Source organism: Mammaliicoccus sp. P-M58 (assembly GCF_022386165.1).
Taxonomy (GTDB): Bacteria; Bacillota; Bacilli; order Staphylococcales; family Staphylococcaceae; genus Mammaliicoccus; species Mammaliicoccus sciuri.
Genome location: NZ_JAJNJI010000012.1, coordinates 57,672 through 113,912, shown reverse-complemented (window position 1 = coordinate 113,912; position 56,241 = coordinate 57,672). Strand labels below are relative to the sequence as shown.

General features: G+C 33.4%; 57 protein-coding genes, 1 pseudogene and 1 riboswitch. Of the genes and pseudogenes, 37 read left to right on the top strand and 21 right to left on the bottom strand.

Annotation, left to right across the window (positions count from 1 at the left end; translation table 11 throughout):
- From LQ694_RS12895 to LQ694_RS12860, 8 genes are all read left to right on the top strand, one after another.
- Window positions 1–1,228: LPXTG cell wall anchor domain-containing protein (locus tag LQ694_RS12895; protein WP_239772084.1), on the top strand; the 1,228-nt coding region annotated here is incomplete at its 5' end.
- A gap of 141 nt (window positions 1,229–1,369) precedes the next feature.
- A complete protein-coding gene (locus LQ694_RS12890) occupies window positions 1,370–2,974 on the top strand; it encodes a poly(glycerol-phosphate) alpha-glucosyltransferase (RefSeq protein WP_218697152.1) in 1,605 nt (534 codons plus the stop codon).
- Window positions 2,975–3,070: 96 nt separating this feature from the next.
- Entirely contained in the window at window positions 3,071–3,466 is a 396-nt protein-coding gene (locus LQ694_RS12885) for an acyl-CoA thioesterase (RefSeq protein WP_096791700.1), read from the top strand.
- A gap of 15 nt (window positions 3,467–3,481) precedes the next feature.
- A complete protein-coding gene (locus LQ694_RS12880) occupies window positions 3,482–4,288 on the top strand; it encodes a glutamate racemase (protein WP_096791701.1) in 807 nt (268 codons plus the stop codon).
- 68 nt (window positions 4,289–4,356) lie between these two features.
- Window positions 4,357–4,983 carry a LysE family translocator gene (locus LQ694_RS12875; protein ID WP_058592251.1) on the top strand — a complete coding sequence of 209 codons (627 nt, stop codon included), beginning with the start codon at window positions 4,357–4,359 and terminating at the stop codon, window positions 4,981–4,983.
- Window positions 4,984–5,325: 342 nt separating this feature from the next.
- Window positions 5,326–7,116: an ABC transporter transmembrane domain-containing protein gene (locus tag LQ694_RS12870; RefSeq protein WP_218697153.1), complete on the top strand. Its 1,791-nt coding sequence runs from the start codon at window positions 5,326–5,328 to the stop codon at window positions 7,114–7,116.
- A complete protein-coding gene (locus LQ694_RS12865; RefSeq protein ID WP_065381615.1) occupies window positions 7,100–8,863 on the top strand; it encodes an ABC transporter ATP-binding protein in 1,764 nt (587 codons plus the stop codon). The genes LQ694_RS12870 and LQ694_RS12865 overlap by 17 nt, the downstream gene beginning before the upstream one ends.
- A gap of 94 nt (window positions 8,864–8,957) precedes the next feature.
- Entirely contained in the window at window positions 8,958–10,958 is a 2,001-nt protein-coding gene (locus LQ694_RS12860) for a CocE/NonD family hydrolase (protein WP_218697154.1), read from the top strand.
- A 346-nt stretch (window positions 10,959–11,304) separates the two neighbouring features.
- Here the strand turns inward: LQ694_RS12860 and LQ694_RS12855 are convergent, their stop codons facing one another.
- Window positions 11,305–13,260: a fructose-bisphosphatase class III gene (locus tag LQ694_RS12855; protein ID WP_065381617.1), complete on the bottom strand. Its 1,956-nt coding sequence runs from the start codon at window positions 13,258–13,260 to the stop codon at window positions 11,305–11,307.
- Window positions 13,261–13,409: 149 nt separating this feature from the next.
- Between LQ694_RS12855 and LQ694_RS12850 the strand changes: the two genes are divergently transcribed.
- Window positions 13,410–13,763, top strand: a complete 354-nt coding sequence (locus LQ694_RS12850; protein ID WP_204254054.1) for a DUF488 domain-containing protein — start codon at window positions 13,410–13,412, stop codon at window positions 13,761–13,763.
- Window positions 13,764–13,995: 232 nt separating this feature from the next.
- On the opposite strand, the gene LQ694_RS12845 is transcribed toward LQ694_RS12850, so the two are convergent.
- The 5 genes from LQ694_RS12845 to LQ694_RS12825 are packed head-to-tail and all read right to left on the bottom strand — an operon-like array spanning window position 13,996 to window position 17,655.
- Complete coding sequence (locus LQ694_RS12845; protein ID WP_218697155.1) at window positions 13,996–14,994, bottom strand: ThiF family adenylyltransferase; 999 nt, start codon at window positions 14,992–14,994, stop codon at window positions 13,996–13,998.
- Window positions 14,994–15,761, bottom strand: a complete 768-nt coding sequence (locus LQ694_RS12840) for a thiazole synthase (protein WP_058611397.1) — start codon at window positions 15,759–15,761, stop codon at window positions 14,994–14,996. Before LQ694_RS12840 ends, LQ694_RS12845 begins: the two co-directional genes overlap by 1 nt.
- Window position 15,762: 1 nt before the next feature.
- Window positions 15,763–15,963, bottom strand: a complete 201-nt coding sequence (thiS, locus tag LQ694_RS12835; protein WP_049320598.1) for a sulfur carrier protein ThiS — start codon at window positions 15,961–15,963, stop codon at window positions 15,763–15,765.
- Window positions 15,960–17,069 (bottom strand): glycine oxidase ThiO, encoded by a 1,110-nt coding sequence (gene thiO / locus LQ694_RS12830; RefSeq protein WP_204207425.1) that lies wholly within the window; start codon window positions 17,067–17,069, stop codon window positions 15,960–15,962. Before thiO ends, thiS begins: the two co-directional genes overlap by 4 nt.
- Window positions 17,062–17,655: a thiamine phosphate synthase gene (locus LQ694_RS12825; protein WP_167811987.1), complete on the bottom strand. Its 594-nt coding sequence runs from the start codon at window positions 17,653–17,655 to the stop codon at window positions 17,062–17,064. The genes thiO and LQ694_RS12825 overlap by 8 nt, the downstream gene beginning before the upstream one ends.
- Window positions 17,656–17,722: 67 nt before the next feature.
- Window positions 17,723–17,831: riboswitch (TPP riboswitch) on the bottom strand.
- A 230-nt stretch (window positions 17,832–18,061) separates the two neighbouring features.
- Between LQ694_RS12825 and isdC the strand changes: the two genes are divergently transcribed.
- The 8 genes from isdC to LQ694_RS12785 all read left to right on the top strand — a co-directional run bounded on the left by isdC (window position 18,062) and on the right by LQ694_RS12785 (window position 24,694).
- Window positions 18,062–18,745 carry a heme uptake protein IsdC gene (gene isdC / locus LQ694_RS12820; protein WP_058611394.1) on the top strand — a complete coding sequence of 228 codons (684 nt, stop codon included), beginning with the start codon at window positions 18,062–18,064 and terminating at the stop codon, window positions 18,743–18,745.
- Window positions 18,745–20,331 (top strand): NEAT domain-containing protein, encoded by a 1,587-nt coding sequence (locus LQ694_RS12815; protein WP_218697156.1) that lies wholly within the window; start codon window positions 18,745–18,747, stop codon window positions 20,329–20,331. Before isdC ends, LQ694_RS12815 begins: the two co-directional genes overlap by 1 nt.
- On the top strand, window positions 20,328–21,212 hold the full coding sequence (gene isdE, locus LQ694_RS12810; protein ID WP_218697157.1) for a heme ABC transporter substrate-binding protein IsdE: 885 nt from the start codon (window positions 20,328–20,330) through the stop codon (window positions 21,210–21,212). Before LQ694_RS12815 ends, isdE begins: the two co-directional genes overlap by 4 nt.
- Window positions 21,213–21,224: 12 nt before the next feature.
- A complete protein-coding gene (locus LQ694_RS12805) occupies window positions 21,225–22,199 on the top strand; it encodes a FecCD family ABC transporter permease (protein WP_239772082.1) in 975 nt (324 codons plus the stop codon).
- Window positions 22,180–22,965: an ABC transporter ATP-binding protein gene (locus LQ694_RS12800; RefSeq protein ID WP_218697159.1), complete on the top strand. Its 786-nt coding sequence runs from the start codon at window positions 22,180–22,182 to the stop codon at window positions 22,963–22,965. The genes LQ694_RS12805 and LQ694_RS12800 overlap by 20 nt, the downstream gene beginning before the upstream one ends.
- The gene (srtB, locus tag LQ694_RS12795) at window positions 22,949–23,668 is read left to right on the top strand and encodes a class B sortase (RefSeq protein ID WP_218697160.1); all 720 of its coding nucleotides are present in this window, start codon (window positions 22,949–22,951) and stop codon (window positions 23,666–23,668) included. The genes LQ694_RS12800 and srtB overlap by 17 nt, the downstream gene beginning before the upstream one ends.
- Window positions 23,669–23,688: 20 nt before the next feature.
- Window positions 23,689–24,039, top strand: a complete 351-nt coding sequence (locus LQ694_RS12790; protein WP_218697161.1) for an antibiotic biosynthesis monooxygenase — start codon at window positions 23,689–23,691, stop codon at window positions 24,037–24,039.
- A 319-nt stretch (window positions 24,040–24,358) separates the two neighbouring features.
- Window positions 24,359–24,694 (top strand): hypothetical protein, encoded by a 336-nt coding sequence (locus tag LQ694_RS12785; protein ID WP_218697162.1) that lies wholly within the window; start codon window positions 24,359–24,361, stop codon window positions 24,692–24,694.
- Between the two features lie 444 nt (window positions 24,695–25,138).
- Here LQ694_RS12785 and LQ694_RS12780 read toward each other — a convergent pair whose 3' ends face one another.
- The 4 genes from LQ694_RS12780 to LQ694_RS12765 form a co-directional block, all read right to left on the bottom strand.
- A complete protein-coding gene (locus LQ694_RS12780) occupies window positions 25,139–25,522 on the bottom strand; it encodes a DUF3021 domain-containing protein (protein ID WP_065381632.1) in 384 nt (127 codons plus the stop codon).
- A 13-nt stretch (window positions 25,523–25,535) separates the two neighbouring features.
- On the bottom strand, window positions 25,536–25,991 hold the full coding sequence (locus tag LQ694_RS12775) for a LytTR family DNA-binding domain-containing protein (protein WP_065381633.1): 456 nt from the start codon (window positions 25,989–25,991) through the stop codon (window positions 25,536–25,538).
- 158 nt (window positions 25,992–26,149) lie between these two features.
- On the bottom strand, window positions 26,150–26,704 hold the full coding sequence (locus LQ694_RS12770) for a DUF4256 domain-containing protein (protein ID WP_048539983.1): 555 nt from the start codon (window positions 26,702–26,704) through the stop codon (window positions 26,150–26,152).
- A gap of 59 nt (window positions 26,705–26,763) precedes the next feature.
- Window positions 26,764–27,117: a winged helix-turn-helix transcriptional regulator gene (locus tag LQ694_RS12765; RefSeq protein WP_058611384.1), complete on the bottom strand. Its 354-nt coding sequence runs from the start codon at window positions 27,115–27,117 to the stop codon at window positions 26,764–26,766.
- A gap of 112 nt (window positions 27,118–27,229) precedes the next feature.
- Between LQ694_RS12765 and hxlA the strand changes: the two genes are divergently transcribed.
- A complete protein-coding gene (gene hxlA, locus LQ694_RS12760) occupies window positions 27,230–27,862 on the top strand; it encodes a 3-hexulose-6-phosphate synthase (protein ID WP_218697163.1) in 633 nt (210 codons plus the stop codon).
- Between the two features lies 1 nt (window position 27,863).
- Complete coding sequence (gene hxlB / locus LQ694_RS12755; protein WP_231493154.1) at window positions 27,864–28,403, top strand: 6-phospho-3-hexuloisomerase; 540 nt, start codon at window positions 27,864–27,866, stop codon at window positions 28,401–28,403.
- Window positions 28,404–28,635: 232 nt separating this feature from the next.
- Here hxlB and LQ694_RS12750 read toward each other — a convergent pair whose 3' ends face one another.
- The 6 genes from LQ694_RS12750 to LQ694_RS12725 all read right to left on the bottom strand — a co-directional run bounded on the left by LQ694_RS12750 (window position 28,636) and on the right by LQ694_RS12725 (window position 35,045).
- Window positions 28,636–29,097 (bottom strand): threonine/serine exporter family protein, encoded by a 462-nt coding sequence (locus LQ694_RS12750; RefSeq protein WP_231493153.1) that lies wholly within the window; start codon window positions 29,095–29,097, stop codon window positions 28,636–28,638.
- A gap of 9 nt (window positions 29,098–29,106) precedes the next feature.
- Window positions 29,107–29,874 carry a threonine/serine exporter family protein gene (locus LQ694_RS12745; RefSeq protein ID WP_231493152.1) on the bottom strand — a complete coding sequence of 256 codons (768 nt, stop codon included), beginning with the start codon at window positions 29,872–29,874 and terminating at the stop codon, window positions 29,107–29,109.
- Window positions 29,875–29,883: 9 nt separating this feature from the next.
- The gene (locus tag LQ694_RS12740; RefSeq protein ID WP_096791718.1) at window positions 29,884–31,209 is read right to left on the bottom strand and encodes an MFS transporter; all 1,326 of its coding nucleotides are present in this window, start codon (window positions 31,207–31,209) and stop codon (window positions 29,884–29,886) included.
- Window positions 31,210–31,282: 73 nt separating this feature from the next.
- Entirely contained in the window at window positions 31,283–32,632 is a 1,350-nt protein-coding gene (locus LQ694_RS12735; protein ID WP_096791719.1) for a protoporphyrinogen/coproporphyrinogen oxidase, read from the bottom strand.
- A gap of 16 nt (window positions 32,633–32,648) precedes the next feature.
- On the bottom strand, window positions 32,649–33,539 hold the full coding sequence (gene dapA, locus LQ694_RS12730; protein ID WP_231493151.1) for a 4-hydroxy-tetrahydrodipicolinate synthase: 891 nt from the start codon (window positions 33,537–33,539) through the stop codon (window positions 32,649–32,651).
- A gap of 18 nt (window positions 33,540–33,557) precedes the next feature.
- Window positions 33,558–35,045 carry an aldehyde dehydrogenase family protein gene (locus tag LQ694_RS12725; protein WP_096791721.1) on the bottom strand — a complete coding sequence of 496 codons (1,488 nt, stop codon included), beginning with the start codon at window positions 35,043–35,045 and terminating at the stop codon, window positions 33,558–33,560.
- A 205-nt stretch (window positions 35,046–35,250) separates the two neighbouring features.
- Between LQ694_RS12725 and LQ694_RS12720 the strand changes: the two genes are divergently transcribed.
- Window positions 35,251–36,096 carry a MurR/RpiR family transcriptional regulator gene (locus LQ694_RS12720; RefSeq protein ID WP_231493150.1) on the top strand — a complete coding sequence of 282 codons (846 nt, stop codon included), beginning with the start codon at window positions 35,251–35,253 and terminating at the stop codon, window positions 36,094–36,096.
- Window positions 36,097–36,479: 383 nt separating this feature from the next.
- On the opposite strand, the gene LQ694_RS12715 is transcribed toward LQ694_RS12720, so the two are convergent.
- A complete protein-coding gene (locus tag LQ694_RS12715; protein WP_058611381.1) occupies window positions 36,480–37,163 on the bottom strand; it encodes an LrgB family protein in 684 nt (227 codons plus the stop codon).
- The gene (locus tag LQ694_RS12710; RefSeq protein ID WP_058611380.1) at window positions 37,160–37,546 is read right to left on the bottom strand and encodes a CidA/LrgA family protein; all 387 of its coding nucleotides are present in this window, start codon (window positions 37,544–37,546) and stop codon (window positions 37,160–37,162) included. Before LQ694_RS12710 ends, LQ694_RS12715 begins: the two co-directional genes overlap by 4 nt.
- A gap of 150 nt (window positions 37,547–37,696) precedes the next feature.
- On the opposite strand from LQ694_RS12710, the gene LQ694_RS12705 reads away from it, so the two are divergent.
- The 4 genes from LQ694_RS12705 (at window position 37,697) to pruA (ending at window position 41,602) form a co-directional block, all read left to right on the top strand.
- A complete protein-coding gene (locus tag LQ694_RS12705; RefSeq protein ID WP_181188809.1) occupies window positions 37,697–38,383 on the top strand; it encodes a 2,3-diphosphoglycerate-dependent phosphoglycerate mutase in 687 nt (228 codons plus the stop codon).
- Window positions 38,384–38,588: 205 nt separating this feature from the next.
- The gene (locus LQ694_RS12700) at window positions 38,589–38,789 is read left to right on the top strand and encodes a cold-shock protein (RefSeq protein WP_025905033.1); all 201 of its coding nucleotides are present in this window, start codon (window positions 38,589–38,591) and stop codon (window positions 38,787–38,789) included.
- A 154-nt stretch (window positions 38,790–38,943) separates the two neighbouring features.
- Complete coding sequence (locus tag LQ694_RS12695; RefSeq protein ID WP_058611379.1) at window positions 38,944–39,456, top strand: thioredoxin domain-containing protein; 513 nt, start codon at window positions 38,944–38,946, stop codon at window positions 39,454–39,456.
- A gap of 595 nt (window positions 39,457–40,051) precedes the next feature.
- Complete coding sequence (gene pruA / locus LQ694_RS12690; protein ID WP_065381636.1) at window positions 40,052–41,602, top strand: L-glutamate gamma-semialdehyde dehydrogenase; 1,551 nt, start codon at window positions 40,052–40,054, stop codon at window positions 41,600–41,602.
- 225 nt (window positions 41,603–41,827) lie between these two features.
- On the opposite strand, the gene LQ694_RS12685 is transcribed toward pruA, so the two are convergent.
- Both LQ694_RS12685 and LQ694_RS12680 read right to left on the bottom strand, forming a co-directional pair.
- On the bottom strand, window positions 41,828–42,823 hold the full coding sequence (locus LQ694_RS12685) for an LLM class flavin-dependent oxidoreductase (protein WP_218697168.1): 996 nt from the start codon (window positions 42,821–42,823) through the stop codon (window positions 41,828–41,830).
- A 13-nt stretch (window positions 42,824–42,836) separates the two neighbouring features.
- Window positions 42,837–43,328, bottom strand: a complete 492-nt coding sequence (locus LQ694_RS12680) for a GNAT family N-acetyltransferase (RefSeq protein ID WP_081046966.1) — start codon at window positions 43,326–43,328, stop codon at window positions 42,837–42,839.
- A gap of 153 nt (window positions 43,329–43,481) precedes the next feature.
- Here LQ694_RS12680 and LQ694_RS12675 point away from each other — a divergent pair, with 153 nt between their 5' ends.
- The 13 genes and pseudogenes from LQ694_RS12675 (at window position 43,482) to LQ694_RS12615 (ending at window position 55,656) form a co-directional block, all read left to right on the top strand.
- Window positions 43,482–44,402 carry an ABC transporter substrate-binding protein gene (locus tag LQ694_RS12675; protein ID WP_218697169.1) on the top strand — a complete coding sequence of 307 codons (921 nt, stop codon included), beginning with the start codon at window positions 43,482–43,484 and terminating at the stop codon, window positions 44,400–44,402.
- A gap of 122 nt (window positions 44,403–44,524) precedes the next feature.
- A complete protein-coding gene (locus tag LQ694_RS12670; protein WP_231493149.1) occupies window positions 44,525–45,409 on the top strand; it encodes a 5'-nucleotidase, lipoprotein e(P4) family in 885 nt (294 codons plus the stop codon).
- Window positions 45,410–45,569: 160 nt separating this feature from the next.
- A complete protein-coding gene (locus tag LQ694_RS12665) occupies window positions 45,570–45,983 on the top strand; it encodes an RbsD/FucU family protein (RefSeq protein ID WP_058611372.1) in 414 nt (137 codons plus the stop codon).
- 61 nt (window positions 45,984–46,044) lie between these two features.
- Entirely contained in the window at window positions 46,045–47,040 is a 996-nt protein-coding gene (locus LQ694_RS12660; protein ID WP_058611371.1) for a LacI family DNA-binding transcriptional regulator, read from the top strand.
- A gap of 169 nt (window positions 47,041–47,209) precedes the next feature.
- Window positions 47,210–47,815, top strand: coding sequence for a KpsF/GutQ family sugar-phosphate isomerase (locus LQ694_RS12655; RefSeq protein WP_058611370.1), 606 nt, complete (start codon window positions 47,210–47,212; stop codon window positions 47,813–47,815).
- 15 nt (window positions 47,816–47,830) lie between these two features.
- On the top strand, window positions 47,831–47,995 hold the full coding sequence (locus LQ694_RS12650; protein WP_239772080.1) for a hypothetical protein: 165 nt from the start codon (window positions 47,831–47,833) through the stop codon (window positions 47,993–47,995).
- Window positions 47,995–48,753: pseudogene (locus LQ694_RS12645) on the top strand (ribokinase); the annotation flags it as partial. The gene LQ694_RS12650 and the pseudogene LQ694_RS12645, both read left to right, overlap by 1 nt.
- Before the next feature lie 14 nt (window positions 48,754–48,767).
- Window positions 48,768–50,063 carry an L-fucose:H+ symporter permease gene (gene fucP, locus LQ694_RS12640; RefSeq protein ID WP_058611368.1) on the top strand — a complete coding sequence of 432 codons (1,296 nt, stop codon included), beginning with the start codon at window positions 48,768–48,770 and terminating at the stop codon, window positions 50,061–50,063.
- Window positions 50,064–50,488: 425 nt separating this feature from the next.
- Window positions 50,489–52,573, top strand: a complete 2,085-nt coding sequence (locus LQ694_RS12635) for a BglG family transcription antiterminator (protein ID WP_058611367.1) — start codon at window positions 50,489–50,491, stop codon at window positions 52,571–52,573.
- Window positions 52,570–52,875 carry a PTS sugar transporter subunit IIB gene (locus LQ694_RS12630; protein WP_048540009.1) on the top strand — a complete coding sequence of 102 codons (306 nt, stop codon included), beginning with the start codon at window positions 52,570–52,572 and terminating at the stop codon, window positions 52,873–52,875. The genes LQ694_RS12635 and LQ694_RS12630 overlap by 4 nt, the downstream gene beginning before the upstream one ends.
- A gap of 15 nt (window positions 52,876–52,890) precedes the next feature.
- On the top strand, window positions 52,891–54,180 hold the full coding sequence (locus LQ694_RS12625; protein WP_048540010.1) for a PTS sugar transporter subunit IIC: 1,290 nt from the start codon (window positions 52,891–52,893) through the stop codon (window positions 54,178–54,180).
- 13 nt (window positions 54,181–54,193) lie between these two features.
- Complete coding sequence (locus LQ694_RS12620) at window positions 54,194–55,051, top strand: class II fructose-bisphosphate aldolase (protein WP_049320568.1); 858 nt, start codon at window positions 54,194–54,196, stop codon at window positions 55,049–55,051.
- Window positions 55,048–55,656, top strand: coding sequence for a P-loop nucleotide/nucleoside kinase family protein (locus LQ694_RS12615; RefSeq protein WP_058611365.1), 609 nt, complete (start codon window positions 55,048–55,050; stop codon window positions 55,654–55,656). The genes LQ694_RS12620 and LQ694_RS12615 overlap by 4 nt, the downstream gene beginning before the upstream one ends.
- Window positions 55,657–55,726: 70 nt before the next feature.
- On the opposite strand, the gene LQ694_RS12610 is transcribed toward LQ694_RS12615, so the two are convergent.
- Complete coding sequence (locus LQ694_RS12610; protein WP_058611364.1) at window positions 55,727–56,083, bottom strand: transcriptional regulator, SarA/Rot family; 357 nt, start codon at window positions 56,081–56,083, stop codon at window positions 55,727–55,729.
- Between the last annotated feature and the right edge of the window lie 158 nt (window positions 56,084–56,241).

Sequence of the window (56,241 nt, the reverse complement as noted above, 5' to 3'; positions counted from 1 at the left end):
CAGTGATTCAGATGCAGATAGCGACTCAGATGCGGATAGCGATTCAGACGCGGACAGTGACTCAGATGCAGACAGCGACTCAGACGCAGATTCTGATTCAGATGCGGACAGTGACTCAGATGCAGACTCTGATTCAGACGCAGACAGCGACTCAGATGCGGATTCAGACTCAGATGCAGACTCTGACTCGGATGCAGACTCTGACTCGGATGCAGACTCTGATTCAGATGCAGACAGTGATTCAGATGCAGACAGTGATTCAGATGCAGATTCTGACTCAGATGCGGACTCTGATTCAGATGCAGACTCTGACTCGGATGCAGATAGCGATTCAGATGCAGACTCTGATTCAGATGCAGACAGTGATTCAGATGCAGACTCTGACTCAGACGCAGACAGTGATTCAGATGCGGACTCTGACTCAGAGGCAGATTCTGACTCAGACGCAGACAGTGACTCAGACGCAGATAGCGACTCAGATGCAGATAGCGACTCAGATGCGGATAGCGATTCAGACGCGGACAGTGACTCAGATGCAGACAGCGATTCAGACGCAGATAGCGACTCAGACGCAGATTCTGATTCAGATGCGGATAGCGATTCAGACGCAGACGCAGACTCAGATTCAGATGCGGATAGCGACTCAGATGCAGACAGTGACTCAGATGCGGATAGCGATTCAGACGCGGATTCTGACTCAGATGCAGACAGTGACTCAGATGCGGATAGCGATTCAGACGCGGATTCTGACTCAGATGCGGACAGTGACTCAGATGCAGATTCAGACTCAGACGCGGACAGCGATTCAGACGCAGATAGTGACTCAGACGCAGACAGTGACTCAGATGCGGACAGCGATTCAGACGCAGATAGTGACTCAGACGCAGATAGCGACTCAGATGCAGACAGTGATTCAGATGCAGATGCAGATTCAGACGCAGACAGTGACTCAGATGCGGACTCTGATTCAGATGCGGATAGCGATTCAGATGCAGATTCAGACTCAGATATGGGAATGGGTTCAACTGATTCAAACAACAATGATGGAAATGGCATTGCAAAAGCTGCAACTACAGATGATCATGATAAATCAAATAATGATAAGAAATTACCAGACACTGGTGAACAACCAATAAATAACGGTGCTTTATTCGGCGGTTTATTTGCTGGAATTGGATCATTATTCTTACTTGGTCGTCGCAAAAAAGACAACAAAGAAAATAACTAGAATTATATAAATGAAATTTTATGGCTGGGGCAAATTTTTTGTCCCAGCCTCTATGATTTTTAAGGTAGTTTCATAATTTTCATTAATAAAACAGATTTAGGCTTGTTTTTGTAAAAGTTAATACAGAAAGGTATGTAAAGTATGGAGATATCTAATCAACTAAAGAATTTATTCAATAGTAATTCTGATATAGAAAAAATATTTGTTAGTGTTGGTCATCCTTCCCAAAAGGCTATAGTAAAAATGTTTAAAGCTAATAATGCTGAACGAAATATAAAAAAATATATCGAATCATTTCGAAAAAATACTGGTAAAAATGCTGAATGGATCAAAATAGATTTCGTTACTTCAATTGAGAAAATTAAATATGAACAATTAAAGCATGAATTAACGTATACACGTAGAAATTATGTAGAATATGGCTTTTCATTAGATAATAATTGGGAGTTAGCGTTCTTACCTGAAGAAATTAATACTAATGCATTTATAAGACCTGAACCTAATAGTAAAGAGCTTTTCATGTCTGAGAAGAACATTAACAACTATATTAAAAAGTACAAAAGAATAAGAAAATATTTCACACACCGTAATTATGAAAATGAAGATGTTTATAAGTTCTACACGAAAAGCTATTTTATTGAAAAAGATAAACTTATAGAATTAGAAGAAAAGGGATATCGTAAAGGTCTAAGGAAAATAGATAATATTAATGAAGAAATTGATCGATTAATTAAAACAAGTACTCACTTTTTGAAAAATCAAATTCAAGATAACGGAAAGTATATTTATGGTTATTTTCCACATTTCGATAAAGAAATAGGATTTTATAATAATTTACGTCATTCATCTTCAACATATGCATTAATAGAAGGTCTGAGTTATTTAAATGAAGATGTCACAATTGTAGAAAAGGCGATTGATTATTTAATCAAGCATTATTTATATGAAGTTGATGGTGCAGGATATATATTTGATGATACAGAAGGTGTGAATGAAATCAAATTAGGTCAAAATGCTGCATTTATCTTCGCGATTTGTGAATATTTAAAGCACGTACCTGAGAAAAATCAATATTTAGAAGCTGCACAGAAAGTTGCTAAAGGGATATTGACGATGATTGATGATCAACAACAAACGATTCATGTATTAAATTATCCTGATTTAACGACTAAAGAACAATTCAGAATTGTATATTATGATGGTGAAGCTGCTTTAGCATTATTAAGACTTTATCAAATTGATCATAATGAAGAATGGGTGAATACTGTCAAAATGTTATTCGAAATGTTTATAGAGAAAAAATATTGGAAATATCATGATCACTGGTTAGGATATTGTACAAATGAATTAGTACAAATTGATCCACAAGAGAAATATTATAAATTTGGCATTCAGAACGTATCGAGTTATTTAGATTATATGCAACAAAGGGAAACGACATTCCCAACATTTTTAGAAATGTTAATGGCGACTTATCACTTAGTCGAAAAAGCTAAAAAGACAGGATATGCTGAACTTGTTGAAACTTATTTAGATGAAGAAAAATTCATTAATACAATACATTTAAGAGCTGATTATGAAAGAATAGGCTACTTTTATCCTGAAATTGCAATGTACTTTAAAAATCCAGCACGCATTGTGAATTCTTTCTTCATTAAGCATCATGGGTACAGAGTAAGGATTGATGATATTGAACACTATTTATCAGGGTATGTTCAATACCAAAAAGCTTTTAAAGATTCCTAGTATTGCTAAAGGTTGATTTAATGAATGACTTTAAGTGATAATATGTATAAAGTTATTTTGAAATAATAAAAAATGATGTACGAAGGAGTCTTTTTAATGCAAGAGAGAAAATTAGTCGCTGAAAAAGAAATCGAAGTTAATGTTTATGATATTGATGCTATGGGCATTGTGAGTAATATTGTGTATGTAAGATGGTTTGAAGATTTAAGAACTGCTTTTATTAACCAATATATGACTTACTCAGAAATGATGAAATTTAATATATCACCAATATTGATGAGGACTGAGGCAGACTACAAAGTACCATTGACGATTCATGACAAACCAGTTGGTAGATGTTGGTTAGTTAAAGTGAGTAGAATGAAATGGGAACTTGAATTCGAAATTGCTACTGAAGACAAAGTACATTGTACGGGATATCAAAAAGGTGGATTTTATAATGTGGTAGATGAGAAAATAGCACAAACACCGAAAGTATTTTTAGAAAATTAAGTTAGGGTGGCATATATGACAAATAATCAAAATACGTTATTTCAACCTATTGCTGTTTTTGATGCGGGAATTGGCAGTTATTCAATTGTAGAATTGTTAAAAAAGACATATCCAAATCAAGATTTAATATATTTGGCAGATCGCAATCAGTTTCCTTATGGTCAAAAATCTATCGATGAATTAAAAGACGTGATGAGGAAAACTATTCATTACTTAGAAAAGTGGAATCCTCGTTTGATTATCTTGGCATCTAATGTACCAACGATTACAATTCTAGATGATTTGAAAGATGAATTTGATACTGAAATCATAGGTGTGTATCCACCGGTGAAAGAAGCATTAGAGAAATCTTCTAGTAAACAAGTAGGTATTTTAGGTGTTCAATCTCTAATTGAAAGTGATGCATTAAATGAATTTATAGCCAATGAAGTTTCTTCGGGACGTGTATATCAATTTAATGCTTCTTCATTAGTTGAATTAGTTGAAGACGGATCATTTATATCTGATAAATACCATACTTTAATGACTGTGAAGAATTTTATGGATGATATTTTAGACCAACATGAAGAAATCGATATATTCACATTATCTTCTACACATTTACCGTGGTTATATAGTTATTTTAAAGAGTTATATCCACATATCATGTTTATTGATCCTGCTCAAAATGTTATTGAACAATCAGCATCATTCACTTCCAACGGTCATGGGACGATTAAGACATTAGTAACTGAAAATGAAGACTATACTATAGAAGGTTTTGAATCAATACTTGAAAAGTTAAATATAAACTTAGACATTGAAAAAATCGAGATAAATTAAAATTTTCATTTTACAACTTTAGATTATATGTTAGTATATCTTAACGATTAATTTAAAGGGGGTAAATGATGTTTGATATCGTATCTTTTCAACTGTTTTTAATCACAGTACTTATCATTTGTATCACACCTGGTATTGATATGATGTTTATACTAAATAGAAGTATTTCACAAGGTAGAGATGCAGGTATATATTCAGCATTAGGTGTTTCGGTAGGTGCAGTCGTTCATACTATACTGTCAGGATTAGGGTTGTCAGTAATCTTACAAACTTCCGTTGTCTTGTTCACAATCATTAAAGTTGTCGGAGCAGTTTATTTAATTTATTTAGGTATACAAATGTTTATAAGTAAACAATCTTCAATCTCAATAAAGAAGACCGTGTATCAATCACGTAGAAAATTATTTGTACAAGGTGTGATCACGAACGTTACGAATCCTAAAGTAGCACTATTCTTTATTTCCTTTATTCCACAGTTTATTTCAGTGGATAATCAGTACGGTCCAATACCATTTTTAATATTGGGCAGTATTTTCGCAGTAATGGGTGCGATAACATCATTTATCATTGCTATCTTTTCAAGTAGTTTAACAACAAAATTAAGAGATAATATCGTAGCAGAAAAAATCATCAATAAAATAAGTGGTGCAGTATTTGTCATATTAGGGATTAGTCTATTCGGTACAAAATCATAAAGAAGTGAAAATGGCTCGGGACATTGAATGATGTCCCGGCCATTTTTTTATTGGGGAATAGGAGGATGAAGTGGTCTGAACATTGCAAGTGGGACGTTACTAGCAACATAGCACGCCTGTATGTTGCAAGACTGCCCAAACAAGCAACATACCTCCTCCAAACCCCCGAACCCTGGAACCTCATACCTCCACGTCACTTAATCCTCCTCCTTATCATAATTCCCGTATACGCCATTCGGATGATTTTTACATAAATGTATGAAAATTATGAACTTTCAATTTTTAAATGATTGTTTTGTGCTAAAATTTTAAAGTGTAGATATAAGGGGAGTGTGGACGATTATGAAAGTATTTGCAAAATTGGGCTGGTTTATTAAACAAGAAAGGAAAAATTATATTTTTGGTATTCTCATACTATTACTTGTAGCACTGATTGATTTGTTGCCTCCACAAATTATCGGTCGTGTGATTGATGCTATTAGCTTTAATACTTTAACGGGAAAGACGCTTCTGATTTATCTCATCATTTTATTTCTTGCTGCTGTATTAACATATGTATTTCGATACTATTGGCGCATTATGATATTCGGGGCGAGTATGAGATTAGGGAAGATATTAAGAGAGCGACTGTATCATAAGTATACGTCGATGAGTCCATCTTTTTTCCAAGAAAGACGCACTGGGGATTTAATGGCACATGCTACAAATGATATTAGAGCTGTTCAGAATACTGCAGGGGGTGGCGTTCTGACAATTGCTGATTCACTAATGTCTGGAGGTGCTGTTCTGATTACTATGGCGATTACAGTTGATTGGCGTTTAACTTTAATTGTTATGATTCCACTTCCTATTATGATTATATTAACGAGTTATTATGGAAAGTTGCTTAACCGCGGTTTCAAAAAAGCACAAGCTGCGTTTAGTCAATTGAATGATAAGACTCAAGAGAGTATTGCTGGGATAAAAGTCACAAAGACATTCGGTTATGAAAAAGACGATCAAGCAGATTTTAAGCAACTTAGTGATGATGTGGTATACAAAAATTTAAAAGTTTCTAAAATTGATGCGTTGTTTGATCCAACCATTATGTCAGTAATTGGTGTTAGTTATTTTTTAGCAATATTCTTTGGCGCAAGAATGGTGATTCAAGATGATATTACAATTGGACAACTTGTTACATTTACAACTTATTTAGGGATGATGGTTTGGCCACTACTCGCACTTGGATTATTCTTTAATATTGTTCAAAGAGGTCATGCATCATATGAAAGAATTAATGAAATTACCAATGTTCAAAATGATGTCGATACGGAAGTTAAGACTGATATGATTCCTGAAGGGGATATTCACGTTGACATTAAATCCTTTAAATTTCCAAACGATGATAATGTGGCATTACATGACATTCATTTCTCGATTGAAAAAGGTACTACATTAGGCATTGTCGGTCGAACAGGGTCAGGTAAAAGTGCAATCATTCGTCTATTATTACGCGAATTTGATACGAAAGAAGCGGATGAAATCATATACGGTCGTCATCCATTAAGTTATTTTGATATTCGTCATTTAAGAGCGCAATTTGGTTATGTCCCTCAAGACCATTTTTTATTCTCGACTTCGATAAGAAATAACATTGCCTTTAGCGATCCGACTATCGATGATGACATCATTCATAACGCGAGTAATATTAGTTATATTCACCAAGATATATTAAGTTTTCCTGAAGGCTACAATACAGTTGTCGGTGAGAGAGGTGTTTCATTATCTGGCGGTCAGAAGCAAAGGATATCTATTGCAAGAGCATTAATTATGAATCCACCTGTACTGATATTAGATGATTCATTATCAGCAGTAGATGCAGAAACTGAAGAACATATACTTGAAAATATGCAGAACGTCAGACAAGGTAAGACAAATATTATCACAGCTCATAGAATGAGTGCTGTTAGTCATGCCGATATGATTATCGTGATGGATGAAGGCACGATTATTGAACGAGGTACACATCAAGAGTTGATGAATCTTAAAGGTTGGTATTATGACACCTATCAATCACAAGCATTACATGAAAAGCTTGCGAGTAGTCTAGATGAATTGGCAAAGGGGGATGACAACGATGGCTCAAAATCATAATTTAACTGCCAAAGATCAGTTTGATGTACTTAAAAGATTAATTAAATATACGTTCCCCTTTAAAGGTATCATTGCACTTGCTTTCTTAATGCTGACGATTTCGACAGTTGCAAGTGTCGCAACACCTTATTTAGTAAAAGTATTTATCGATGATTATTTAACACCACGTGTATTTCCAGAATCAGATATGACTTTACTGATTGTGATATTCTTTGTCGTTCAAATCATCGGCGCTTTAACAACATATTGGAATGTATACTTATTTCAATATTTAGCTTTTAAAGTCATTCAACAATTAAGAATTGATGCTTTTGATAAAATTGGTCAATTGGGCATGCGCTATTTTGATAAAGAGCCAGGCGGCAGTATTGTATCAAGGTTAACGAATGATACTGAAGCCATTGTAGAAATGTTTATCGGTGTATTTTCTTCATTTTTAATGGCATTATTTATGGTTATTTCAAGTTATGTCATGATGTTTATTTTAGATTTTAAATTAGCTTTAATGGCACTTGTATTTGTACCTATTATAGTTGTCATACTAGCACTTTATAGAAAATATTCTGCGATATACTTTTCCCAAGCGAGACAGCTTTTATCAGATTTAAATGCGAAGTTAGCTGAATCTATCGAAGGTATGAGGATTATACAAGTATTTAATCAAGAAAAGAGACTGCAAAAAGAATTTAATGAAATTAACGATGAGCACTATGAGTTTAATATGAAGACTGTCAAAATTGATGGTTTACTACTGAGACCAGCGATCAGTATGATTTCAGTATTTGCTGTCATTATGATATTAAGTTACTTCGGTATATTGAGCTTTTCAGGTGGCATTACAGCAGGGGTTGTATTTGCATTTGTACAATATATGGAACGTTTCTTTGAACCAATTAACCAAGTCAGTCAAAATTTAAACGTACTTCAACAAGCGCTCGTATCAGCGAGTCGTGTATTTAAACTCATCGATAATGATATGCTTGAGCCCGCGCAACAAGAGCGTCAAGATTTTCATATTACTGACGGCAAAATTGAATTTAAAGATGTAACGTTTAGTTACGATGGTCAAACAGATGTATTAAAAAATATATCATTTACCGCAAACCCAGGTGAAACAGTTGCACTTGTTGGGCATACAGGTTCTGGGAAAAGTTCAATCATTAACTTGTTTATGAGATTTTATGAATTTGAACAAGGTGAAATTTTAATCGATCAACAATCGATTAAGCAAATACCGAAAAAAGAACTCAAATCTAATATTGGGCTTGTGCTTCAAGATGCATTTATTTTCTACGGAACAATTACATCGAATATAAAATTGTATCATCCGTCGATGACTTTTGAAAAAGTGCAAGAAGCGGCTGAATTTGTAAATGCAGATCAATTTATCAATAAATTACCAGGGAAATATGAACATAAAGTAATCGAAAAAGGTAGTGCATTTTCAAGTGGTGAAAGACAATTGTTAGCATTTGCAAGAACAATCGCAAGTGATCCAAAAATATTAATACTGGATGAAGCGACTGCTAATATCGATTCAGAAACAGAAGCGCAAATTCAAGCATCTTTAGAAAAAATGAGAAAAGGCAGAACAACTTTAGCGATTGCGCATAGACTATCAACTATTCAAGATGCCGATCAAATACTTGTATTGAATAAAGGTGAAATCGTTGAAAGAGGTACACATGACGAGTTGATTAAACAAGACGGTATTTATCACAAAATGTATTTACTTCAAAATGGATAATAGTAAGAACTGATCAGACGAAAGTGTCTGGTCAGTTTTTATATATGTAATTATGTATAATAAGCAGTAATAGATAAATAGAGGAGGATTTTACATGGGTGTTTTTGATGTAGACTATAATAAAATAACTGAGCGAACACAATTTCCATATGAAATCGAAGTGATTCATCATACTTGGATAACGATGCAAGATGGTACGAAATTATCAGCTAAAATCTGGCAACCTAAGACCGACTCAAAGACTAAAGGTGCGGTATTAGAATATTTACCATATAGAAAAGATGAATTTACTGCTTTACGGGATGAAATTAGACATAAATATTTTGCAGGGTTTGGGTATACTGCTATTCGAGTTGATATAAGGGGAACTGGTGATTCTGAAGGTATTATAGAAGACGAATATCCGTTACAAGAACAAGATGATGCATTGGACATTATAGAATGGATAACAAACCAAGAGTGGTCAAATGGTTCAGTAGCAATGATCGGTAAATCGTGGGGAGGATTTAATGGATTACAAGTTGCTGCGAGACAACCAGAAGCATTAAAGACCATTATCTCATTATGTTCAACGGATGATCGATATGCGGATGATGTTCATTATAAAGGCGGAACGCTTATGGCTTCTGATATGCTTTGGTGGGCTTCTACGATGTTTGCATATAATGCACGACCAGCCTTTCCGAAATATTTCGGTGATAAATGGTATGAAAATTGGCTTGAACGTTTAGAACATACACCTCCATTTGTGGAAGAATGGGTAAGTCATCAAACAAGAGACGACTATTGGAAGCACGGTTCTATTAATGAAGACTATTCAAACATTACCATTCCGGTATTAACGATGAGTGGCTGGGCAGACGGCTACACAAATGCTGTGTTTCGTTTAATGCGTTATTTAAATGTTCCAAAGAAAGGTATTATAGGACCTTGGGCACATGAATTTCCAGACGTTGCAATTCCTGGCCCTCAATTGGGATATTTACAAGAAGTTGTCGCATGGTTAGATAAATGGATGGAAGCGGATGAACATATTAACCATAAAGATGAATTTCTTGTTTATGTTCAAGATAGTGTAGAACCACAAACTTCATACGACTATCGAGAAGGCAAATGGTTAGATTTATTAAAAGAAGACATCAAGTCGAAAGATATTTTTAGTAGTATGACGCAAGAAATCACGTTGAAAAATAATCAACAACATGGTCTTTATTCAGGCGTGTTCTGTCCTTTTGGCCAAGAAGGGGACTTACCTGATGATCAAACAATCGATAATGCTTTAGCATGCTCATTTATGGTTGAAACGTATGGTGAAACAATGAATATCATTGGACAACCTGTCGCAAAGCTTCATGTTAAATCAGATTGTGCTTATGGCAATATACATGTGCGTATTTCCGATGTACATCCTAACGGCAAGAAGACATTGATTACGAAAGGTCAGTTGAATCTAAATCACTATAAGAGTCATGAAACGCCAGAGAAACTACCTATTAACGAGTATATCAATGCAGAAGTACCACTAGATGTTATAGGCTATCAAGTACCAGCAGGACATAAAATTGAAGTGTCTATCTCACCTACATATTGGCCGCAAATTTGGCCGAGCAAAGAGGTAGCAAATATAAAAGTGGATTTAGAGTATTCACAATTGATATTACCTTTAATTGATCATTTTGAAGAAGTTCAATTAGATTATCCTTTATCAGAAACTGCACAGCCTCTAGAAAAAATCATTCATAGAGAAGGGTCTCGAACGAGAGATGTGACGAAGCGGTTAACGACCAATGAATGGGAATTAAGAGATTATTCAGATGAAGGATTGAGAACGTTAAAAGATAGTCATATCACATATGGAACAGAGAACTTAAATATCTACACAATTAAAGAAGACGATCCATTATCAGCCAAAGTCCAATGTGATTGGAAAGTGATCGTTAAAGATGATGATATAGATACTGAAGTAGAAACATTTAGTACAATGACATGCGATGAAGACTATTATTACTTATATAATAAAGTCGTAGCTTATAATGAAGGCGAACAATGCTTCTCAAAAACATGGAAAAAGAAAATAGAACGTGACTTTACTTGAAGATGAAATTTGAATTGGAGAATCGCGCACGAAGACTGAGAGATATCGTGCACTTGGGTACCAAATCAGGGTGTAACGCACGAAGACTGAAAGATATCGTGCGCTAAGGTATAAAATCAGGGTATAACGCACGAAGACTGAGAGATATCGTGCGCTAAGGTACAAAATCAGTGTGTAACGCACGAAGACTGAGAGATATCGTGCACTAAGGTACAAAATCAGTGTGTAACGCACGAAGACTGAGAGATATCGTGCAATATGGTTTGAAAAGGCATGGGTGCCTTTTCAAATAATGCATAAGAAAAACCGCGAAAACTAACAGCTTACGTTAGTTTTCGCGGTTTTTTTAATCTATATAACGATATGACATTAATTCTTGTAACATTTGAATTTCTTCTTGGAGTTTGGCGCCGATGTTTGTATCTCGAACTTTCTTTCTTTCGAGTTCTTCATCTACAACACGTCTAACGGATAGTTCATCAGCTCCGTTGAGTAGTACGTTTTCTTTTGTTCCGAAGTGTTTGTGGGCAACGAGCTGCATACCAAATGAGTTGTATAGTAATGTATAGCCTGCGATACCTGTTGTAGATTGATAAGCTTTTGAAAATCCACCGTCTATGACGATCATCTTACCATTTGCTTTAATTGGATTTTCACCATCAATTTCTTTAACAGGTGTGTGACCGTTGATAATACGACCTTGTTCTGGATCTAAATCAAACTCTTCTAACATTTTGCGACACATATCGCTATCTTCTCTTAAATAATAATAAGGGTTTTTTTCTTCTTTATGTGATGCTTTATCTTTTATAAAATATCTTTCGAACGTTGTCATGGCACGTTTACCAAATAATGAAGAGTATTTACCTGTCCATAAATACCAAATTAAATCTGTAGATAAATCATCTGTTTCATGTTTACGACTAAATGAATTTCTAATATGATATTCGAATTGGTCTAATAACTCTCGTCCATTATAGACTTTACCATCAATTTCCATTTCTTCCATATTACCTTGTTCATCTACGGGTATACAGCCATGGATAAGTAAATTGCCATTATATTTTAAGTATAAGTTCCCTTTTTTCATTAAAAAGTTCATATGACGTTTCAGTTTTTCGGATTCTTGTACAGAAAGTAGAAGTTTATTAATAACTTCCTCTTCTTCTTCGTTTAGTTGTGCTGGATTTGTTGGATCAACTGTTTCAAAGCATGTATTTTCTAACTGATACGTTTGACCGTAAATAGTAATCTTATTGTTATCGTAGTTTACTTTTTCGAGTAGGAGTCTTTCTTCCATATCAAATGAAGGACGACGTTTAATAATTGGACTTTCTAGTTTAAATTGAATGATGGCGATTGCTTGATGAATCTTAGTGATTTGAAGTTTTTCTTCTTCTGATAGTTCTTTGTCGGCATGTTTTTTTGGATGAAATGCAGTATTGTCGCCGTAATATTTTTCAGCTAAATTAACTAATGGTCGCAAATTAATTCCATATGCGTCTTCAATGATATCTAAATTATCATAACGTGCGCATATTCTTAAAATATTAGCTAAACATACTTTTGAACCAGCATAAGCGCCAATCCATAATACGTCATGGTTACCCCATTGGATATCAACAGAATGATAATTAATTAACGTCTCCATAATTTTATCGGGTTCAGGACCACGATCATAAATATCTCCTACAACATGTAAATGGTCAACGACTAATCTTTGAATCGTGTATGCTAAACCAATAATCAGCTTATCCGATTGTCCGAGTGAAATGATTTTTTGAACAATTGTTTCGTAGTAAGTCGTTTTATTGTTATAAACATTGCTTTTATATAATAACTCTTCGATTATGTATACGAATTGTTTTGGTAAAGCTTTACGTAACTTAGAACGTGTATACTTACTTGAAGCGTATGATATAAGATGTATCATCTGTTGAATTGTTTCAATATACCATTCATTTAATTCCGATTTTGAAGCAAATTGATTTTTAACAAGTTTCAATTTTTCTTCTGGATAATAAACGAGTGCAGCAAGGTCACTAATATGTTCTTCAGAATGTGTATCTTTAAAAATATCATTAATTTTAGCTCTCACATTACCAGAACCATTTCTTAAAACATGTTGGAATGCATGATATTCACCATGTAAGTCACTTACGAAATGTTCTGTTCCTTTAGGTAAGTCTAAAATAGATTGTAAATTAATAATTTCAGTTGCTACTTTTTCTTCTTCATCAAACTTTTCTGCTAATAAATTTAAGTATTTTTCTTTTAAATTCTGGCTGTCGTATTGAGTCATAAAAAAATTCACTCCGTTCATCATTTCGAGATTTTTTATTTAGAAATTAAACCTACCATTTGAGATATAGTATAACACATTAAGCGTTTTCTTTTATGGTTTAAGATTCACTTCTATAGGTTAAATATATATAAAGGAGTCGATTATTCATGGCATGTAAAATAGATAGAATTTATAATAATCTTGATGAAAGAGGTATAAGAGTATTAGTGGACCGAGTATGGCCGAGAGGGATATCTAAAGACAAAGCGAATTTAGATCATTGGTTAAAAGACATCGCACCCTCTAGTGAATTAAGAAAATGGTTCAATCACGAACCAAGCAAATTTGAAGCATTCAAAGAAAAATATAAACAAGAACTCGAATCAGGAGATCAACAAGAAGCTTTAAATAAGCTAAAACAAATTTATAAAGAAAACAAACAAACACTCATCATATTGTATGGCGCCAAAGACGAAAAACACAATCAAGCAATCGTGTTGAAAGAAATATTGGATGGGTGAGAAGAAAAGTAGGGTGGAATATCGTCGAAGATGTGAGTTAAAGAAGGAGTAAACTCACAAGATTAGCAAAGATATGAGTTAAAGAGGGAGTAAACTCACGAGATCGTCAAAGATGTGAGTTAATACCCAAACTAACTCACAAGTTCACTCAATATCATATTTTAGATACTATGTAATCCTCACAATTTTATAGAACAAATGAAATAAGAGCCTGAGATAGAATATCTCAGGCCTACTTTATACACCTACTAAACTGTTGATATATATCTTCTGCGGTTTCTTGTGATTCTATACCGTGTACATTCATACGACCGTCTTTGAATAAGGTCATGGTCATATCATCATATGCTATAAATTTCACATATGCATTTTCTTTAGCGATATGTCCTGGAAAATGATGTGCTAATTCAAATGCGTGTTGTTTAAATCTAAACAGGAACGTGTCTCCACATAATGCTTCTATTGATGAAAGGGGTGGTGTGTTTAATGCTTGATATATCCCTTGTTCACATACAACGCAGTCATTGTCTTTTAATAAATTGATATTTGTTGCCCGTATGTTCATGTCAAATGTATCTATTGTTATGAGCTTTTTGGAAAAGGACTTTCCTGCAACATATCTGAGTAATTCTGACACTTCATAACTGGCTACTTGCTGAACAACTGGTGGTAGCACGCCATTTATCGCACAACTTTCTCCAGTTTGAGGTACGCTTTGCAAGATACATCTTAAGCAAGGTCCGCTATAATCAATTGCATAAATAGTCCCTTTACTTCCGACTGCTGCGCCATATATCCAAGGAATGTTTAATTTATGACAAACTTCATTGATTAAAAAGCGCATATCAAATTGATCCATCCCATCGATTACTATATCTGGTTGAACATTTTGAATAATCGTTTCAATGTTTTGTGCTGTTAATTCTTGATGGATAGCATTCAATTCAACATGATGATTAATCTGTTTAATTTTCCTCTTTAAAGCAACGACTTTAGGAAGCATTTCCTGTGCATCACGTTCATCATAAAGTGCTTGACGATGTAAATTAGAAAGCTCAACGATATCCATGTCGATTATTGTTAATTGATGAGCACCCATGCGAGCGAGTAGTTCTGCAACATGACTGCCTAATGCACCTGCACCCATAATCAATATACGGGTATTCTGCAATGTTTCTTGACTATGCTCACCGAACTGTTGAAACTTCATTTGTCGTTCGTAACGTTCCATTACAAGAATCCTAATCCTTCAGTTGGGCTCGATGCTTGTGCTGTATATTTAACAGGAATTCTACCTGCCTCATAACTTAATAGTCCGGCTTCAATACCTAATTTCATCGCTTTAGCCATTTTTACAGGATCTTTCGCACCAGAAATGGCAGTATTTAATAAAATTGCATCTGCACCAAGTTCCATCGCGTAACAAGCATCTTTTGGTGAACCAATACCAGCATCCACGATAACGGGTATGTTAGCTTGTTCAATGATATATCTTAAATTGAGTGGGTTATTAAGACCTCTGCCTGTTCCGATAGGAGAAGCTAGGGGCATAATCGCGTGAACACCTAATGCTTCAAGTCGTTTAGCTAATACAACATCACACGAAATATATGGACAGACAATATAACCTTTATCTAATAATATTTCACATGCTTTATAAGTTTCGATTGGATCTGGCAGTAAAGTCTTATCATCTCCAATGACTTCTACTTTAATTAAGTTGCAAAGCCCAGCATGATTGGCAATTTCTGCAATACGTACTGCTTCTTCTGCAGTATGTGCACCAGCAGTATTAGGAAAAGTAATAAAGCGATTTAAATCAACATTTGCTAATGGGTTGGGTAATGATTTGTCATAAAGATTCATTCTTCTTACAGCAAAAGTGAGCACTTCTGCACCTGATGCTTGGATTGCTTTAGATTGTGTTTCTTCATCTTTAAATTTACCTGTACCTAATAATAATCTTGAGTTGAGTTCATATGGTCCTATTTTTAACATTTTATCCGCCTCCAACAAATTCTAGTAGTTCTAATCTATCTGATTCTCTAACAGTAATCTCTTTAAATTGTTCACTTTTGATGAGTGTATCGTTCCACTCGACGATGATTCTATCTTTATCTAATTCCAGCGAGTCTAGTAAATCTGACAACGTTAACGCATCTTCAAAATTAAATTCATCACCATTAATGATACATTTCATAAATGGACACACCTCCTCACTTTAAACGCTTCTAATAACGTAGGTCTTACTTCATAAACAATCCATTCAGCCATTAATTTGCCGATGATAGGTGACAGTAATATGCCATTACGATAATGGCCCGTAACAATATATAAATCTTCATCGATTTCATCCATAATGGGCCACTCATTATCAGTGTATGGTCTAATGCCCGACCATTTATGAATGAGTCGACTACTTGATAATAATGGAATGTATTTACATGCCTGACGCATTAACCAATTTTCTCCTTCAACTGATGTGCCAACAGTATAGTCATCTACATAACTCGTTGCACCCACTAAAAATCGATTGCCACGTTTCGGCACAATGTAACAGCCATTCGTCATGAAAAGTGTTTGTTCTAATTTTAAGTCTGGATGTTCTAACAGTAGAACTTCGCCTTTAACACCTGTTACTTTTGGCTCAATTTCATAGTCTGCTAATAACTGATGACTCCATGCACCTCCAGCAACAATGACTTTTTTGGAAAGTAAAATTTGATTTGCAGTGAGCACTTTGAACGCATCATTTAAGCGATGTATGGATTTAACTTCAGTATGATAAATGCGTTCAATCCCTTTATACTCAATAGATTTCAATAAAGCTTTAGCATATTGATTGGCATTAATTTGGCCATCAAATGGAATATAAATCGCTTTATGATTATAAGAAATCGTATGATTTGAAAGATGACGAAGTGATTGACTATTTAATGTAGTAACTGAACGATCACGTTTATTTAAAAAACGATATTGCTCAGTTAAGCTGTCGATATCATCTCGAGATGCGGCCATTTTAATTAAACCGTGTGCTTGATAATCAATATTGATATTCGTCTCTTTATATAACGTGTGACTTAAAGATTCGAAATAATCTCTTGAACGTAAAGCAAGTTGATAAAGGGGTGTATCTTCAATAAATTCATTTTGTGCACCTAACATGCCACCAGCTTTATAAGAAGCGTGTAATCCAGGCACATCTCGATCAATTACAGCGATAGATAACAAATCATTCTTAAGCGCTAATTCACGCGCAATAGACATCCCCATGACGCCAGAGCCAACAATTAACACGTCATACATATGCAAGCCACTCCTCTCTTAATAACTGAATTTCACGCAAACTTTGATATCTGAAAAATGAAATTGCACAAACACCTTCAAAACCATGAGGCAACGACTTAATAGAATGTGTATCTATGCCACCAATTGCATAAACAGGAATATCTATAGATACTGCATCTTTTATTTCTTTAGAAGACCTTGGTTTAAGACCATGTTTAGAACGAGATTCAAACACATGACCAAAGAATACGAAATCCAAAGACCACTCACGTGCGTGTTTCACAGTTTCAACTGAATGTGTAGACATACTCACGGATACATGAGGGTGAAGCTTTTTATATTCAAATGCTTGCACGTCTTTTTCACGAAAATGGATAAAATTCAAATCATATTTTTCAAGTATGGTCAAATCAGAATGAATCATTAATTTCGTTTGAGGAAAGTTATTTGCTAATAAATAATCAAGCGCCCAGCAAAGATCATCACGTGTCATAGGTACTCTCAGTAATAACAAATCAATCTCTTCTGCAATCTCTATATAATGTTCTAAATCTTCAACGTCTAAGTCTTTATACGGTGTAACAGCAATAAACAATGAAATCACTCCAAATAAAAAACGCTATTTTTCTGTATAGAAAAATAGCGTAAAAATTTAATTATAAGTATAAGTAAGCTTATATACGCCACTTTCCTACGCCAGTATAAACTGGATCAGGTTCAAGGAATCCCGAAGTCACTACTTCAGTCTCAGCCTATAATAAGGCACTTCCAGTGGACATTTATTCAGTTATTACATCTATTGTACATATAAAAGTAAGAATGTTCAAATTTATATGTTATTTAGTTACAACCTAAATTATTCCATTCTATTAATTTTTAAATTTTACAAAATAAAATTTGGATAACTAACTATTTATTAAAATAGAAAATAATATTGACATTGATAACCATTATCAATTAAATTATAAGGTGGAAGGAGAATTTCAAGAAATTTACAAAGGAGGTATATTATGCAAAGGTTAAAGCAGTTTTTAAATATTGGGTTATTAGTACTTATTTTATTATCAGTAGGCGTAGGTAAGGTGGCTTCTGCTGATGTGAAGGATGGTACTTATGACGTTGATTACACAGTATTGAAACATGGTACTTCAGATGTTTCGATTGCAAATGATTATTTTAATAAACCAGGTAAGTTAGTTGTTAAGAATGGCGAAAAGCAACTTCAATTAACGATGAATCACAGCCATTGGATTAAAGGTATTACAGTTGATGGTTCTGCTGAAAGTATCGTAAGTGAAGACAAAGGTTCAGACGTTAGAACGTCTAGCTTTAAAGTGAATTCTACATCTGGACAACTTGCTGGAACAATTGATGTTTATATCAATGAAAAAGTCGATGGTAAACCGTTCTTATACGATAACAAATACAAAATCACATTTGACGTAAAAGAACCTTCTGGACAAGCTGCAGCAGTTTCATCTAGTGATGCTTCTAAGAATTCAACAACAGCAGCATCTTCTAGTTCAAATAGTAGTACATCTTCTAATAGTTCTACTGCTACTTCACAAGATGTGAAAAATCCTCAAACGAGCGCAGGCACACCAGTAATAATCACAGTCCTTCCAATTGTTGCAGGTATGTTATTAATCGTTACGTTTATGCTCAATAAAAAATTGAAAAGAGGTCATAATTAATGAAGAAAAGTGTTAAGTCATTATTAGCGTTTTCTTTATTATTCTCAACTCTTTCATTCAACACTTATGAACCGCTTAGTCATACAACAATGAAAAAAGTTGAAGCAGCAGAAGAACAAGCATCAGCAGTAAAAAGTAAGACAATTGATTTTGTAGTTAATAAAGATAAATCAAATGAAATCTCTTATATGGATCAATATATGGTAAAACCAGCAAAGGTATATTTTGAGAATGGGGAAACATATGTTGAGATGACTTTGAAAAGCGCTTCTTATTGGAAGTCATTTGAACTGTATGATGAATCAGGCGCAATTGCCATTCAAACAGTTAAAGAAGATCATCAAGCTGATACAAAAATCATCAAGTTTAAAGTTAAACCAGGTTGCCAATCGCTTACTTCAAAAGTTCACATTGTTGTACCAGCAATCAATTATGACAACAAATATACAACTCATGTAAATTTTAAAGAAGTTATTCCTAGTGCACCGACAACTCAGAATTCAAATCAACAAGATACAGGAAAAGTAGATTCAAATGATAAAGAGAAAGACGATTCAAACCAATCAACGACTGACCAAAAGCAGGATACTACAAAGCAGAATGTAGAAGATCCACAACAAGAACTTGCAAAGGATTCGAATCATGAGCAACCACAAACAGAACTTCCAAAGCAAGATACACCAAAGAATGAAACACCAAAGAATGAAACACCAAAGAATGATAATAAGCCGATAACAAAAAAAGAAGTGCCAATTCCTGATAAAGTTAAAAATCCGACTGGCTCCAACCAAGGATCAACTATTCAAGAAAAAGCAACTTCAACGTTAGGTTACATGGTCTATAAAAATGGTTCAAGTGAAATCTCTTATATGGACCAATATATGGTGAAACCTGCACGTATTGTTGAAGAAAATGGTAAACAATATGTTGAACTAACATTGAAATCAGCTTCATATTGGAAGTCGTTTGAATTATTCGATCATGATAAGAAATTAAATGTCACAACCGTTTCAGAAGATCAATCTGCAGATACAAAAATCATTCGCTTTGAAAAGCCGAAATATTTAAAAGTATTAACATCTAAAGTGCATATTGTTGTACCAGCGATTAACTACGACAATCATTACACAACACGTATTGAATTTGATAAAGAAGCGGCATCTGGCAATGTAAATACAAACACAAGTGATGAACAACAACCTGTCAGCACACCAAGTAAAGAAGATGACACTAAAGGTCATGATTCTACAAATGTTCAATACAATCAGACAACACCGTCAGATGACCAAAAACCCGAATCTTCGAATGCTTCATCTGGAGCAAATAGTACAACAAATTATAGTTCATCACCTGCCACACCTTCAAATCAAGCTGTGACAAGTGATAACAATGGAGCAAGTTCGACAAGTGCAGATAAAGTGAGTCCAAGTTTCGATCGTAACGCAGATGGTTCAACAAACATGAAACTCGTTAATCCTTCAACGAGTAGCAGTGGAGATGCGATGACTTATGCACTTATCTTCAGTGGTGCAGTATTGTTATTAGCAGGTTCATTCTTCTTAGGTAAGAAGCGAGCATCTAAATGAAGGTTAAATCGCTATTAGGTTTAATCCTTATATGTAGCTGTCTACTTGCGGCATGTAACATCAACTTTAGTAAATCATCAGAACCTGCAAGTAAACAGAAGAAAGAAGAATTTAGAATCGTACCAACTACTGTAGCTTTAACGGAAACTTTAGATGCATTAGATTTAGATATTGTAGGTAAACCGACAACTTATAAAGATTTACCGAAGCGATACAAAGATGTACCTGAAATTGGTCAGCCTAAGAAACCGAATGTTGAAGTTGTGAAATCACTTAATCCAACACATGTATTAACTGTTACAACAATTAAATCTGAGATGGATCCTGTGTTTGAACAACTTAAAATGAAAGGTACTTATTATGATTACGACAGTTTAAATGGTTTGAAGAAATCTATCACCGAAATGGGTAATACGTTCAATCGTAAAGAACAGGCTAAAAAACTTAATAAAAAGTTTGATAATGCCGAAGCTGAAATTAAAGCTAAGATTCAAGGTAAAAAACGCCCTAAAGTATTGATTCTTATGGGTGTACCTGGTAGTTATCTTGTAGCTACAGAACACTCTTATATTGGTGATTTAGTAAAAATTGCCGGAGGAGAAAATGTTATACAAAATGAATCAAGAGCTTATTTAGCTTCTAATACGGAAGAACTTTATAAAGTCAATCCTGATATTATTTTAAGATTGCCACATGGTTTTCCAGACCAAGTAAGAGAAATGTTTAAGAAAGAGTTTAGTACAAATGATATATGGAAACACTTTGACGCAGTTAAAAATAATAGAGTTTATGATTTAGAAGAAATTCCATTTGGTATAACAGCAAGTATTAAAGCTGACGATGCGTTAGTACAGCTTTATGACATTTTATATCATAAGTAAAGAGGTTAAAACATGAAAAAATATTCGCGACTCACGTTCTGGATCATATTATGTATGCTTGTCATAACAATTTATATATCGCTTGTAAGTGGGAAGTTACCTTTAAGTATAGAACAAATCATCACGAAACTCACAACAGGTACTGAACCTCAAGTAGATGCAGTTATTGATTTACGTATGCCAAGAATATTCATCACGTTATTTGTTGGAACTGCTCTAAGTGTATCAGGGGCTTTGCTACAAGCGGTATTACAAAATCCTCTAGCTGAAGCGAATATTATTGGTGTGACATCTGGTGCACTTGTTGCACGAGGTGTCATACTTATATTTCTACCTACCTTGTATTTCTATTTACCGATATTCGTCTTTATTGGTGGGGTTATACCGTTTCTTATATTATTCCTATTAGTATCACGTTATCAAATAACACCGATTAGACTCATATTAGTAGGTGTTGCAATATACGCCATGTTAAATGGTGTAATAGAGCTTTTATCCATGAGTCCTGTTATGCAGTTACCAACAGGTTTAACGATGAAAGTATGGCAAGATGTCTATATCATTGCCGTTACTTCAACAATAGGGATTATATTGGCACTCATGTTAGTAAACAAAGTGAACTTGTTATCATTCGAAGATAAACAAGCGCATAATATTGGTTTTAATATTACGAAATACCGCCTCATCGTAGGTTTAGTTGCTGTATTTTTAGCAAGTAGTGCAACAGCTATCGTAGGTCAATTAGCTTTTGTAGGCTTAATCGTGCCACATATTATAAGACGTATCGTTGGAACGAATTATAAAAAGGTCATACCATATTCCATTATATTTGGTGCATGGCTCGTATTATTAGCAGACACGGTAGGTCGAACAATAGCACCACCTCTAGAGATACCAGCGAGTACGATTACGACTGTAGTAGGTGGACCATTCTTGATTTACCTTATTTGTAAAGGAGCGTATGTCCATGCGAACAGAGAACGTTAGTTTCAAATACCAGAGAAAGCATATTTTTGAATCGTTAAACATACAACTCAAAAAGCATGCCATTACAACCATCATTGGACCTAATGGATCGGGTAAATCAACATTGTTACAAATATTATCACGTAATTTAGAGCCGAGTGAAGGTATTGTTTACTTAGATAATCAAGCTATTTCATCATTAAATAGAAAAACATTAGCAAGGCAGTTAGCGACCGTACATCAAAATAACCGTGCGCCAGAAGATTTTACAGTTAAAGAAGTCGTACAGTGTGGAAGATATAGTTACCAATCCATATTGAAGAAAGATATCAAACAAGAAGAAGTCATTCAGCATGTGTTACACCAACTAGAATTAGAAGACTTTCAAGATAAACCAATTAGTGAATTGTCAGGCGGAGAATTACAACGTGTGTATATCGCAATGTCACTTGCGCAAGAACCACAATATATGTTGTTAGATGAACCAACGACATACTTAGATTTAAATTATCAATATCAAGTGTTGGATATTATCCGGTCACTGAATGAGAACTTTAATATCACCATTATTATGGTGTTACATGAAATTAACCAAGCGATAGAATATAGCGATGAAATCGTATGTATACATAACAATCAAGTCATCCAAGGACCTCCAGAAGAGGTCGTAACAGAATCTTTTATTTCACGCGTATATAATATCGATGCGAAAATCATCCATGACCCAGAATGTGGCATGCTGATTTGTAAGAGAAAGGGCAGAGCAACACGTGAAAATCATCATTAAGATCATTCAAATTGCATTAGTCGCTGTCATCATATGGTCAGGATATGTCATGTATCACAATAAGCAAGTAGATAAAGAAGCGGAAGAACGCTACATTCATTTACAACAAAATTATACACAAATGACAAACACCAATACCGTGCGACCACAATTCAAACAACTCAGTAACATCAACAAAGATATCATAGGATGGATACATCTAGAAGGCACATCATTGAACTATCCAATACTACAATCGAAAGACAACAAAGACTACTTAAAGAAAGACTTTGAACAACAAGAAAGTAGAAAAGGTAGTATCTTTATGGATTATCGTAATACACCAAAGCACGATAAAATGAATACCGTCATATATGGACATCACGTAGGAGATAACACCATGTTTGACGTCGTAGAAAAATATTTAGATCAATCATTTTATAATCAACATAAAACGATCCAGTACGATACACAATACGGTAAGTATCAATTAGAAGTCATTAGCGCCTACGAAACGACAACAAAAGATAATTACATACAAACAGACTTTAAAGACAAAGCAACATATGAACAATTTCTAGAAAAAACATTAAAAAAATCACAAATCTCAACAACAACAGAAGTTAATAAAGACGATAAGATCGTCACACTCTCAACATGTGAAGATCCATATTCACTCACATCAGGACGAATCGTCGTCGTAGCCAAACTCGTAAAAGTATAAAATAGAAAAGAGGTAATAACATGTTTATGGCAGAAAATAAATTACAACTCTATAAAGGAACAGCAGACGAAACAATAGAAAGATTCTATATGAGACAAGGAATAGAAACAATAGAAGGATTCAAGAAAATGTATGTAACAAAAACAAATGACCTCGAAGAATATGACGAAGTAAAAATACTTACAATCTGGGAATCAGAACAATGCTTCAAAAACTGGTTAAAATCAGACGTATTCAAAGAAGCACACAAGAACGTACGACATAACAGAGAAGATAGCGAAAGCCCTATATTAGAAAACACAGTCACAACATATACAATCGGTTATCACTTTGATAACGAGGCAGAAGCGGAAGTTGTAAACCCAGCATGACATTAAAGTCATGTTGGGTTTTTTTGTATTTATTTTGAGAAAAATTTAATTTTTATATTACATTTTTTGAAGTTTAAGGTGTCTTAAATATTACTATTACGTAAATTATGTTTAATAAATTTTTTTGAGAATTTTACGATTTTTAACTACTTTTTTTGAGTTTTTTTGAAATTTTATGGCTTATAAAACGTTTATTTAACGGGGTTTTATTGTATTTTAAATAATTTGTATAAAAAAAGTATAGAAAATGATTGACAATAAATGAGTCCTGAATATAATAAAAGTATAACCTATAACATCCCTTGGAAAGGAGGTTGAAATGTACAATATTATTAAGTTTGAGTTTTACGATATTCAGGGTTTTATTACTGAAGGTAAGATTGGCATGCACAGGGTAGAGGAGCTGGCTATTCCTAAAGATATCAGTTTGGATGATATTTTGAATGATTTGGAAGAGAGATATGGAGAGTCTCTTAATGATCAGACTGAATTTTTCCATTCGATTTTTGTTTTTGCATGCGTTAGAAAGAAAGAAGATCAAAAGCATTTTAAGATTCTTAAACGTAGTTCTGCTTTGTTTGGGGAGACGATTGAGACGATAAATGAAATTTGTTTATATTTAAATCGTCACTTTGAAGATGCGATTGGTACTTAGATTTACATTGTGTTTTAGCGTTACACATACTTTTCATAGCACGCTTTATGATTTGATATTGATTGATGGTTTTTGCGAAAGAGCTTGATTTTTGATTTGTTATTGTACATTTTTTCTTTTTGGATGGGGTATTATAGGTTATAAAGAGGCTTTAGAGGAATTAGTGTATTTACGAAATGTTTAGGGAAGTTTTAGGTTTATAAATTTTTCATGGCGTTAAAAATTATATTCTATAAGATTTTTAAGGACAAATATAGAGATGTTTTCATGATCAATGGGGAAATCGATTATGAGTTTAGAAGATATGAATAGATAATATATTCTAGTATTGATTGCACGCTTTGTGTGATACGGAATCTATATCGTGTGAATTACATTTATTTCAGTAAAATATGGAAAAACGGAAAAGAAGGCCCTTAAGGAGTGAACCTTAAGGGTCTTTGTTTACATTTTTTTAAGTTTTGTATTTATTTTTTTGCTTTGTTGAATATTGAGATACATAAATATAAACCAGATAACGAGGAATATTAATGCGAAGGTTGTGAGTCCTCCGATGAGTGGTGCTGGTTGTAATGGTATCCAGTTATTAATTGTTGAAACGATAAAGAATGTAATGATACTACCACCTAAATGAATGATGAGCCTGAATAAGAGTGGTATTTGATCGATTTCATAAACTATTGGTAGAAATCCACAAATGGCACCGAATATATAAACGCTGAAGACTGCCTGGAAGCCAATCGTTACTTCAAATATTGCGATGAATATAAGCATAATACTGCTTCCTATACCAATACCTTGTAGAATAGATTTAATGATTTTGTTCATGATTGTTTCCTCCTTATATACCTAATATTTTAGTTAAATTTTTAACATATCTTCTTGAAATGGTTACTTTTTTATTATTAGATAACGTTGCATATAAATTCCCTGAAAATGATGGTGATACTTTGTTGATATGTTCTATGTTCACGATAGACGATTTACTAATTTGCAAGAACTTCTGGTTAGGCAATGTTTGCTGTAAGGCAGTGAGTGACATTCGAGTTGTGAGTGTTTCACTGGTTGTTATGATGTTCAGTTGTTTATCAAAAACTTCTGCAAAAATGATGTCTTCTTTTAAAATAAGAGACGTTCCTTGTGATGTCTTGATACCGATTTTATGGTTGGATGTTTCAAATTGTTGAATATATGTTAATAGGTTATGACCAAGTTCCTGTTCAAAGGTTCTGATTGAAATATCCGTCGTCTTTTGTGAAGTGTCGATGTTGAGTTGAACGTTGAATGGCTCTGTCATAGCATAACCTCCTTTGGTTATATGGTATGTCGTTTCTAATTATTTGTCAGTAGTTATGTCATAACCGGTATAATTTACGGTGTAAGTGGTTAAGTATTGATTGTATAGAAAAAGCTTCCTGAACTTGTCTTCATGAGACAAATTGAGGAAGTTTTATTTTATATTTTTAACATGCTTCTAAAACCTCTTGCGCCATAATAAGAATCAGCGCCATTATGGTAAGTGAATACTGTGTCATACCGTAAATCGCAGAATAATGCACCACCAAGGTCTCTAATTTTTGTCGGTGTTTCAATCCAACTAGATGTTTTCTTATCAAATTCACCGAGTGTTTGTAAATGTCTATATTGTTCTTCATTAAGTAATGTAACGTTCATTTCATGAACCATGTCCATTACACTTGTTTCTGGTTTGTGTTTCTTTCTAGATTCTAATGCTGCTCTATCATAACAAACACTTCGACGGCCTTTAGGACTTTCTTTAGAACAGTCTACGAATATATAAGCATCATCTTCTAATCCTATTACATCAGGCTCTCCTTCAGTTTGTTCCATTTGATTAAGTGACCATAATTTTTCTGGATGTTCATTTAATCGTTTTTCTACATCTGACCATTCTATATTTTTATGACGTTCTGGAAATTTTTCGAATCGTTTTTGTAAAGTTGTAAGCAGTTCAGCTTGTTCTTCTTGTGAAAGTTTTTGAGTTGTCATAAAATACCCCTTTTTATTTTATTGTAGCAGACTATGAAGCGATTAAAAGTAATATGTGATTAAGCTTTATCTTTAGTATTTAAAAAGTCTAAAAATTCGTCTCCCCAGTCACAAATGCCATTAACAACAGGTTCTAAATCTTTACCTATTTGTGTCAAACTATATTCAACTTTAGGTGGTACGACCGGATATACAGTACGGTTTACGATATGATCGTCTTCGAGTTCTCTCAACTGTCTAATAAGCATACGCTGATTAATATCTGGTAGTTTCTTTTCTAATTCATTGAGTCTAAGAGGTGACACTTGTAGTAAATGCCAGATGATTGGTATTTTCCAACGACCGCCAATAACAGATAATGCTAAGTCTTTAGAATTATAATATTCCGTTTCTTTATAGTTAATTAATACCATAATACAACCCCATTTCTTCACTAAGTGACATATTTGTCAGTATTGCATAATTTTATACATTATATCACAATTATAAGTGCAAAGTAATATAGATAAAGGAGATATGATTAATATGAAATTACAATTAGCAATTGATTTATTAAATAAAGAAGAAGCAGCTCAATTAGCGCAACAAGTTGAGGAATATGTAGATATAGTAGAAATCGGTACACCTATCGTTATTAATGAAGGATTAGGTGCAGTAGAAAAATTAAGTCAATCTGTTAAAGATGTTCAAGTATTAGCTGACTTAAAAATTATGGATGCTGCTGGTTATGAAGTAAGCCAAGCTGTTAAATTTGGAGCAGATATCGTAACAATTTTAGGTGTAGCTGAAGATGCTTCAATTAAAGGTGCAGTTGAAGAAGCGCATAAACATGGTAAAGAATTATTAGTGGATATGATCGCAGTTCAAGATTTAGAAAAACGTGCGAAAGAATTAGATGCATTAGGTGCAGATTATATCGCTGTGCATACTGGTTACGATTTACAAGCTAAAGGTGTATCTCCATTAGAAAGCTTACGTACAGTTAAATCAGTTATCAAAAATTCAAAAGTAGCAGTAGCTGGAGGTATTACGCCAGAAACAATTCAATCTGTTGCTGATGAAAACCCAGATTTAATTATTGTTGGTGGAGGAATTGCTAACGCAGACGATCCAAAAGCAGCTGCAAAATTATGTAGAGAAATTATCGAAGGTAAGTAATATGAGCCGTTATCAATTAATATTGAATGAACTCACGCAAACATTAAATCAAGTAGACTTGAAGGATACTGAGCAATTCGTAAATAGCTTGCAGTCAGAAGTTCCAGTGTTTGTAGCAGCTAAAGGACGCTCTGCATTTGTCGCGAACAGTTTTGCTATGAGATTGAACCAATTAGGTAAGAAAAGCTATGTAGTAGGTGAAACAAGTACACCTTCTATTAATGAAGGAGACAAATTATTGATTGTCTCTGGTTCAGGATCCACAGCTCATTTAAAATTACTCGCACAAACAGCAAAAGATATCGGATCCAACATTATATTAATTTCTACAAAAGAACAATCACCAATCGCTGAAATAGCAGATGACGTGATCGTTTTACCAGCAGGAACTAAATATGATGAAAAAGGATCAGAACAACCACTAGGAAGTCTGTTCGAACAAAGCACTCAATTATATTTAGATAGTATCGTAATGGGTTTAATGGAACAATTAAACGTAAGTGAAACAATTATGCAAAATAAACACGCGAATTTAGAATAATAGAGGAAACCGTCTGAAACGCTCAGACGGTTTCTTACTTTTTTGGAGTGTGATGGGTGATGTTGGGAGGACTGAATATTGCAAGTGAGGTGCGACAAGCAATGTTGAAGCCTTGTATTTATAAAGACTCATCAAACAAGCAACATAGCTCGCCCGTATGTTGCAAGACACCCCAAACAAGCAACATAGCGCCCCTCAACATCCCCATATATATGAAAAAGACTGGCATTTTTTACGTGCCAGTCTCTCTATTAATATTTACTTTTGTATGATTAATGATTTTAAATATTTGGTCTGCTATTAATAAGCCTACTGCTATAGCGCCCGCTATCAATAATGCTCTAATGAATATATCTACGGCGCTATTAAATTCTAATTCTACTAGTTTCCTTGTTGCTTCAAATGCTATGCCTCCTGGTACTAAAGGGATGATACCAGGAATCATAAATATGATGACTGGGGATTTTAATGTTCTTGCCATGGTGTGACTGATTAAGCCGAGTGTTAAACTGCCTAGCAAACTTGTATAGATGGCATCCATATTTGTACTTTCTAATAATAAATAATTAACGAGATAGCCACAACCACCACCAAAGCCTGCAGCTAAAAATAACTTGCGTGGTGCGTCATAAACGAGTGCAAATAGATAAGATGCTAAAAAGCTAAATACAAAGTGTAATATGATAGTTAACATATCAAGCTCCTATAAAATTAAGAATGATGTTGCGATACCTGAACCTATGCCAAATGAAGTGACGATGGCTTCTAGCATCTTCGTTGTAAACATGACCATATGCCGGTCGAATAAATCTTGTACGGCGGTCGTGATAAGCACACCAGGTACAATTGGCATGACGCAAGATATAATAATGGGGCTTATGTCTCCTGTTGCCATCAAGTCGTGACCCCAAATGGCGATAATGCCTATTACAAAGGAACCAATTAATTCTGGTATAAATAATGTAGGTATTCGCATTTTGATCATTTCAACAATTGAAAAACCGATAGAACCTGCAATAAAGGCAGGGATGATATCACCAAATTCACCACCAAAAAGATATAAGAAACTGAGAGATATTAAGCCTGATACGAAAGCCTTAAGAAGTAATGGATAATTTTTTGTGTTTAAATCGATATCTTTCAATTTTTTATAAGCTTCTTCTAGGGTGATTTCTTTATTAACGAGTTTGCGTGATATCGTGTTTACATTTGCTATTTTAATCAGATTCGTATTGTTCTTATGAATTCTAATGATTTGAACTTCTGAATTTTGAGATAAGGAGAATGTAATAAAAATATTCACGACATAACCGTTACTATGTTGATAGCCTAAACTCCTCGCAATACGGTTCATAGTGTCTTCGATTCTAATGGTTTCGGCACTACACTCTAATAAAATTCGACCTGCTAACAATATAACTTTAGTTAAAAGCTTTTCATCAATGTGATTATTAGATGTATCTCGGATCATGCCACACCTCTATCTAATAGAACCTGCTTCTTGTAGATTCATATTTTTAGTTTCTGGGGCCATCATAACAGAAATAACAAATCCTATAAATAGTAAGAAACCAGCGATATACATTGTATTACTAACACCGAAATTCGTTAATATAACAGGGAAGAAGAATGTACTTATTGCTGATGCTACACGACTAATCGTCGTTGTAAATCCTCCACCTGTACCTCGTATATTAGTTGGGAAAAGCTCATATGGATAAATCCATTGATGACAACCCATAGCTGTGTTGAAAATTCCGTATATGATAAAGAGTAACAGTATAACTATGAATGGTGCATTTAAACCAGATGCATATCCTAATGCAAATAATGCAAGTGTTGAAATTAAGAATGGCCAAATTAAAGTTGGTCTTCTTCCATAACGTTCTATTAAATAAAGTGCAGGGATAACACCTATTAAATAGAAGATATTAATAATGGCAGATCCTAAATACTCTTGTGAACCGTCTTGGAAACCAAATTCATAAAGAATAGACGGTATATATGTGCCAATTGCGAATGTTGTCATAACTTGTAAAGACCAGAATGTTGAAACAAAGAATGTCCATTTACCTTGACCATTTTTAAAAATATCTTTGAAGTTCGTCTTTTTATGTCCAGTTGTATCTTTGGAAACAACAACGTTATCACCAAATATTTTTTGGACGATCTGTTCTGCTTCTTCTTTTCTACCTTGTTGTACGAGCCAATGAGGTGATTCTGGCATATTTAATCGTGCAAGTAGTAATAATACGATAGGGAACGCACCACTTAATAGCATCCATCTCCAACTTGTATCTCCAAGAGGTATTAGTAGATATCCAACTAAGAATGAAACAGCATAACCTACAAACCAGAATCCATTAATACCACCGAGTAAAGCACCACGTTTCTTTTGTGGAGAGAACTCACTCATAAGTGAACCAGCAATTGGATAATCCGTTCCTAAAGCGATTCCGATAACAAATCTTAATGCGATTAATTGTACTGGATCAGTTGCGAAAAACTGTAATGTCGTAACAATTGCTAAGACGAGCATATCTAAGATGAACATTTTTTTTCGGCCAATTTTATCTGTGAAGTAACCGCCGAACATACCACCTAGAACCATGCCTGCTAAAGTTGCCGTACCTAATAAACCAATAACTGTAACGGACATATCAAAACTATTTTGCATAACAGCAAGCGCTATTGCGATAATACCTAAACTGTATCCATCAACAAATGTACTTCCACTTGAATAAGCAAAAATTTTCATGTGAAATCTTGAGAATGGCATTTCTTCCATTGTGCAATCTTTATTCATTAAATGTCCTCCTAATATAGACCAGTGCATCATTATTTTTAAAGATAGCGCTTACATAAAAGGGTGAAGGGTTTTATTGATAACTGTATGATAATAAACTGTTAATATCTTGTGCTGCGTTAAAACCTGTTTGAATGGCTGTTTCAGTATATAAAGTACCTAAATAATCGCCAGCTAAATATAATCGATTGTCAGGTTTCGTAAGAATAGGTTGAATTTTAGCTCTTCCCGGGAAGATGTAAGCAGATCCTAATGGGAATTTTTGAACGTGAGCTTCAACAACTTTATCACTGAAACCTGGAAACATTTCATTTAAGTCATTCAAATAAATATCGATAATTTCTTCGTCTGTTTTGTCTAGTAATTTTTGTCCTCTTCCTGCGGGGGAAAATGTCATAAAGGTACTACCTTTAGTTCTATTTTTAGAAAGAGAATGTACAAGGTTAGAGCTATGAATTAATACATCAAATGATTTCTTTGGTGTTGCAAATGAGTAAATATCATCCCAAACTTGTTTGCCTGTTTCATTTGTTAAAAATGCTGCGCTTACGTGTGGACCATATTTAATTTGATCTAATGCAGCGCCAACTTCAGGACTGATATTTTTTGCGATTTTTCTAGTGATAGGTGCTGGTGTAGCAAGTACGGCATACCGAGTTTGTACTTCATGTTCTTGTCCATCTTGAACATATTTAACAGTTACTGAATCGTGGTCTTGAATCACTTCTTGTACGTCAGTATTTAGTAGTACGTCGTCGCCAAGTGAACAAGCGATTGTATCTGTTAATGTAGAAGGACCTCCCATAATATTTCGTGATAAACCTTCATCTTTGTTCCAAATCATATGGAAGTATCCTACACCTGCACCTGCAGATATTTGTTCAGGATCGCCAGTTGATCGACTTACGGTCGGTCTGAAAATAGCATCGGCATCAAGCGGTAAATGACCTGTAAAGTCTGTAAAAGTTTTATGGTTCATAAAGTCTAAAATACGTTGTTGTTGAACACTTTTATCTTCTAGACTTTTTTGTTTCGCGATTTTTCCATAGCGTAGAACGGAAGCTCTTACTTTAGCACCAGCTCTAATTAATGCGAAACGGTCTTTCCATGACATATTTACACGGAATGGATACGTTTCAACAGGGCCACTTGTGAGTAATTTGCCATTTAAAGACATGGCTGTTAATTTACCTGGGACTGGCATAGAGGAAATGCCGACAGATTTAAATAATTCATCTGTCGCGGAACCAGTTCCTGCGTATACGTGACCGCCCCAGTTTAACCAATATGAGCCTCTTCGTTCAGACATTACACGTCCACCAACTCTATTTGTTGATTCTAAAAGTAAAATATCATGATGTTTTAATCTCCAAGCGGCGGATAAACCCGCTAAACCTCCGCCAATAATAACGACATCTTTCATTTCCAACACCTTCTTATTATGAGTTTTGATAAAGTTCATTTAATTTTGATGCAATTTTTTCTTTGAATTCTGGTGAAGCAGACACTAATGGTGAGCGACTAGGTCCACCAGGTAATCCAATTGCTTCTAGTCCTGCTTTTACAGTGCCTGGAATGACTTCTTCTTCTATTAAATTATATAAAGGAATGAGTTCTTTATTTAATTCAGCTGCTTCTTTTATGTTGTTTTCTTTCACGATCAAATCATAAAGTTTAACAATTTTATCTGGCACTAAATTATGAACGACACCAATTGCACCAACACCACCTGAAGCAAGTGTAGCTAAAATTAAATCTTCAAATCCTGTTAATAATGAGAAGCGGTCGTTATCTTTTGTCAGATTTAATAATTTAGATGTATGTACACCGTCTGCTGTATTCTTAATACCAACTATTCCATCTAATTGACTGATTTCATGTATAAGTTCTGGAGATAGCTCGATACCTGTAGCATCTGGGTAATGGTAAATAACGATACCGATTTTGCTATTTTCAGTGACAGCTTTGTAATGGTTTAAGATACCTTCGTCACTCGTTGCCATATAATATGGATTAATGACTAAAGCGCTTGATACGCCAGCTTCTTCAGCAAATTGAGTTAATTTAATTGTATCTTCAGTACTATGACAGCCTGTTCCAGCCATTACTGGAACACGCGCGTCGACTGTATCACATACGAATTGAATCACTTGTTGACGTTCTTCTAGTGACATTAAAGAATATTCACCAGTACTTCCGCCAACTAAAACACCATGAACACCGTTTTTGATAACATGTTCGATTAACTGAGCAAGGCCGTCATAATCGATGACGCCGCCTTCTTTCATTGGAGTAGGTAATGCAGGTATAACACCAAATGGTTTAAACATAATAAGCACCTCTTTAATTTATTTTTGTTGCATATTCACGTAAACACTTTTAACTTCTGTATAATTACTTAATCCATATTCGCCGCCCATTTCTCGACCAATACCAGATTGTTTATAGCCACCAAACGGCATTGTTTCTAATTCCAATCCAACATCATTGATCCAAACAGTACCAGATTGGAGTTTGCCAGAAATGTAATGCGCTTTTCTAATATTTTCTGTCCATACACTTGCTGCTAATCCGTATTCGCTGTTATTCGCTTTTTCGATGGCTTCTTCAACTGTATCGAATATTAAGATAGACATAACTGGACCGAATATTTCTTCGCGAGCGATTGTCATATCATCCGTAACATCAGCAAATATAGTAGGTGGTACATAATAACCTGTATCAAATGATTGAATACCACCTGTTACAAGTGTTGCACCTTCATCAATACCAGATTGAATATATTGTTGAACGGTATTTTGTTGTTTTTGAGAAACAAGTGGCCCCATATCAGTATCACTATTTAAACCAGGACCGAGTTTAGTTTCTTCAGCAAGTTTCTTAACACCTGCTACAACTTTGTCGTAAACATTTCTTTGAACATATATTCTTGTACAAGCACTGCAATTCTGACCATGGTTATACATCGTACCGTTATAAGCGCCTGTAATAGCTTCTTCTAAATCTGCATCTTCTAAAATAATAGAAGGGGATTTACCACCAAGTTCTAACGTTACGTTTTTAACTTGATCTGCAGCTTGTTTCATAACATTCTTTCCGACTTCTGTAGAACCTGTAAATGCAATTTTGTCGACTTTTTCATGCTTGATTAATGCTTCACCAGCAACGCGACCACTACCTGGAACAACGTTTACAACACCGTCTGGGAAACCAGCTTCTTTAAATAATTGAGCTACATAAAGTAATGAAAGTGGTGTTTCTGTAGCAGGTTTAATTACAACTGTACATCCTACTGCTAAAGCGGCACCTAATTTCCATGCAGCCATTAACAATGGGAAGTTCCAAGGAATAATTTGTCCTGCAACGCCAATTGGTTCGTGAAGTGTGTAGTTAACATAGTCAGGTGAAACTTGTGTTGTCTTACCAGAAATCTTAGTTGCAAAGCCTGCATAGTATTCAAATTGTTGTACAGTTCCGCCAACATCATCACTAAGTGCGATGTGATAAGGCTTACCGTTATCTAAAGATTCTAGTTGTGCAAGTTCTTCACGATTTTCTTCAACAAGTTGAGCAAACTTATAAATCAGCTGAGAACGTGTATGCGCTTCCAAATTTGTCCATGAACCATTATCAAAAGTCTCTCTCGCTGCATTGACAGCAATATCGATATCTTTTTCATTCGCTTCATGAACCGATGCTATTTTTTCTTCTGTAGCGGGGTTGATAACATCAAACGTTTTCCCTTCAGAAGATTGAACATATGACCCGTTAATATATAAACCTATGTCTTGTTCTAAAAAAGCTTTTACTTTCGGTTTTAAACTTTGTGTTGCCATATCAAAATAACCTCCTGTTTTTATATTTTGATTATTTAGAATCTTAACACTATTTTGAAGCAATGTAAACCCTTTCATTTAAAAAGGGAATTTTTATGTTCTAAATTGGTATAATATTACATTGTTGTGATGGGTGAAATTGATTTAAGAAGTTATTATCGTTATGATGAATATAAAGAAAGTGGGTATGAGGTGATTTATGAGTATGGACAATCAACATACGATTAAACTGAAATTAATCGACATTAAAGATCAATTACCAAAAAAACAAAAAAAGTTATGTGATTATATTCTTAAAAATTTTCAATCACTAGGACTTGTTACGATAAAAGAGTTGTCTCAAGATGCAGATGTTGGGATCTCTACAGTCATGAGAACTTTGAAAGCAATCGGATATGATAATTTTAATGATTTCAAAAAAGATATTTATGAAGAAGTAATGCCGTCAGAGTCAACATGGGTTATGCAAACATCACTGATGGATTCAGTAGAAAAGAATAAAACGCTCGTTGATGTATGGGATAAAAGTGTTGAATTATTAAATAAGTCTTACAACGAAGAGTTGGATGAATATTTCAAAGATGCTGTGAAACTTATGAAAGAAGCGGAAATGATTGGAATCATTGGGACGCGACCATATAAAGCAGCGTCATTATATTTAGAGCAGTTACTAGGGGAATTTACGAATCAAATTGCGCAATTAAGTCATGATACAGAAACCGTAATTGATAAAGTATTACAAATGGGCAATCGTGATTTAATCGTTATGTTCGCTTTTGAACCATACTCTCAATTAGTGTTGAAAGTAGCAAAAATAGCTCATAATAATCAAGTGCCAATACTGTTAATAACAGATTATGATTCATGTCCAATCGTTCAGTATGCAAGTGAAACACTGAAATTAGCAGTAAGTAAAAATCACTTTTCAATATTGCCAATCATCGCATTGATAGACGCTATCGTTATCGAAATGGGTAAATATAAATCTGAGCAATCTGTCGACAAACTAAAACGATTAGAAAAAACATTAAAAGACTACGATATTATATAAAGAATGGTTATAGAGAAAGAGTGAGACATAATGTTCATGTCTCACTCTTTTCATTTTTGGTGATGATGGAGGCTGAACATTGCAAGTGGAGCGTGACAAGCAATGTTCATGGCCTCGTATTTATCAAGACTGTTGAAACAAGATAAATAGACGCCTCGTATTTATCAAGACTGGTGAAACAAGATAAATAGACGCCTCCGTATTTATCAAGACTGTTGAAACAAGATAAAAAGGCGCCTCGTATTTATCAAGACTGTTGAAACAAGATAAATAGACGCCTCCGTATGTTGCAAGACACACCAATCTAACAAAATCCAGCCCCTCATACAGACCTACAAACTCACTCCAGCCTCTATCTTTGTATAATCTTCATCTCTAAATTCTCAATATACCAATATAACAAACAATGGTATCACGACTGAGCTGATTAAGGCTGTTAAAATCATGCCGATTGAACTGAAGGCTGCTGATTCGATATCGGTTTCTAATATTTTGGCTGTCCCGATAGCATGTGATGCATTGCCATAAGTGAGTCCTTTGGCAATGGATGTTTGGAATTTTGCTATTTTGATAAGGTACGACCCTAACATACTTCCTATTAATCCTGTCCCTATAATAAACAATACGGCTAAGCTATCTATACCGCCTATTTGTTGTGATACTTGTACACCGACTGCTGCTGTTATAGATCTTGGCAACAATGATGCAATCATTTCTTTCGAATAACCGAATATATTTAAAATCGTAAACATTAAAATAATATTAATCGTTATCCCAACTAATACACTTGTGATAATGACTTTAAAATGTTGAACAATCATTTTTCTATATAAATAAAGTGGATATGCTAAACAGACAACTGTGCAATTTAAAAAGTCATAAATCCATTGGCCACCTACCATATAGTCGTTGTAATTATATCCAAACAACACAAGTACGCAAATAATTGCAATGGATGAAACGAGTGCGGGGTGTAGGATGGCGATCTTGAATTTTTTCTGTATAAATAATGCGAATATGTACATGACAATTGTTAAAAGAATCATTAAAAGTGCTTTAATCATCATGATTGATCACCACTTTCTTCTATATGATTCTTTTTTAACATTTTCTCAGCTATGTATCCCGACGAGAGTGCAACAATGCATGTACTTGCGATGACTAATACAATTAAAAAGATAAACTGTGCATTTATTTGGTCAACTAAATTCATAGCACCGACTATTGAAGGGATGAAAAAGAAAATCATCGTACTTAATAATAAATTTGCACCGTCTTTAATCCATTCTTCTTTTATAATTTTAAATTGTAATAATAAGAAAAGTATCACAAGTCCGATAATACTACCTGCAATAGGTATGTTTAATGTTTCTTGTATCCAACTACCTAGTACGGTAATAAAATAGATCATACATATTTGGAGTATGATTTTTATGAATTTATAAATCATGACAACTCAATCCTTTTAACATTTTATGATGATATTTATTATAGAACTGATTTGGATATTTTGAAATGCTATCGGACGGTCTTTTTATTTTTAAAAATTTACAATTAGTGGTTCAATAGACTTAACAATTAAAAGATTGGAGCGAATCATATGCCAAAATTAATTTTATGTCGACATGGGCAAAGTGAATGGAATGCGAAAAATTTATTTACAGGTTGGGCAGATGTAGAGTTATCAGAGCAAGGGTATAATGAAGCGAGAATCTCAGGTGAAAAATTATTAAAACAAAATATCGAAATAGATGTCGTGTATACATCACTTTTAACAAGAGCAATTGAAACCACATATTTATTATTGAAGCATTCTCACCAACTTTGGATACCAATTTACAAAACGTGGCGTTTAAATGAACGTCATTATGGTGGTCTTCAAGGTAAAAATAAAGATCAAGCACGAGAAGAATATGGTGAAGAACAAGTACATATTTGGAGACGTTCTTATAATACGAGACCTCCAGAAGCGGATGAAAAGTTACGAGAAGAATACTTAAATGATAGAAGATATGAAATGTTAGATAGAAGAATCATGCCTGTTACAGAAAGTCTTAAAGATACATTGGATAGAGTCATTCCATATTGGATAGATCATATTTCAACAAGTTTATTAAACCATCAAACAACTTTAGTTTCTGCACACGGTAATTCTTTGAGAGCACTGATTAAGTATTTAGAAGATATTCCAGATGATGAAATTTCAAACTTAGAAATCAAAACTGGTGCACCATTAATATATGAATTAGATGAATCTTTAAAAGTGATAGACAAGTATTATTTATAGGTTTTAACACATTATAAAAGTAAAATAAAAGTTTAATTTAACATAAAGCTTTACTTTCAATTATTTATAGCGTATAGTGGGTAGCAAGTGATATTTCGAGATTAAATTAATTGGTAGTTTTATTCATAGTTAATAAAGTCCATTTAAGTTTGAAGATTGATTATTGCAAATATACGTGCAAAAGCACAATAGGAGGACTTTTATTATGAATAAAGGTACAGTAAAATGGTTTAACGCAGAAAAAGGTTACGGATTTATCGAAGGAGAAAATGGTAACGACGTATTCGTACATTTCTCATCTATCCAAACTGAAGGTTACAAATCATTAGACGAAGGTGCTTCAGTTACTTTCGATATCGAAGAAGGACAACGTGGACCTCAAGCAGTTAACGTTATCAAAAACTAATATTTAACCATTAGTTAAACACTTCATAACTTTGTTATGAAGTGTTTTTTTGTATATTAAAATAGAAATTGATGAACAATTCTGAATATAATCATTCGCTTTATCGGTTGTGAAATGGTTAAATAAGTATAACAACATATAGGAGGGAAACGTTATGACAGAAATCCAACATTTAACAGTAGGAAGCAAAGACGCAAACATAACAGTAGAGGCATTTATTAATTTTGCATGCCCATATTGTTCACATTATTTTGCAGCAGCTGACGAAGTTTTAGAACCTTATATTAATGAGAATAAAGTACAATACATCGTCAAGCATTTTGATAAGACGAAACAAAGACTGCTCAAAGGAACTGTTGCGAATATTTATTTGGATTACGATGACCCCGAAGAAACTTTTAAAATAATAAGACACCTATATGAAACACAAGACGAATGGACATTGAATTTTGAAACGATAGAAAGAAAAATGGAACATGAATTAGGATTATCACCACAAAAAAATGCAGACGATCGATCGTTAGCCATTATGCAAGAAACATTTGAAAGAGGGATTAAAGGCGTGCCAACCGTTTTTATAAATGATGAAAAATTTGAATTTAATCCTGTAGAAGATGGTAAAGAGACGATACAAGAAAAATTAAGAAATGCATTAGAAAGTATATGATGAAGCGGTAAGGACGCACGAAGACTGCAAGATATCGTGCGCAAAGGTACAAAATCAGAGTGCAATGCACGAAGACTGCAAGATATCGTGCGCTAAGGTATAAAATCAGGGTGTAACGCACGAAGACTCCGAGATATCGTGCGCTATGGTACAAAATCAGGGTGTAACGCACGAAGACTATGAGATATCGTGCGCTAAGGTGCGAAATCAGGGTGTAACGCACGAAGACTATGAGATATCGTGCGCAAAGGTACAAAATCAGAGTGCAATGCACGAAGACTTCTGACCTAATTCCTCATTATAGCAAGTGGCTGTTGTGAAACAACGCCACAAGATATTCAACACATTCATCAAGGTATTAAATAAAGTGTATATTTTCTCTATTTGAGTAAGGGTGAGGCATCTTGTGATGTCTCATCCTTTTTATATACATAATGCTCTGAAGTACTGCTGTTATAGGGATTATAAGCTTTTTAAATAATAATCATTTCTTTATGAAAGCCCTTTACTTGATAATTTTTAAAATACAATAGTAAAATGTTTTATAAGAGGTATTTATCTCTTATTAGGATTAAATTTTTAGGAGGTATGAAGGATGGTAGTAGAATTTCACAATGAACCAGCAACAGATTTTACAAATCAAGAGAATCAACAAGCGTTTAAAGATGCATTAATAAAAGTTAAATCTGAATTTGGGAAAGAAATTCCTCTAGTAATTAATGGTGAGAAGATTTATACAGATGATAAGTTTGAATCTGTAGATCCAGCAAACCACCAACAAGTACTAGGTACAATTTCAAAAGCTTCTAAAGAACAAGTTGACCAAGCGATGGAAGCGGCTAAAGAAGCCTATAAGACTTGGAGAAAATGGTCTCATAAAGAAAGAGCCGAATTATTAATTAGAGTTTCTGCAATCATTCGCAGAAGAAAACATGAACTTTCTGCATTAATGGTTTATGAAGCGGGTAAACCATGGAATGAAGCAGATGGAGATACAAATGAAGGTATTGATTTTATTGAATATTATGCGCGTTCTATGATGGAATTGGCTAATGGTAAGCCAGTCTTTGATAGAGAAGGGGAGCATAACCAATATATTTATAAACCAATGGGTCCTGGTGTTACAATTCCACCTTGGAACTTCCCATTTGCAATTATGACAGGTACAACAGTTGCACCTATTATTGCAGGTAATACAGTATTACTTAAACCAGCAGAAGATACGCCATTAGTTGCATATAAATTAATGGAAATTTTAGAAGAAGCAGGTCTTCCAAAAGGCGTTGTAAACTTTGTACCAGGTGATCCGAAAGAAATCGGTGATTACTTAGTCGATCATAAAGATACGCACTTTGTAACATTTACTGGTTCAAGAGCAACAGGTACACGTATTTTTGAAAGAGCAGCTAAAGTTCAAGAAGGCCAAAACTTCTTAAAACGTGTTATCGCTGAAATGGGCGGTAAAGATGCAATTATAGTTGATGAAAATACTGATACTGATTTAGCAGCTAAAGCAATTGTAGATTCTGCATTTGGCTTTTCTGGTCAAAAATGTTCTGCATGTTCTAGAGCAATCGTGCACAAAGATGTTTATGATGAAGTTCTAGAAAAATCAATCGCATTAACAAAAGAACTTTCAATTAATCACACAGAAGGTGGTTCTGATGTATATATGGGACCAGTTATTAATAAAAAACAATTTGATAAAATTAAAAATTATATCGAAATTGGTAGTAAAGAAGGTAAGCTAGAAGTTGGCGGTAAGACTGATGACAGTAAAGGTTATTTCGTACATCCAACAATCATTTCTGGACTTAAATCAAGTGATCAAATTATGCAAGAAGAAATCTTCGGACCAGTCGTTGGCTTTACTAAAGGCGATAACTTTGAAGAATTATTAGAAATTGCTAATGACACAGATTACGGATTAACAGGAGCTGTGATTACAAATAATCGTGAGCATTGGAGACAAGCATGTGAAGATTATGATGTAGGTAACTTATACTTGAACAGAGGTTGTACAGCAGCAGTAGTAGGTTATCATCCATTCGGAGGCTTCAAAATGTCAGGTACAGATGCTAAGACAGGTAGCCCAGACTATATGCTCAACTTCTTAGAACAAAAAATATTATCAGAACAATTCTAGTATAGATTAAGAGAACCTGAGGCACACGATGTGCCTCAGGTTCTTCTATCTTGATGAGTATTTTAGGTTGTTAGGGACAGAATTCCGAGAAATGTCCGTAAGAGGTGCTATTAGAGACAGAATTCGTAGAAATGTCCGTATGAGAGGTTCATCTAATTACCAGAATTCAGAATAATGGAAGTTACATCCCCGCACTCATCCCAACACATCTCCAGCAAATCTCATTTATGCTAAGATTTCTTCTGCTAGTAATTGATATGATTTTTTCTTGGCTTCGAAATCGTAGATATTTGTTATAATCATAAATTCGTCTGTTTGATATTCTTCTACTAGTTGATTAAGTTGTTTTCTTACTGTTTGTGGTGAACCTATAATACTTCTTTTTCGGTTTGTCTTAATGAGTTCTAATTCTTCTTCTGTATAATCTTCTATATTGATTTCTTCTGGTGGTTGAACTTTTGTTCCTAATCCTTTGCCAACGTTTAATAACCATTTGTCTTGTGATATGGCTAATTGTTCTGCTGCTTCGTCTGTTTCTGCACATACTACAAAAATACAAACAATGGTTGAGGGTTCTTTCATATTAACGGATGGTTTAAAGTCTTCGTAATAGCGCTTCATTGCGATTTCTTTATATTTAGGATTTATAAAGTGACCGAATACAAATCCAATTCCTAGTTGTGCTGCGTTTCTAGCACCATTTTCAGTTAAACCTAATAACCACATTGTTGGTGGATTGTCTATGCGTGGTCCAGCTTTAACGAGTCTAAATTTATGATCTCTAGGTAACGAGTTATGCAAGAATCCTTGTAAGTCAGATGCTTGCCTGTAAAAGTCTTCAATTGGTTTAATATGATCATCAGTTAAAGCTTTTTGTGTAATTGGAGAACCACCTGGTGAATTACCAAATCCTAAGTCGATACGGTTAGGAAATAATGCAGATAAAGTCTTACCGTTCTCTGCAATTTTATAAGGGTTATATTGTGGTAATAATATGCCACCAGAGCCAACTCGAATATGTTTAGTTGAAGCTGCAATTTGAGTCATCAAGATTTCTGGTGATGAACTTGCGAGACCACTCGTATTGTGGTGTTCAGCAACCCAATATCTGTGATAACCTAACGACTCAGTCCATTGTGCTAATGAGATAGTATTTTGTAATGTTTCTTCAGGCGTACTTCCTTTAGAAATGGGTGCTTGATCTAATACACTTAATTTCACGTTATAACGCTCCTTATAATTGACGTTTGTATTTTAATGAAATGTAGTTTTCATTTTCTGGTAGAGTATACATTGGTTTTTCATATTGGTATTTAAATTCTTTGGCTTCATAAAAAGGAATTCCCATATGGTTTCCTTTACTTACAGAAACCCATTGTTCTGTGGCACCTCTTTTTATTTGATCTTCTGTAATAATATTTAATAAACCTGAACCAATGCCTTCTCGTTTACGCTTTGGATCCAAGTATAGGACATATAATTCAGAGATATGTGTTTCTCTAAAACCGCCACCACCAGCTCCAACAATTTGTCCATTATCTTCAGCAACAAACCAACCATTCCAATATTGATCAATGTTCGTTATTTCGTTAGAAACGCGTTGTTCATTATAAAATTCATTAATAATTTGTGTGATGTATTTTTCAGGTAGTATATCTTTATATGTCACACGATATCCATCAGAACAAACTTTTATAATACCCTGCACATCATTAATTGTCGCCATTCTATACTCCATATGTATCACCTTCATAATTTATTTAATTCTAGTATATCTTATCTTTAAAATTTTTAAGCATTTTTGCTTATATATATGGTATTTTTTGAAAAATTGATTATAATTGAAAATGAATATCAATTAGTGAAGGAAGGTTGAGTGATGAAAAAATTATTGGTAGCCATATTAGCATGTTTACTCATTTTATCAGCATGTTCGAATAAAGGTGATAATAAGCAAGTAGATACTTCTAAGGAAACGAAAAATTACAAACTTGAAAACGGGAAAACAATAAAAGTACCTAAAAATCCTAAAAAAGTAGCTGTTTTAACAGCTTTTTATGTAGGGGATTTTATTGAATTAGGTATTAAACCAATTGCTGTTCCGGATTGGACGAAAGACTCATCTATTATTAAACCACATTTAGATGGTGTAGAACTTGTTGGTGATGGGAATGTTGAGCAGGTAGCGAAACAGAAACCGGATTTAATTATTGTGGATGCAATGGATAAAAATCTTAAAAAATATCAAAAAATCGCACCGACTGTTCCTTATACTTATACAAAGTACAACCATAAAGAAATTTTAACAGAGTTAGGGAAGTTAACTGGTAAAGAAGATAAAGCTAAAGATTGGATCGACAAGTGGAATAAAGAAACAGCTAAAGATAAAAAAGAGGTTCAAAGTAAAGTTGGCGATTCAACTGCATCAGTATTTGAACCAGACTCAAAAGAAATCTTTATATATGAAAGTACATGGGGACGTGGATTAGACATTGTACATGATGCATTTGGTATGCCAATGACTAAAGAATATGAAGCTAAAGTTAAAAAAGGCGGAAAAGGTTATGAATCTATTTCTAAAGAAGAAATATCAGATTATGCCGGAGACTATATCTTCTTAAGTAAACCATCATACGGTAACTTTGATTTTGAAAAAACAGCAACTTGGAAAAACTTAGACGCTGTAAAAAATGACAGAGTTATTACGTATAAAGCAGAAGATTATTGGTTTACAGATCCACTTACATTAGAACAACTTAGAGTAAAACTTAAAAAAGAAATTCTTAAAAAAGCTGAATAATATAACGGGATTCCAGTATAGATGAAACCTCAAATTAATCTATACTGGAATTTTTTTGAAGGTTGAAATAAATATTAATTAAATGTAAAGTGGATGTGAAAAAATAAAAAGGGGATGAAAGTATGAAAAAATTAATTGCAAGTTCAGCTTTAGTTGTATTATTAGGGGGTGTAACAGGTGTTTCAAATGCTGATCATGTATTAGCTAATCAAACAGCAACTAAAGAAGTTAAGAAAGATAAAGTTACTAAAAAGGATTTAGCAGAACAAAATGTAATGAGTGTTGCATGGTATCAAACGTCAGCTGAAGCAAAAGCATTATATCTACAAGGGTATAATACTGCTCAAGATAAATTAGATGAAAAATTAAAGCACCATAAAGGTAAAAAGAAACCTGCCATCGTATTAGATTTAGATGAAACAGTTCTAGATAATTCACCTTATCAAGCATACGCATCGCTCAAACATAAGACTTTCCCTGAAGGTTGGCATGAATGGATTGCAGCAGGAAAAGCAAAGCCAGTATATGGGGCTAAAGAATTTTTACAATATGCTGATAAAAAAGGGGTAGAAATTTTCTATGTGTCTGATAGAGACCAAAAAGAAGATTTTAAAGGTACTTTGAAAAATATGAAAGACCTTGATATGCCACAATCAGATAAACATCATATACTACTAAAAGGTGAAAATGAAAAAGGTAAAGAAGAAAGAAGAGCCAAAGTACGTAAGAATCACGATTTAGTTATGTTATTTGGGGACAACATACTTGATTTTGATGATCCAAAAGAAAGTACATTAAAATCAAGAACTGAATTTGTTAAGAAACATAAAAAAGACTTTGGAGAAAAATATATTATATTACCAAATCCAATGTACGGTAGTTGGGAAGCAACACTTTATAATGGGAATTATGACCACAGCCCAGAAGACATTAATAAATTAAGAAAAAAAGAACTCACATATTATAATCCAGAAACAAATAAATTAGAAAAAGAAAGTAAGAAATAATAACTATAAAAATTGCCTGTTATAGCCTGATTTGAAAAGGTTATGATAGGTGATTTTTTTATTAAATAAATGAAAACGCTTACTTTTTCTGTTGACTTTCAATAAAAGTTAGTTTAATTTAATAAATAGTAATCGATTACTATAAAGATAGGAGGATGTAATGATAAAAGGTCAGTGTAATCATCATAAAATTTTAGAAACTTTGAGTATAAGTGGACATGGCAATAAAGTTCTAATTGCTGATGGTAATTTTCCAATCATGACAAATTCAAATCATAATGCAGAAAAAGTCTACTTAGGTTTATCTAAAGACTTACCAACTGTTACAGATGTGTTAAAATCAATATTAACAGTAATTAATATCGAAAATGTAGAAGTTATGGATTCGGCTGAAAAAGTTGAGCCTGAAATATTTGATGAATTTAGAGAGATTACAGGTGTTAAGTCATTGGAGAAATACTCTAGACAAGATTTCTATGATATTTGCCAAGATGAAGATATAACACTTGTTATTAACACAGGTGAAACCAGAACTTTTGCTAATATCTTACTAACAGTTGGTGTTACATCTTAAATTAATGATGATTAAGTGGTGATTATAAATGAGTTCAAAAAATAGAATAGGAAGTCCTACTATGAAAGATGTTGCTTTATATACTGGACTTTCAACAGCAACGGTTTCTAGAGTACTAAATGATAATTATCCAGTAAGCGCTGAAACTAGAAAAAAAGTTCTGGATGCGTTTGAGAAGTTAGATTATGAACCAAATTTAGTTGCTAAAAGTTTAAGATCTAGAAAATCAAATCTTGTTGCAATTATTGTAGCTGACATAGAAAACCCATACTACATGAGAATTGCTAAACAAATTGATAAATATTTGTTCAATAAAGGATACAATCTCATTACATGTAGTACAGATGAGTCATTGGAGAAAGAACAAGAAATATTAAAAATGTTGATGAGTAAGAACATTGATGCAATCGCTATTTCTCCCTGTGACAGTGAAAGCACTGATTTGGCTGAACTAATCAAAAGAGAAATTCCAATAACTTTAATAGATAGAAAACTCTATAATTATGGAAATTTACCTTATGTAGGAACAGATAATTATAAGGAAACTTACGATTTGACTAAGCAATTAATTTTAAAGGGTCATAAAGATATTGGGATCATAACAGGGACGTTATCAACAAGTACTGGTTTAGAAAGGTTAGAAGGATTTAAAGCAGCTTTGCAAGATTATAATATTCCATTTAATCATGATTGGCTATATAACGGTGAATTCGTTGAAGAAACAACTTATAAAGTTATGATTGATAAATTAAACAAAATGAACAATATACCAACAGCGATTGTTAGTTGTAATAACGTTATGACTAAAGGTGCATTAAGTGCTATAAAAGAGAATAATTTAAAAGTGCCCAATGATATATCAATTGTTACATATGGCGCATTAGCTAATAATAATTTATTTAAGGTGAAAATCACTTCTCTTGAGCAAGATACTATATCCATGGGAGAGGCAATAGCAACTTCTTTAATTAATCAATTGGAAAAAGTTTATCTTCCTACAGTAGAAGTACAAGAAAGTATTATCATAAAAGGAAACTCAATAAAAGAAATTAAGTAGCAAGAAATATGCCATTTAAATAAGCATTATTTTAAAGCTTAATAAATGGACATATTTTAAGCTTTTATAGTAATCGATTACTATATTTTTTACCTACATAAGTAAACGCTTACAAATAAATAATTCAACCTAATAGTAATCGATTACTATTAAGAAGGAGGAAATATATATGAAATCTATAGAAATGATAAATGAAGTTTTTGTTTCAGAAATCCAAACAATTGATTGTGTAAGAAGAAATATTAACAGTGACTATGAACTGTTTATTAAAGAAATATTGGAGTGTAAAGGAAGAATTATTATTTTAGGAGTTGGAAAATCAGGATTAATAGGTAAAAAAATGGCTGCTACTTTTGCTAGTACAGGCACACCGTCCTTTTTTGTACATTCAACTGAAGCAGTACATGGAGATTTAGGTATGATTTGTAAAGAAGATATCGTATTAGCTATTTCGAATAGTGGAGAGACGAGTGAGGTTATCAGCACATTGAATTCAATAAATGAAATTGGTGCTACTTTAATATCTATAACAAAATCAAAAAGTTCTACTTTAGGTAAATCATCTAAAGTTGTCATTGAAATTCCAATCACATCAGAAGCGGATAAATATAATTTAGCGCCGACAAATAGTTCTACAGCTACGTTAGTCGTTGGAGATGCTATAGCTTTAACAATATCTCAAATAAAAGGATTTACTAAAAAAGATTTTGGTAGATATCACCCAGGTGGGGCATTAGGAAAGTCATTGACTGAAGAAGGTTACATCAATAAGTAAAGGGGACGACTTTTTATGAAAAAAATATTAGTAATAGGAAGTTTTATGACAGATTTAGTATTCAAAACTTCAAAAATGCCTGTCACTGGTGAAACATTAATCGCTGAAAAATATAAAAATATACTGGCGGAAAAGGTGCAAATCAAGCTGTTGCAGCATCAAGACTTGGTGGGAATGTAGAGATGATAGGTAAGCTAGGCAAGGATGAATTTGGGGAAGAACATATTGAAAAATTAAAAGAAGAACATATCGAGTATCAATCTATCATGTTTGATGATGAATCAAGAACTGGAGTTGGAAATGTCACGATAGATAAAGATGGAAATAATAAAATTTTAATTGTTCCTGGTGCAAATTTAAAGATAGTTGAAGAAGAAATCATCAAAAATGAACACATAATTAAAAGTTCTGACATTATAGTCTTGCAGTTAGAAATCCCAATTAATGTTGTTTATAAGTGCATTGAATTAGCATATAAATATGGAAAAACAATTATTTTAAACCCTGCACCAGCTCAAGAAATAGATAAAAATATCGCTCATAAAGTAGATTATATTATTCCGAATGAAACAGAAGCAGAAGTCTTAACAAAATGTAAAGTAGAATCGGCAAATGATGCAAAAATTGCTGCTCAAATATTACTGGATCAAGGTTATAAACATACCATTATAACTTTAGGTAATAAGGGGGCAATATATGCTACCAATGGACAATGGAAATATTTTAATAGTATGAATGTACAAGCTGTAGATACTACTGCGGCAGGAGACTCTTTTATTGGAACTTTAGCATATGGAATTGCTGAAGGTTTTGATATAGAAAAAATAATGTCTATAGCTATTAAAGCATCTGCTTGTACGGTGAAAAAAATGGGTGCTCAACCATCATTACCTAAATGGAAAGACATTATGCAGTTAGAAGAAATTGCTGAATATTAAGGAGTGTTTAATATATGGATAATCAAAAAATAGAAGCGGATAGCAATGGATTTTTGAATAGAACACCTGTATTACAATATGTATTGGTAACTTTATTGTTTCCACTATGGGGTGCTGCAGCTAGTCTAAACGATGTATTAATTGCCCAATTTAAAACTATATTTGATTTAAGTAATTTTGCCTCTGCATTTGTGCAAAGTGCTTTCTATGGCGGATACTTTGTATTTGCTCTACCAGCAGCATTGTTAGTAAGAAAAACAAGTTATAGATTAACTATTGTTGTAGGTTTACTTATGTATATTATTGGTTGTGCTTTATTCTTTCCTGCATCACATATGGCTACATATGGTATGTTTTTAGCCGCATTATTTATTATTGCTATTGGATTAAGTTGTCTTGAAACCTCTGCAAATACTTATAGTGTATTACTGGGCACTAAGGCAACTTCGACAAGAAGGATTAATTTAAGCCAGACTTTCTATCCTATTGGCGCGATGACTGGCGCAATTCTAGGTAAATATTTTATATTTACCGAAGGAGACAGCTTAGAAAAACAAATGTCAACGATGAGTGAACATGATGCAACACAGTTTGGTTTAGAAATGTTGCAAAGAACAATGACACCATATTTAATTTTAATCGCTATATTAGTTATCGTAATGTTACTTTTTATTATAATTAAATTTCCAAAATGTAAACCTGAAAACGGAACAGCGGAAAATGTTAAATTTAGTGAGGCATTAAAGCACTTGTTTAAAATAAAAGGATTTAGAAAAGGTGTTCTCGCTCAATTTATTTATATGGGATTGCAAACTACAGTTTGGTCATTTACTTTAAGACTAGCATTAGACGTAAATCCACATATTAATGAACGATTTGCTACTAATTTTGTTATATTTAGTTTTATCGCATTTTTTATTGGTAGATTTATAGCAACAGCTTTACTTTCAAGATTTAAAGCTGAAAAAATATTACTTGGATATTCTATTATAGGTATAATTGTATTATTATATGCATCATTTGTACCAAATACATCAGCAGTATTTGCAGCAGTATTTGTGAGTGTGTTATTTGGTCCTTGTTGGCCAACTATATATGATAAGACTTTAGAAAAAGTAGTAAATCCAAAATTTGTTGAATTTGGTGGAGCTGTACTTATCATGTCAATTATAGGTGGTGCAGTAATGCCAGCAGTACAAGGATTAGTTGCTGATTTATTTGGATCTATGCAATTGTCATTTATAGTACCAACCTTATGCTTTGGATTTATCGCGTATTATTTCTACAGTGAAAATAAAATAAAAGAATGATGAAATTAAAAGTAATCTCCAAACTAAGTTAGGGACAGAATTCCGAGAAGTGTCCGTAAGAGGCGTCCCTCTAATTACCAGAATTCGGAATAATGGAAGTTAGCGCGTTCTAATTATCACAATTCGGAATAATGGAAGTTAGCGGATTCTAATTACCAGAATTCAGAATAATGGAAGTTACAGCGTTCTAATTACCAGAATTCAAAATAATGGAAGTTACAGTATTTTAATTACAACAATTCAGAATTCTGACTCTAAATTAATATATAATAAGCGTCTTATTCGTTAGTAATCACTAGCGGGTAAGGCGTTTTTATTACGCTTTATTAAAACGCTTACATTTTTTCCGTTTTTAATAAGAATATAAAAATACTAACAATTGTTAAAGTATAAATTTACAATATCAATTAAGGGAGATGTTAAAAATGTTAAAAAGTCGGCCGATGAATATTTTAAATGTTTTTCTTAATAGTAAAGAAAGTGTTTCTGCTAAGGAACTCAGTATTATGTTCAACAAAACAGAAAGAACGATTCGAAATGATTTACGAGATATTAATGAATTTCTGAATACGAATGAATTTTTAGAAATTAATAATCAAAGTGGATCGTTTATTTTAAATTTAACAAATTCGGAAAGGGTTAAGTTAAAAGAGATTGTTTCTGGGAGGGTTGATGAGCAAAGTTATAATCCTGTATATCGTAGGGCATATATCTTGAGTCATGCTTTAATGAATCATTCTCACAAGAAGATTTATGAGTTATGTGAAGACTTACAGATTTCTAAAAGTACGATGGACAAAGATATGAAATTACTTCGCCAAGCGATAGATAAATATAATTTGAAGATTGTATCTAATGTCTCAACTGGTTTATCTATTGATGGAAATGAAATCGATATTCGTACTTTTTTATATGATTATCTCGTAAGAAGAATAACTGAAGATAAAGTGGTTATTGACGATTTGTATGATCAATATAATCCTTTAGTTGCCTACATTGGTTTAAACCAAATAAATAAAATTAAAGACAACTACTCTAAAGTTATTGGAATAGAACAAAATGATATTAAATTATCCGTGATCATTTTAACAGCTATTTGGATTTGTAGAGTTCAGAACGATCATATCTTAGATACTGAAAAAGATGATAAACAGAAAGAACTCAGCATTATCAATATATTTGTAGACGAAGTAATGGATTGGAATTTTCAAGAAGTGAGTTTAGGTGAGTTTAATTATATTTACAATAGGCTGGATGTACTCATAGGTAATAAGAAGCAAGTGTCAGATGATAAACATGACGCATTGTCTCAGCTTGTCAGTCTTAAGTTGATAGAATATGTCGAACATGAATTGTCGATTGACTTTAATGGTTATCAAAGTTATTTATTTGAAGGTTTGAATAAACATATATCCGGCTTAATTAGTCGATTACAACAAGGGATTCAAATCTATAATCCACTAAAAGAAAATATTAAAAATAGTCATTACAAGTTCTTTAAAACCATTAAAAAGTATTCTATGGACCGTTTGAATCGCTATATTGATTTAGATTTTACAGAAGATGAAATAGCCTTTATTACTGTTTACTTTTCAACGGCATATTTTAAATATGTACAGCAAAATAAACATTTCTTTAATGCTGTTATTGTCTGTAGCTTTGGAATTGCAACGAGTAATTTATTAGCTGAAATTTTAAAGTCGCACTTTAACGTAAATATCATAAGAATATTAGCCTCAAACGAAGAAGCTTTTATAGAAAATGATGATGTCGATATTGTTTTTACGACAATTGATGCTGAATTTAATAAACCTACTTGTTACGTTAATGCCATTGTGAATGAAACAGATATAAAGAAAATAGAAGGATTTTTAGAACAACATGCTTATTTATCTAGAAATAATGAAAAGGTAAAAAGAAATGAAGTTTCCTTATTCAAAGATATATCTATTTGGTTAGAGAATAAAGGAATGAAATTAAATGAAACAGATTATAAAGATATTAAACATTTATTCGAAACAAATAATTTTAATTTCAATGATAAAGAGGTGCAGCCTATGTTAAATGAAGTATTGGAAGATCATCACGTACTATTAAACGAAACTTGTACAGATTGGAAAAATGCAATCAAAAAAGTTTCTAAACCACTTTTAGAAGATGGCATTATCACATCACAATATCAAGATGCGATGATTCAATCAGTAGAAGAATATGGTCCGTATATCGTAATAGGTAAGCACATTGCTTTAGCACATGCCAGACCAGAAGAAGGCGCTAATGCACTAGGTGTAAGTATTGCGACACTTAATCCAAATATAGAATTTGGAAATGAAATCAATGATCCAGTGAAAATTATATTTTGCTTATCCGCTACAGATTCATTTTCACATTTAAATATTATGAAAAGCATTGTTTCACTTGTAAGAAATGAAGAAAAAGTTAATCGCTTATTAAGCTTTGATGATAAAAATCAATTTATCGATTATTTATTAAAGGAGGAAATATCATGAGTAAATTAAATATATTATTCGTTTGTGGAGCAGGTTTAGGAAGTAGCTTTGCGTGCCAAATGGCAGCTGAGGATGTGTTGAACAAGTTAGGTGTTGAAGCAGATTTAGATCATGACACAATCTCATCAGCAGTATCTAGAAATGCGGAAATTATCATTACGGGAGAAAACTTTAAATCACAATTTAATAACTTTTCAATTGATGAAAATACAACTTCTATTGTGTATTTAAAAAATATTGTCTCAACTGAAGAAATTGAAGAAAAGCTTTCACCAGTATTAAAAGAAAAAGGGATCATTTAATAAGGAAGTGATGCTATGCAAATTATAAACTTTATTATACAAAATATTTTGACGCAAGCAGCAATAATTGTCGCTTTAATTGCAATGTTAGGTTTGATATTACAAAAGAAAACACCCGGTCAAATTATATCGGGTTCATTTAAAACATTGCTCGGATTCCAAGTATTAACTGCAGGTTCAGCTATTATTGTAGGAAGTTTAACCTATTTCGGGAAAATTTTTTCACAAGGTTTTAATATGGAAGGCATTGTTCCTTCAATTGAAGCAATAAATGGTCAAGCAATGGGTGATTTAGGACTCGGAAGAGAAATTGCTTTTACATTTTTAGCAATTTTTATTTTTAACATTTTGATCGCAAGATTTACACCATGGAAATATATTTTTCTAACTGGTCAAGCATTATTATGGATGGCAACAATGACGACGATTGGTGGATATTTTGCAGGTTTAAGAGGTCTTTCACTCGTTATTATTGGCGGTTTAATTGGTGGTATATTCGCGACAATGATGCCAGCTATTGCACAACCATTTGTAAGAAAAATCGTGGGTGGCGATCATATTGCTTTAGGTCATTTTTGTACGCTTGGCTATGTATTTGAAGCAGGTGTAGGCTACGTATTCGGCAAAAGAGGAGAAAATAGAAAATCAGTAGAAGATTTAAAGTTACCTAAGAACTTTGAATTTTTACAGGACACATATTTATCTTTAATGGTCGTTATGGCACCACTTTTTTTAGTAACTGTATTATTTGCAGGAGAAGACTTCTCATCTAAATTATCAGGTGATACAAACTATATTATGTATGCATTTTTACAATCTATTCAGTTTGTAGTTGGTGTCTATGTACTATTAGCAGGTGTGAGATTACTATTAGGCGAAATTGTTCCAGCATTTAAAGGTATTGCAATGAAATTAGTACCTGATGCAAAGCCCGCTTTAGACTGTCCAGTACTATTTCCTTTCTCACCAAACGCTGTGATTATTGGATTTATTACAACGACTATCGGTACAGTTATTGCGATGTTCTTATTCCCAACTATCGGATTAGCAATGATTATACCTGGTATACTAACAAACTTTTTCGCAGGTGGTACGGCAGGTATATTTGGTAATTTAACAGGTGGTTTAAGAGGAGCCATTATTGGCGGTATCGCACACGGACTGTTTATTACTTTATTACCAGCACTGTTAGTAACCGTCTTAAGTAATATGGGATTTGTTAATGCAACCGCTACAGATGTTGATACAGTTGCAGCAGCATTATTCTACGCATGGATTATTGGACCATTAATGAAAGCATTCTAAAGGAGCGAATATAATGTATATTAATTTGAAAGAAGCAACAGCAAAAGCAGAACGTCTAAATTGTACAATCGGTGCTTTTAATGCACATAATCTAGAAATGTTACCAAGTATGATTGAAGCAGCAAAGGAAGCAGGCAGTCCAATCATTATTCAAACAAGTGTGGATACTGCTAAATATATTGGATATAAGACTTTAGTAACCGTTACTAAAAGTATCGCAAATTCAGAAATGGTAGATGTTGTACTCCACTTAGATCATGCGAAAGACTTTAACGATATAAAAGAAGCGATTGATGCAGGATATTCATCAGTTATGTTTGATGGTTCATCCTTACCATTAAAAGAAAATATTATGAAAACGAAAGCAGTTGTTGATTATGCACATCAACATGGAACATCTGTTGAAGGTGAACTCGGTATTATAGGAGGTACAGAAGAAGGTATTACAATAGATGGTTCTGAAGTAAGATACACAGATCCAGAAGATGCAAAGTATTTTGCAGAATCAACAGGGGTAGATGCTTTAGCAGTAGCAATTGGTACGAATCATGGGCAATTTAAATCTAAAACGAATGTCAATATTCCATTGTTAGCTGAGATTAACGCAATTGTAGACACACCTTTAGTTGTACACGGTGGTACAGGTGTTAAAGAAGAAGACGTTCCAGAACTCATTGATAATGGTATAAGAAAGTTTAATGTAGGTACTGAGTTACTTGTTACTTGGACAGAAACAGCTAAAAAATATTTTGGAGAAACGAAGGTCAATAAGTCTTTAAGACATAATATTATTCCTTGCAATGAAGCGGTGAAAAATATCGTTGCGCATAAAATAAACCTCTTTATGAATAAAGAACGAGTTAAAGTATGAACGAAGAACAAAAGTCTATATTAATATTGGCCGGTCCACCAGGTACAGGAAAGACTTACTTAGCAAATCAAATTATGAGAGCAACTGCTAATTGGCACATTTTGTCTTATGACGATATTAAAGAACGTTACTTTGATCAATATGGATTTAATAATTTGTCTGAGAAAGCAGCACTTGGTGACAAAGCTTGGAAAACATTTTATCTTCAATTAGATGATTTGTTTCAACAATCTAAGAAAGTCATCATTGATTATCCTTTTAGTTATAAACAAGAAGACATGTTAACAAGTATGATAGATCAATATCAATACAAACCTAAGACGTTAATTTTGTACGGAGAGATGCATGAGCTTTATAAGAGGCAGAAAGAAAGAGATCTTGATGACGCCAGGCATGTAGGACATATTGTTACACGCTATAAAGATGGTGATTTTCCGAATGCACCAGATGATTTAGATGATTTCGAACAATTTAAATTTAGGTGTGAAGATCGACAGTATGACCGTTTCCATATCGGTAATTATAAGCGAATAAATGTTACGCACTTTGAAGATGTTAATTTAAATGAAATCTTATTATGGATAAACAATCAATTTAAACATTAAAACGCGTCTGGGATATGTAAATGTCCCAGGCGTTTCAGTTTGTTAAGCGTAATAATGAATACGTAATAGTTTAGTTAGAAGTTAGGTTGATTTTTTCTAAATTTTCGTAAGTGATTTTTTTGCAAGTAAGTAATGTTTCTTTAATCGCATCATAATTGATATTTTTTAAAATGATAGAACGCTCATCTTGAGGATCTCTTACTTTATTGAAGTATTTCAATTCTTCGAGTGATTTTAATGCACCAGTTAATTCTGAAGAAGAAGGTTCAAACATGAGTCTGCGCAATTTACGGACGTAAACTTCCTCTTCATTGATTTCGTTAAGATAGAATAGTGTGATTAAATCCATGCGTTTTAAATATGTTTCATCAAAAATTCTATTAAAGATGTCTTTTTTTAGTAGTTCATAATGAATGATGTTTTCCATGTTATCCTCCTAATGTTTAATTTTTAAAGTTAATGTTTTTTTAAGTCCTTCATATCTTTAAATAAGTAAAATTGAAATGTCTAAAACTTGTTGAATTTTTCAAAGAGTAAATAGTTTACTCCTAAATAATACCAAAAAATTAACTACTTACGCAATAT

Excerpts from the sequence above, each read along its gene's own strand:
- LQ694_RS12890 (WP_218697152.1), top strand. The coding sequence starts at position 1,370 with ATGGAGATATCTAATCAACTAAAGAATTTATTCAATAGTAATTCTGAT.
- LQ694_RS12885 (WP_096791700.1), top strand. The coding sequence starts at position 3,071 with ATGCAAGAGAGAAAATTAGTCGCTGAAAAAGAAATCGAAGTTAATGTT.
- LQ694_RS12880 (WP_096791701.1), top strand. The coding sequence starts at position 3,482 with ATGACAAATAATCAAAATACGTTATTTCAACCTATTGCTGTTTTTGAT.
- LQ694_RS12875 (WP_058592251.1), top strand. The coding sequence starts at position 4,357 with ATGTTTGATATCGTATCTTTTCAACTGTTTTTAATCACAGTACTTATC.
- LQ694_RS12870 (WP_218697153.1), top strand. The coding sequence starts at position 5,326 with ATGAAAGTATTTGCAAAATTGGGCTGGTTTATTAAACAAGAAAGGAAA.
- LQ694_RS12865 (WP_065381615.1), top strand. The coding sequence starts at position 7,100 with ATGGCTCAAAATCATAATTTAACTGCCAAAGATCAGTTTGATGTACTT.
- LQ694_RS12860 (WP_218697154.1), top strand. The coding sequence starts at position 8,958 with ATGGGTGTTTTTGATGTAGACTATAATAAAATAACTGAGCGAACACAA.
- LQ694_RS12855 (WP_065381617.1), bottom strand. The coding sequence starts at position 13,260 with ATGACTCAATACGACAGCCAGAATTTAAAAGAAAAATACTTAAATTTA.
- LQ694_RS12850 (WP_204254054.1), top strand. The coding sequence starts at position 13,410 with ATGGCATGTAAAATAGATAGAATTTATAATAATCTTGATGAAAGAGGT.
- LQ694_RS12845 (WP_218697155.1), bottom strand. The coding sequence starts at position 14,994 with ATGGAACGTTACGAACGACAAATGAAGTTTCAACAGTTCGGTGAGCAT.
- LQ694_RS12840 (WP_058611397.1), bottom strand. The coding sequence starts at position 15,761 with ATGTTAAAAATAGGACCATATGAACTCAACTCAAGATTATTATTAGGT.
- thiS (WP_049320598.1), bottom strand. The coding sequence starts at position 15,963 with ATGAAATGTATCATTAATGGTGATGAATTTAATTTTGAAGATGCGTTA.
- thiO (WP_204207425.1), bottom strand. The coding sequence starts at position 17,069 with ATGTATGACGTGTTAATTGTTGGCTCTGGCGTCATGGGGATGTCTATT.
- isdC (WP_058611394.1), top strand. The coding sequence starts at position 18,062 with ATGCAAAGGTTAAAGCAGTTTTTAAATATTGGGTTATTAGTACTTATT.
- LQ694_RS12815 (WP_218697156.1), top strand. The coding sequence starts at position 18,745 with ATGAAGAAAAGTGTTAAGTCATTATTAGCGTTTTCTTTATTATTCTCA.
- isdE (WP_218697157.1), top strand. The coding sequence starts at position 20,328 with ATGAAGGTTAAATCGCTATTAGGTTTAATCCTTATATGTAGCTGTCTA.
- LQ694_RS12805 (WP_239772082.1), top strand. The coding sequence starts at position 21,225 with ATGAAAAAATATTCGCGACTCACGTTCTGGATCATATTATGTATGCTT.
- LQ694_RS12800 (WP_218697159.1), top strand. The coding sequence starts at position 22,180 with ATGCGAACAGAGAACGTTAGTTTCAAATACCAGAGAAAGCATATTTTT.
- LQ694_RS12790 (WP_218697161.1), top strand. The coding sequence starts at position 23,689 with ATGTTTATGGCAGAAAATAAATTACAACTCTATAAAGGAACAGCAGAC.
- LQ694_RS12785 (WP_218697162.1), top strand. The coding sequence starts at position 24,359 with ATGTACAATATTATTAAGTTTGAGTTTTACGATATTCAGGGTTTTATT.
- LQ694_RS12780 (WP_065381632.1), bottom strand. The coding sequence starts at position 25,522 with ATGAACAAAATCATTAAATCTATTCTACAAGGTATTGGTATAGGAAGC.
- LQ694_RS12775 (WP_065381633.1), bottom strand. The coding sequence starts at position 25,991 with ATGACAGAGCCATTCAACGTTCAACTCAACATCGACACTTCACAAAAG.
- LQ694_RS12770 (WP_048539983.1), bottom strand. The coding sequence starts at position 26,704 with ATGACAACTCAAAAACTTTCACAAGAAGAACAAGCTGAACTGCTTACA.
- LQ694_RS12765 (WP_058611384.1), bottom strand. The coding sequence starts at position 27,117 with ATGGTATTAATTAACTATAAAGAAACGGAATATTATAATTCTAAAGAC.
- hxlA (WP_218697163.1), top strand. The coding sequence starts at position 27,230 with ATGAAATTACAATTAGCAATTGATTTATTAAATAAAGAAGAAGCAGCT.
- hxlB (WP_231493154.1), top strand. The coding sequence starts at position 27,864 with ATGAGCCGTTATCAATTAATATTGAATGAACTCACGCAAACATTAAAT.
- LQ694_RS12750 (WP_231493153.1), bottom strand. The coding sequence starts at position 29,097 with ATGTTAACTATCATATTACACTTTGTATTTAGCTTTTTAGCATCTTAT.
- LQ694_RS12745 (WP_231493152.1), bottom strand. The coding sequence starts at position 29,874 with ATGATCCGAGATACATCTAATAATCACATTGATGAAAAGCTTTTAACT.
- LQ694_RS12740 (WP_096791718.1), bottom strand. The coding sequence starts at position 31,209 with ATGAATAAAGATTGCACAATGGAAGAAATGCCATTCTCAAGATTTCAC.
- LQ694_RS12735 (WP_096791719.1), bottom strand. The coding sequence starts at position 32,632 with ATGAAAGATGTCGTTATTATTGGCGGAGGTTTAGCGGGTTTATCCGCC.
- dapA (WP_231493151.1), bottom strand. The coding sequence starts at position 33,539 with ATGTTTAAACCATTTGGTGTTATACCTGCATTACCTACTCCAATGAAA.
- LQ694_RS12725 (WP_096791721.1), bottom strand. The coding sequence starts at position 35,045 with ATGGCAACACAAAGTTTAAAACCGAAAGTAAAAGCTTTTTTAGAACAA.
- LQ694_RS12720 (WP_231493150.1), top strand. The coding sequence starts at position 35,251 with ATGGACAATCAACATACGATTAAACTGAAATTAATCGACATTAAAGAT.
- LQ694_RS12715 (WP_058611381.1), bottom strand. The coding sequence starts at position 37,163 with ATGATGATTAAAGCACTTTTAATGATTCTTTTAACAATTGTCATGTAC.
- LQ694_RS12710 (WP_058611380.1), bottom strand. The coding sequence starts at position 37,546 with ATGATTTATAAATTCATAAAAATCATACTCCAAATATGTATGATCTAT.
- LQ694_RS12705 (WP_181188809.1), top strand. The coding sequence starts at position 37,697 with ATGCCAAAATTAATTTTATGTCGACATGGGCAAAGTGAATGGAATGCG.
- LQ694_RS12700 (WP_025905033.1), top strand. The coding sequence starts at position 38,589 with ATGAATAAAGGTACAGTAAAATGGTTTAACGCAGAAAAAGGTTACGGA.
- LQ694_RS12695 (WP_058611379.1), top strand. The coding sequence starts at position 38,944 with ATGACAGAAATCCAACATTTAACAGTAGGAAGCAAAGACGCAAACATA.
- pruA (WP_065381636.1), top strand. The coding sequence starts at position 40,052 with ATGGTAGTAGAATTTCACAATGAACCAGCAACAGATTTTACAAATCAA.
- LQ694_RS12680 (WP_081046966.1), bottom strand. The coding sequence starts at position 43,328 with ATGGCGACAATTAATGATGTGCAGGGTATTATAAAAGTTTGTTCTGAT.
- LQ694_RS12675 (WP_218697169.1), top strand. The coding sequence starts at position 43,482 with ATGAAAAAATTATTGGTAGCCATATTAGCATGTTTACTCATTTTATCA.
- LQ694_RS12670 (WP_231493149.1), top strand. The coding sequence starts at position 44,525 with ATGAAAAAATTAATTGCAAGTTCAGCTTTAGTTGTATTATTAGGGGGT.
- LQ694_RS12665 (WP_058611372.1), top strand. The coding sequence starts at position 45,570 with ATGATAAAAGGTCAGTGTAATCATCATAAAATTTTAGAAACTTTGAGT.
- LQ694_RS12660 (WP_058611371.1), top strand. The coding sequence starts at position 46,045 with ATGAAAGATGTTGCTTTATATACTGGACTTTCAACAGCAACGGTTTCT.
- LQ694_RS12655 (WP_058611370.1), top strand. The coding sequence starts at position 47,210 with ATGAAATCTATAGAAATGATAAATGAAGTTTTTGTTTCAGAAATCCAA.
- LQ694_RS12650 (WP_239772080.1), top strand. The coding sequence starts at position 47,831 with ATGAAAAAAATATTAGTAATAGGAAGTTTTATGACAGATTTAGTATTC.
- fucP (WP_058611368.1), top strand. The coding sequence starts at position 48,768 with ATGGATAATCAAAAAATAGAAGCGGATAGCAATGGATTTTTGAATAGA.
- LQ694_RS12635 (WP_058611367.1), top strand. The coding sequence starts at position 50,489 with ATGTTAAAAAGTCGGCCGATGAATATTTTAAATGTTTTTCTTAATAGT.
- LQ694_RS12630 (WP_048540009.1), top strand. The coding sequence starts at position 52,570 with ATGAGTAAATTAAATATATTATTCGTTTGTGGAGCAGGTTTAGGAAGT.
- LQ694_RS12625 (WP_048540010.1), top strand. The coding sequence starts at position 52,891 with ATGCAAATTATAAACTTTATTATACAAAATATTTTGACGCAAGCAGCA.
- LQ694_RS12620 (WP_049320568.1), top strand. The coding sequence starts at position 54,194 with ATGTATATTAATTTGAAAGAAGCAACAGCAAAAGCAGAACGTCTAAAT.
- LQ694_RS12615 (WP_058611365.1), top strand. The coding sequence starts at position 55,048 with ATGAACGAAGAACAAAAGTCTATATTAATATTGGCCGGTCCACCAGGT.
- LQ694_RS12610 (WP_058611364.1), bottom strand. The coding sequence starts at position 56,083 with ATGGAAAACATCATTCATTATGAACTACTAAAAAAAGACATCTTTAAT.